The organism is Nesterenkonia sp. (genome assembly GCF_029265375.1).
Classification (GTDB): Bacteria; Actinomycetota; Actinomycetes; order Actinomycetales; family Micrococcaceae; genus Nesterenkonia.
In genome coordinates this window covers 1-42,547 of sequence record NZ_JAJUJJ010000023.1, presented here as the reverse complement: position 1 = coordinate 42,547, position 42,547 = coordinate 1, and the positions used below count along the sequence as shown (strand labels likewise).

General features: G+C 67.6%; 37 protein-coding genes, 1 pseudogene and 1 CRISPR repeat array. Of the genes and pseudogenes, 26 read left to right on the top strand and 12 right to left on the bottom strand.

Annotated features, from left to right (window positions below; all coding sequences use genetic code 11):
• From Q1K09_RS10080 to Q1K09_RS10000, 17 genes are all read left to right on the top strand, one after another.
• A partial coding sequence (locus Q1K09_RS10080; RefSeq protein WP_300345300.1) for a transposase occupies positions 1-810 on the top strand: 810 nt, incomplete at its 5' end.
• A gap of 468 nt (positions 811-1,278) precedes the next feature.
• Positions 1,279-4,063: a CRISPR direct-repeat array (repeat unit 36 nt; unit sequence CCAGTCTATCGAGGAGTGGAGGGGGAGATTCTCAAC).
• Between the two features lie 222 nt (positions 4,064-4,285).
• Positions 4,286-6,208 (top strand): ATP-dependent zinc metalloprotease FtsH, encoded by a 1,923-nt coding sequence (gene ftsH, locus Q1K09_RS10075; protein WP_300345299.1) that lies wholly within the window; start codon positions 4,286-4,288, stop codon positions 6,206-6,208.
• A 110-nt stretch (positions 6,209-6,318) separates the two neighbouring features.
• Positions 6,319-6,903, top strand: coding sequence for a GTP cyclohydrolase I FolE (gene folE, locus Q1K09_RS10070; RefSeq protein WP_300345298.1), 585 nt, complete (start codon positions 6,319-6,321; stop codon positions 6,901-6,903).
• A gap of 9 nt (positions 6,904-6,912) precedes the next feature.
• Entirely contained in the window at positions 6,913-7,752 is an 840-nt protein-coding gene (folP, locus tag Q1K09_RS10065) for a dihydropteroate synthase (protein WP_300345297.1), read from the top strand.
• A 38-nt stretch (positions 7,753-7,790) separates the two neighbouring features.
• Positions 7,791-8,897, top strand: coding sequence for a 2-amino-4-hydroxy-6-hydroxymethyldihydropteridine diphosphokinase (gene folK / locus Q1K09_RS10060; RefSeq protein WP_300345296.1), 1,107 nt, complete (start codon positions 7,791-7,793; stop codon positions 8,895-8,897).
• Positions 8,894-9,469 (top strand): DUF3180 domain-containing protein, encoded by a 576-nt coding sequence (locus tag Q1K09_RS10055; RefSeq protein ID WP_300345295.1) that lies wholly within the window; start codon positions 8,894-8,896, stop codon positions 9,467-9,469. Before folK ends, Q1K09_RS10055 begins: the two co-directional genes overlap by 4 nt.
• A gap of 23 nt (positions 9,470-9,492) precedes the next feature.
• Positions 9,493-10,002, top strand: a complete 510-nt coding sequence (locus tag Q1K09_RS10050) for a PH domain-containing protein (protein ID WP_300345301.1) — start codon at positions 9,493-9,495, stop codon at positions 10,000-10,002.
• A gap of 8 nt (positions 10,003-10,010) precedes the next feature.
• Positions 10,011-11,696: a PH domain-containing protein gene (locus Q1K09_RS10045; protein ID WP_300345294.1), complete on the top strand. Its 1,686-nt coding sequence runs from the start codon at positions 10,011-10,013 to the stop codon at positions 11,694-11,696.
• Entirely contained in the window at positions 11,693-12,619 is a 927-nt protein-coding gene (locus tag Q1K09_RS10040; protein WP_300345293.1) for a DUF2520 domain-containing protein, read from the top strand. The genes Q1K09_RS10045 and Q1K09_RS10040 overlap by 4 nt, the downstream gene beginning before the upstream one ends.
• Positions 12,620-12,640: 21 nt before the next feature.
• Positions 12,641-13,549, top strand: a complete 909-nt coding sequence (gene panC, locus Q1K09_RS10035) for a pantoate--beta-alanine ligase (protein WP_300345292.1) — start codon at positions 12,641-12,643, stop codon at positions 13,547-13,549.
• A gap of 48 nt (positions 13,550-13,597) precedes the next feature.
• Entirely contained in the window at positions 13,598-14,095 is a 498-nt protein-coding gene (locus tag Q1K09_RS10030) for a YlcI/YnfO family protein (RefSeq protein ID WP_300345291.1), read from the top strand.
• A 16-nt stretch (positions 14,096-14,111) separates the two neighbouring features.
• Positions 14,112-14,993: a DUF4097 family beta strand repeat-containing protein gene (locus tag Q1K09_RS10025; protein ID WP_300345290.1), complete on the top strand. Its 882-nt coding sequence runs from the start codon at positions 14,112-14,114 to the stop codon at positions 14,991-14,993.
• 387 nt (positions 14,994-15,380) lie between these two features.
• The gene (locus Q1K09_RS10020; RefSeq protein ID WP_300345289.1) at positions 15,381-17,402 is read left to right on the top strand and encodes a M13-type metalloendopeptidase; all 2,022 of its coding nucleotides are present in this window, start codon (positions 15,381-15,383) and stop codon (positions 17,400-17,402) included.
• Positions 17,403-17,432: 30 nt separating this feature from the next.
• Positions 17,433-18,953 (top strand): lysine--tRNA ligase, encoded by a 1,521-nt coding sequence (lysS, locus tag Q1K09_RS10015; RefSeq protein WP_300345288.1) that lies wholly within the window; start codon positions 17,433-17,435, stop codon positions 18,951-18,953.
• Between the two features lie 7 nt (positions 18,954-18,960).
• Positions 18,961-19,185 carry a hypothetical protein gene (locus Q1K09_RS10010; protein ID WP_300345287.1) on the top strand — a complete coding sequence of 75 codons (225 nt, stop codon included), beginning with the start codon at positions 18,961-18,963 and terminating at the stop codon, positions 19,183-19,185.
• 173 nt (positions 19,186-19,358) lie between these two features.
• A complete protein-coding gene (locus Q1K09_RS10005; RefSeq protein ID WP_300345286.1) occupies positions 19,359-19,661 on the top strand; it encodes an Lsr2 family protein in 303 nt (100 codons plus the stop codon).
• Positions 19,662-19,771: 110 nt separating this feature from the next.
• On the top strand, positions 19,772-22,291 hold the full coding sequence (locus Q1K09_RS10000; protein ID WP_300345285.1) for an ATP-dependent Clp protease ATP-binding subunit: 2,520 nt from the start codon (positions 19,772-19,774) through the stop codon (positions 22,289-22,291).
• A 15-nt stretch (positions 22,292-22,306) separates the two neighbouring features.
• On the opposite strand, the gene Q1K09_RS09995 is transcribed toward Q1K09_RS10000, so the two are convergent.
• Positions 22,307-22,771 (bottom strand): DUF3817 domain-containing protein, encoded by a 465-nt coding sequence (locus tag Q1K09_RS09995; RefSeq protein ID WP_300345284.1) that lies wholly within the window; start codon positions 22,769-22,771, stop codon positions 22,307-22,309.
• 37 nt (positions 22,772-22,808) lie between these two features.
• Positions 22,809-23,732, bottom strand: coding sequence for an A/G-specific adenine glycosylase (locus Q1K09_RS09990; RefSeq protein WP_300345283.1), 924 nt, complete (start codon positions 23,730-23,732; stop codon positions 22,809-22,811).
• A 46-nt stretch (positions 23,733-23,778) separates the two neighbouring features.
• Between Q1K09_RS09990 and radA the strand changes: the two genes are divergently transcribed.
• Together radA and Q1K09_RS09980 are read left to right on the top strand one after the other, a co-directional pair.
• Positions 23,779-25,149 (top strand): DNA repair protein RadA, encoded by a 1,371-nt coding sequence (radA, locus tag Q1K09_RS09985; protein WP_300345282.1) that lies wholly within the window; start codon positions 23,779-23,781, stop codon positions 25,147-25,149.
• Positions 25,150-25,210: 61 nt separating this feature from the next.
• Complete coding sequence (locus tag Q1K09_RS09980) at positions 25,211-26,464, top strand: FAD-dependent oxidoreductase (RefSeq protein WP_300345281.1); 1,254 nt, start codon at positions 25,211-25,213, stop codon at positions 26,462-26,464.
• Position 26,465: 1 nt separating this feature from the next.
• Here Q1K09_RS09980 and Q1K09_RS09975 read toward each other — a convergent pair whose 3' ends face one another.
• The 4 genes from Q1K09_RS09975 to Q1K09_RS09960 all read right to left on the bottom strand — a co-directional run bounded on the left by Q1K09_RS09975 (position 26,466) and on the right by Q1K09_RS09960 (position 30,160).
• The gene (locus tag Q1K09_RS09975) at positions 26,466-26,867 is read right to left on the bottom strand and encodes an arsenate reductase ArsC (RefSeq protein WP_300345280.1); all 402 of its coding nucleotides are present in this window, start codon (positions 26,865-26,867) and stop codon (positions 26,466-26,468) included.
• Positions 26,868-26,872: 5 nt separating this feature from the next.
• The gene (gene arsB / locus Q1K09_RS09970) at positions 26,873-27,937 is read right to left on the bottom strand and encodes an ACR3 family arsenite efflux transporter (RefSeq protein WP_300345279.1); all 1,065 of its coding nucleotides are present in this window, start codon (positions 27,935-27,937) and stop codon (positions 26,873-26,875) included.
• Positions 27,938-28,020: 83 nt separating this feature from the next.
• Positions 28,021-29,166, bottom strand: a complete 1,146-nt coding sequence (locus tag Q1K09_RS09965) for an FUSC family protein (RefSeq protein ID WP_300345278.1) — start codon at positions 29,164-29,166, stop codon at positions 28,021-28,023.
• A gap of 10 nt (positions 29,167-29,176) precedes the next feature.
• The gene (locus Q1K09_RS09960) at positions 29,177-30,160 is read right to left on the bottom strand and encodes a phosphatase PAP2 family protein (RefSeq protein ID WP_300345277.1); all 984 of its coding nucleotides are present in this window, start codon (positions 30,158-30,160) and stop codon (positions 29,177-29,179) included.
• Between the two features lie 10 nt (positions 30,161-30,170).
• Here Q1K09_RS09960 and Q1K09_RS09955 point away from each other — a divergent pair, with 10 nt between their 5' ends.
• Entirely contained in the window at positions 30,171-31,196 is a 1,026-nt protein-coding gene (locus tag Q1K09_RS09955) for an o-succinylbenzoate synthase (RefSeq protein WP_366909308.1), read from the top strand.
• A 9-nt stretch (positions 31,197-31,205) separates the two neighbouring features.
• The gene (gene menD, locus Q1K09_RS09950) at positions 31,206-33,011 is read left to right on the top strand and encodes a 2-succinyl-5-enolpyruvyl-6-hydroxy-3-cyclohexene-1-carboxylic-acid synthase (protein ID WP_300345273.1); all 1,806 of its coding nucleotides are present in this window, start codon (positions 31,206-31,208) and stop codon (positions 33,009-33,011) included.
• Here the strand turns inward: menD and Q1K09_RS09945 are convergent.
• Positions 33,008-33,586 (bottom strand): DNA-3-methyladenine glycosylase I, encoded by a 579-nt coding sequence (locus tag Q1K09_RS09945; RefSeq protein ID WP_300345272.1) that lies wholly within the window; start codon positions 33,584-33,586, stop codon positions 33,008-33,010. The two genes, menD and Q1K09_RS09945, sit on opposite strands and share 4 nt — an antisense overlap.
• A 29-nt stretch (positions 33,587-33,615) precedes the next feature.
• Here Q1K09_RS09945 and Q1K09_RS09940 point away from each other — a divergent pair, with 29 nt between their 5' ends.
• Complete coding sequence (locus Q1K09_RS09940; protein WP_300345270.1) at positions 33,616-34,488, top strand: phosphatase PAP2 family protein; 873 nt, start codon at positions 33,616-33,618, stop codon at positions 34,486-34,488.
• Here the strand turns inward: Q1K09_RS09940 and Q1K09_RS09935 are convergent.
• The gene (locus Q1K09_RS09935; RefSeq protein WP_300345268.1) at positions 34,466-35,752 is read right to left on the bottom strand and encodes an isochorismate synthase; all 1,287 of its coding nucleotides are present in this window, start codon (positions 35,750-35,752) and stop codon (positions 34,466-34,468) included. The two genes, Q1K09_RS09940 and Q1K09_RS09935, sit on opposite strands and share 23 nt — an antisense overlap.
• A 55-nt stretch (positions 35,753-35,807) precedes the next feature.
• On the opposite strand from Q1K09_RS09935, the gene Q1K09_RS09930 reads away from it, so the two are divergent.
• Complete coding sequence (locus Q1K09_RS09930) at positions 35,808-36,527, top strand: demethylmenaquinone methyltransferase (RefSeq protein WP_300345266.1); 720 nt, start codon at positions 35,808-35,810, stop codon at positions 36,525-36,527.
• Between the two features lie 11 nt (positions 36,528-36,538).
• Positions 36,539-37,552, top strand: coding sequence for a polyprenyl synthetase family protein (locus Q1K09_RS09925; RefSeq protein ID WP_300345264.1), 1,014 nt, complete (start codon positions 36,539-36,541; stop codon positions 37,550-37,552).
• Here Q1K09_RS09925 and Q1K09_RS09920 read toward each other — a convergent pair.
• Positions 37,549-38,061 (bottom strand): HIT family protein, encoded by a 513-nt coding sequence (locus tag Q1K09_RS09920; protein ID WP_300345262.1) that lies wholly within the window; start codon positions 38,059-38,061, stop codon positions 37,549-37,551. The genes Q1K09_RS09925 and Q1K09_RS09920 overlap by 4 nt on opposite strands.
• A gap of 2 nt (positions 38,062-38,063) precedes the next feature.
• Complete coding sequence (locus tag Q1K09_RS09915) at positions 38,064-38,495, bottom strand: hypothetical protein (RefSeq protein ID WP_300345260.1); 432 nt, start codon at positions 38,493-38,495, stop codon at positions 38,064-38,066.
• 186 nt (positions 38,496-38,681) lie between these two features.
• Here Q1K09_RS09915 and Q1K09_RS09910 point away from each other — a divergent pair, with 186 nt between their 5' ends.
• Positions 38,682-40,103, top strand: a complete 1,422-nt coding sequence (locus Q1K09_RS09910; RefSeq protein WP_300345258.1) for an FAD-dependent oxidoreductase — start codon at positions 38,682-38,684, stop codon at positions 40,101-40,103.
• Between the two features lie 4 nt (positions 40,104-40,107).
• Here Q1K09_RS09910 and Q1K09_RS09905 read toward each other — a convergent pair whose 3' ends face one another.
• Positions 40,108-40,977: a M48 family metalloprotease gene (locus Q1K09_RS09905; protein ID WP_300345256.1), complete on the bottom strand. Its 870-nt coding sequence runs from the start codon at positions 40,975-40,977 to the stop codon at positions 40,108-40,110.
• A gap of 188 nt (positions 40,978-41,165) precedes the next feature.
• Here Q1K09_RS09905 and Q1K09_RS09900 point away from each other — a divergent pair, with 188 nt between their 5' ends.
• Positions 41,166-42,407 (top strand): Na/Pi symporter, encoded by a 1,242-nt coding sequence (locus tag Q1K09_RS09900; RefSeq protein ID WP_300345254.1) that lies wholly within the window; start codon positions 41,166-41,168, stop codon positions 42,405-42,407.
• Here Q1K09_RS09900 and Q1K09_RS09895 read toward each other — a convergent pair.
• Positions 42,404-42,547 (bottom strand): annotated as a pseudogene (locus Q1K09_RS09895) (IS481 family transposase); the annotation flags it as partial. The gene Q1K09_RS09900 and the pseudogene Q1K09_RS09895 overlap by 4 nt on opposite strands.

The window sequence follows — 42,547 nt, the reverse complement described above, 5'->3', positions numbered from 1 at the left end:
GTGATCGGCTGGCAGTGGTGCGACCGCGAGTCCAAAGCCGCCTGGGCAGCACTGTTCCGCCAGCTCCCCGCCCCGGATGTGGTGGTCACCGACGGCGGGGCCGGGCTGCGGGCGGCTCTGGATCAGCAGTGGCGCCGCACCAGGGTCCAACGCTGCTACTTCCACATCCGCGCCGCCGTGGTGAGGCACACCACCCTGAATCCACGACTGGAGGCAGGTAAGGAGATCCTGGCTCTGACCAGGGAGCTCATGCGGGTCCAGGACCTCGATGCCGCCGCAGCATGGATGGGCGCCTACGGCTCCTGGGAAGCGAAGTGGGAAAGGTTCCTCAAGCAGCGCACCTACGCCAAGAAAGGCGTGGAACGGCCATCCTGGGCTAAGCCGAACCAGAACTGGTGGTACACCCACATCCGGCTGCGCCGAGTCCAGGGACTCTACCGGCAGCTGATCCGGGATAAGTCCCTGTTCACATTCCTCGACCAGCACTACACCAGCGAAGGCGTCAGGACGGTGGAACGGGCCACCTCCAGGCTAGAAGGCGGGCCCAACAGCGCGATCAAACACCTGCTGCGCCACCACCGAGGCATGCCCGACCATCACGCACGCAAAGCCGTGGACTGGCTGCTCAACAACCTCACCGAGCACCCACATGACCCTTGGGAACTGGTACAGCGGCACCGCCGGGCAGCTACTCAGGCAGCCCAACACATAACCGAACCGGAGGAACCTCTCGGTCCGCGCAGCTACGGGACTGCTGCTACTGCCGAGGAAGGACTCTGGGCCCGAACAGGCTGGGCAGGACGCCCCTGACACGCCCGGGCTGTACACACATTTGTTCCTATAACCCGAGACCTACGGCACCGGCATCGCCGCAGAGGACGGGCTCTGGGCCAGGAAAGGTTGGGCAGGCCGGGGATGACACGCCCGGGCTGTACACACATTCTTGCCGCTTACCCAGAATGGGCGTCCTACGGTGTCTACACCCTGCGGAGAGTGGGTAAAGTCCGGATAGACATATGAAGCCCCGGAAAATGTCCGGAGCTTCATATGTCTAGTTATATGGCCCAACCGGTGCAACCCGGTAGGGCGGAGAAGTCAGGGAACCGAAGTTCACCCTTATTAAGAATCTCCCCAGATTCTCCTCGATAGTTGATGCAACCTTAGCAGTTTTGACCTCAAGTGTCACCGTCGGCGCCTGCCAAAACCCAGTGGAGGCCGTTTCTCACTACCAAAAAGTGCTGAGAAATGGCCTCTGACTAGGCTATTTTGCCCTATACCCCAGTCTATCGAGGAGTGGAGGGGGAGATTCTCAACTTCACTTTGTAGAGAAAGAAGACGCTCACCAGTCTATCGAGGAGTGGAGGGGGAGATTCTCAACGTCAGGGCCAGGTCTCATGGCCGGAGGGCCAGTCTATCGAGGAGTGGAGGGGGAGATTCTCAACGTGTGGCCGGGCTCCTGCTCTGCTTCCTCCAGTCTATCGAGGAGTGGAGGGGGAGATTCTCAACCTGAGCTTTATGAGGCTCAGACCGCCAACCAGTCTATCGAGGAGTGGAGGGGGAGATTCTCAACTGAACAGCTGGGCGCAGCGTTCGCCATCCAGTCTATCGAGGAGTGGAGGGGGAGATTCTCAACAGTCCTGGAGGGTCTCTACTGTGGGCTTCCAGTCTATCGAGGAGTGGAGGGGGAGATTCTCAACGTGGATGATGTCTCGGAGTTCACCGAGACCAGTCTATCGAGGAGTGGAGGGGGAGATTCTCAACACGACGCGATGTCCGAGGCAGACATGCACCAGTCTATCGAGGAGTGGAGGGGGAGATTCTCAACAACGTCTCCGGTCGGTCGGCGGGCACCTCCAGTCTATCGAGGAGTGGAGGGGGAGATTCTCAACCCCACATAGATCTGTGTGGTCTGGATATCCAGTCTATCGAGGAGTGGAGGGGGAGATTCTCAACGGCATGACCGACTTCCGCGGGGACGTGACCAGTCTATCGAGGAGTGGAGGGGGAGATTCTCAACATGATGTCGTTGACCTCGTCGAGGCTGCCCAGTCTATCGAGGAGTGGAGGGGGAGATTCTCAACCTCTGCGCCTCGGGCTTCTGGGTGATCGCCAGTCTATCGAGGAGTGGAGGGGGAGATTCTCAACCCGGCCGGGGGGGCCTGTGGCACTACCCAGTCTATCGAGGAGTGGAGGGGGAGATTCTCAACAGGTGCTTGATGACAGCTCCCATTGCCTCCAGTCTATCGAGGAGTGGAGGGGGAGATTCTCAACCGCTTGACCTTCGGTCGCGGCTTGTCGCCCAGTCTATCGAGGAGTGGAGGGGGAGATTCTCAACTGCATGGGCTGTCTCCCTCCTCGTTTTTCCAGTCTATCGAGGAGTGGAGGGGGAGATTCTCAACCTCTTTGACAGGGCTAGGCCCCAGCCGGCCAGTCTATCGAGGAGTGGAGGGGGAGATTCTCAACACATGCACGAACTGCGCGACCACATCAGCCAGTCTATCGAGGAGTGGAGGGGGAGATTCTCAACAAGTTGTTGCCCAGCCCCACCAGCGCCGCCAGTCTATCGAGGAGTGGAGGGGGAGATTCTCAACGGGGCCTCCTTGCCGGATGCGCCCTGGGCCAGTCTATCGAGGAGTGGAGGGGGAGATTCTCAACCAAGTGGAGCGGTCAACCTGGTAGCCCGCCAGTCTATCGAGGAGTGGAGGGGGAGATTCTCAACATGGAGTTTGCGTCAACGCCCAGCCCTTCCAGTCTATCGAGGAGTGGAGGGGGAGATTCTCAACCCGTCCAGGGCCTTCTGGGCGGTCTCCTCCAGTCTATCGAGGAGTGGAGGGGGAGATTCTCAACAAGCTGGAGTGCAAGGTCGTCCACCATGCCAGTCTATCGAGGAGTGGAGGGGGAGATTCTCAACGCCTCGGCAAGGGTGTTCGCGGCCTTCACCAGTCTATCGAGGAGTGGAGGGGGAGATTCTCAACGCAATTTCTGCCGTGAGTCCGGCCTCATCCAGTCTATCGAGGAGTGGAGGGGGAGATTCTCAACACCACCACCGGGTAGACAAACTGGCCGGCCAGTCTATCGAGGAGTGGAGGGGGAGATTCTCAACACATCGACGAACTCGAATACCACATCTGCCAGTCTATCGAGGAGTGGAGGGGGAGATTCTCAACCCGACGGTCGCCTGCTGGCCGAAGCTGACCAGTCTATCGAGGAGTGGAGGGGGAGATTCTCAACGAAGTGCCCCGTACCAGGTCTGCTCATGCCAGTCTATCGAGGAGTGGAGGGGGAGATTCTCAACTACGTCCAGTAGCGGTAGAGCCACCCGGCCAGTCTATCGAGGAGTGGAGGGGGAGATTCTCAACATGTCTCCGATGTGGGCGCGCAGCTTCGCCAGTCTATCGAGGAGTGGAGGGGGAGATTCTCAACCTCGTTCACTATCCAGAGGTAGACCACGCCAGTCTATCGAGGAGTGGAGGGGGAGATTCTCAACACGGGCTGGCATCCAACGTGCGCGGCCTCCAGTCTATCGAGGAGTGGAGGGGGAGATTCTCAACATGCTTTTCAGCGCATCCCAGGCGGCGGCCAGTCTATCGAGGAGTGGAGGGGGAGATTCTCAACCTGGCAGCCGGCAAGCGTGAAGAATCGCCCAGTCTATCGAGGAGTGGAGGGGGAGATTCTCAACGTCTTCCGGCCGGGCTTCTCAAACGTCTCCAGTCTATCGAGGAGTGGAGGGGGAGATTCTCAACCACCGTTGCCGTGCTTGCCGGCCATGACCCAGTCTATCGAGGAGTGGAGGGGGAGATTCTCAACGGTGGAGACCTGACCGGGGAGCGCACCACCAGTCTATCGAGGAGTGGAGGGGGAGATTCTCAACGCCCGCTGGACGTGGACTACACCGGCGCCCAGTCTATCGAGGAGTGGAGGGGGAGATTCTCAACTTCTCGATATTCACCCCGGCAGCCCCGGCCAGTCTATCGAGGAGTGGAGGGGGAGATTCTCAACTCTCCGCTAGGCGACCCGTCCGGCACCCCCAGTCTATCGAGGAGTGGAGGGGGAGATTCTCAACCAGCTGGCGGCGCAACCTTTACCGCAAGTGAAAAATCGCACAGTGCTCGCTTTCCACCGGCACTTCGAGAAGTGCGGGAGCGATGATCCCTTCCTGTGTGAGGCGGAAGAGTGCTGCTCGTTGTGCTCCGCCCGGCGCGAAACCTCGGCGGCACAGTTACCATGAGCGCAGCAGCGGCAAGTACTGTATGACGCTGACTGCCCATACCTCTGACGGAGCCGCATGAACTTCAAGAAGATCATCTCCGGACCGCTGTTCTGGATCCTGCTGGTGCTGCTGGGTCTGGTCATTGTGGTTCCCCTGCTGCTGACCTCCTCCGGCACTGGCCAGCGCGTGGACACCAATATCGGCATGGAGCTGATCGAGCAGGGCGAGGTCACCGAAGCCAGGATCGACGACGGCGACTCCCGGGTGGACCTGACCCTGGAGGAGCCCTTCGAACTGGACGGCCGCACCCTCGAAGGCGCGGTGCACTTCCACTTCTCCCAAGCCCGGGCAGAGACCGTGGCCGAGACCATCGCCCAGGCCGACCTGGAGGGCTACACCGACGAGCCCGAGCAGTCCAACTGGTTCCTGAGCATGCTCGGGTTCATGATCCCGTTCCTGCTGATCGCCATCCTGTTCATCTGGCTGATCACCCGCATGTCCGGGGGCGGATCCCGGGTGATGCAGTTCGGCAAGTCCAAGGCCAAGATGTTCGACAAGGACATGCCGCAGGTCACCTTCGCCGATGTGGCCGGCGCCGATGAGGCGGTCGAGGAGCTCCAGGAGATCCGTGAATTCCTGGCTGAGCCGCAGAAGTTCCAGCGACTGGGTGCCAAGATCCCCAAGGGCGTGCTGCTCTACGGCCCGCCCGGCACCGGCAAAACCCTGCTGGCCAAGGCCGTGGCCGGGGAGGCCGGCGGCTCCTTCTACTCCATCTCCGGCTCCGACTTCGTGGAGATGTTCGTGGGCGTGGGCGCCTCCCGGGTCCGCGACCTGTTCAAGCAGGCCAAGGAGAACGCCCCGGCCATCATCTTCGTCGATGAGATCGACGCCGTGGGCCGGCAGCGCGGAGCCGGCGTCGGCGGCGGAAACGACGAGCGCGAGCAGACCCTGAACCAGCTGCTGGTGGAGATGGACGGCTTCGACCCGAACTCCAACATCATCGTCATCGCCGCCACCAACCGGCCGGACGTTCTGGACCCCGCCCTGCTGCGGCCCGGCCGGTTCGACCGCCAGATCCCGGTGGAGGCGCCCGACTTCGCCGGCCGCAAGGCGATCCTAGAGGTCCACTCCAAGGGCAAGCCGATGGTCGATGACCTCGACGTCGAACAGATCGCCCGCAAGACCCCCGGATTCACCGGCGCGGATCTGGCCAACGTCCTCAACGAGGCCGCTCTGCTGACCGCCCGCTCCAATGCGGACCTGATCGACGACCGAGCGGTGGACGAGGCCATCGACCGGGTGATGGCCGGCCCGCAGAAGCGCACCCGGCTGATGAAGGACCACGAGCGCCGGGTCACCGCATACCACGAGGGAGGCCACGCGCTGGTGGCCGCTGCGCTGAACTACTCCGCGCCGGTCACCAAGATCACCATCCTGCCGCGCGGCCGGGCCCTGGGCTACACCATGGTGGTGCCCGAGGATGACAAGTACTCCACCACCCGCAATGAGCTGCTGGACCAGATCGCCTACGCCATGGGCGGCCGGGTCGCCGAGGAGATCGTCTTCCACGACCCCTCCACCGGTGCGGCCAATGACATCCAGAAGGCCACCGACACCGCCCGCAAGATGGTCACCGAATACGGGATGAGCGCCAAGGTCGGCTCGGTCAAGCTCGGCTCCGGGGACACCAACCCCTTCCTCGGCAAGGAGATGGCCACCGGCAAGGAGTACTCCGAACAGCTGGCCGCCGTGGTGGACCAGGAGGTCCGCGCCATCATCGAAGAGGCCCACGACGAGGCCTACTGGGCGCTGACGGAGAACCGGGACATCCTCGACACCCTGGCCGAGGAGCTGCTGCGCCGCGAAACCCTCGGCGCCAAAGAGGTCGCCGAGATCTTCGCGCAGGTCCGCAAGCGGCCGCGCCGCGAAGTGTGGGAGTCCAGTCCCCGCCGCCCGATCGTCACCGAAGACCCGCTGGGAGGTGATCCCGATGCATGAGCCCACCCCGGGAATCGTGCGGTCAGTCCTGTCGCCAATCTCACCTGATTCGGCGCGAAATAGCCGCATTTCTGACCGAAGGACGGCGCGCAGCGCTGAAGGAGGCCGGGATGGCTGAGACCGGAGACGACGTCGTCGATCTGCCCCGCATCGAGGCCGCTGTGCGGGAGATCCTCCTCGCCGTCGGGGAGGATCCCGACCGCGACGGCCTGAAGGAGACCCCCACGCGGGTGGCCCGGGCCTACCAGGAGGCGTTCCGAGGCCTCCACCAGGATCCGGCCGAGCTGCTGGGCACCACCTTCGACATCGGCCACCAGGAGCTGGTGCTGGTCCGCGATGTGCCCTTCTACTCCATGTGCGAGCACCACCTGGTGCCCTTCTACGGCAACGCGCATATCGGCTACATCCCCGCCGACGAGGGAAAGGTCACCGGCCTGTCCAAGCTGGCCCGGCTGGTGGACATCTTCGCCAAGCGGCCCCAGGTTCAGGAGCAGCTGACCACCCAGATCGTCGACTCGCTGATGACCCACATGCAGCCCGAGGGCGCCGTCGTCGTCATCGAGGCCGAGCACCTGTGCATGTCCATGCGCGGAGTCTCCAAGCCGGGGGCGAAGACCATCACCTCCGCGGTCCGCGGTGCGCTGCGCAATGCGGCCACCCGGTCCGAGGCCATGAGCCTGATCCTGCACAGGTGAGGAGTGCCTATGACGCTGCTGATGGGGATCCTCAACCTCACCCCCGACTCCTTCTCCGACGGCGGTGCGCACCTGCCCGAGCCTGAGGCCGGGACCCACCCCGGCCTGGAGCATGCCCGCCGCATGGCTGAGGAAGGCGCCGCCATCATCGACGTCGGCGGCGAGTCCACCCGCCCCGGGGCCGAACCGGTGGCCCCGGCCGAAGAGCAGCGGCGCATCATGCCGGTGCTCCAGCCGCTGCTGGAGGAGGGCGTGACCGTCTCGGTGGACACCCGGCACCCGGACACCGCCCGTGCGGCCCTTCAGACGGCGGGGGACCGCGCCTCCGAGCTGATCATCAACGACGTCTCCGGCCTGCTCACCGCCCCGCAGATGCCCCAGGTCATCGCCGAGTACGGCGCTCAGATCGTGATCACCCACAATCGCGGCGACTCCCAGACCATGCAGCAGCTCACCGACTACGACGACGTCGTCGCCGAGGTGCTCTCTGAGCTGGAGACCATCCGCAGCACGTACCTTGACGCCGGGGTGAGTCCCGAACAGATCATTGTGGATCCCGGCATCGGGTTCGCGAAGACCCACCAGCAGAACTGGGAGCTGATCCGGAACCTGGACCGCTTCGTCGCCCTGGGGCACCGGGTGCTCTTCGGCGCCTCCCGCAAGGGCTTCCTGGGAGCCCTCCTGGCCGATGGGCAGGACCGGCACCGCCCCGCCGCGCAGCGGGACGCAGCCACCGCGGCACTGAGCTTCCACGCCGCCTGTGCCGGCTGCTGGGCGGTGCGCGTCCATGCCGTGGCGCCGAACGCGGATGCGCTGCGCGCCGCCGCCGCCCTGAATCCCGCGGCCTGAAGCCTGAATTCCGGGCACGCGGGCGGTAGCCTGGAGCTATGGGCCACGACATGATCCGCCTCACCGGGCTTCGGCTCTCCGGACGTCACGGGGTGTTCGACTTCGAGAAGGAGGACCCCCAGCCCTTCACCGTGGACGCGGAGCTGGAGCTGGACCTGCGCGGCCCCGGCCGCAGCGACGACCTGAACGACACCATCTCCTACGCCCACATCGCCGATCTCATCCAGGAGGTCGTCACCCGGGAGACCTACGATCTGATCGAAGCGCTCGCCGAGACGCTGGCCCGGGCCATCCTGCTGCACGACAAGCGCATCCACGCGGTGGCTGTCACTGTGCACAAGCCGCAGGCGCCGCTGACCCAGACCTTCGACGACGTCTCGGTGACCATCCGACGCAGCAGGGCCCACGTGAAGGACCTTCCCGCACTCGACGAGCCGCGCCGCCAGGTCTCCGGGGTCTACGAGGGCGAGCTGGTCGACGAAGCGGCCTCCGCCCCCTCCCCGGTGGAGGAGGAGAACGAAGCCCGGCTGACCACACCCACCGCCCAGCTGGGGCCCTATGACAGGGCATCGCTGGCGGAGCTGTCCCCGCAGGCCCCGGCAGAGCACCTGCGCGACCCCGACCTGCCTGCGGCCTTCGCCGTGCGCTGCGTGCTGGCCCTGGGGTCCAACCTGGGGGACTCGCGGGCGATTCTGGCCTCGGCGGTGCAGGCTCTGGAGGCCCATGAGTCCGTGGTGGTGGTCAACGTCTCCCCGCTGGCCAGCACCGCACCGGTGGGCGGACCGGCCAATCAGCGCAACTACCTCAACCAGGTGGTGGAGATCGAAACCCAGCTCTCACCCCACGACCTGCTGGACGTGGCCCAGCAGATCGAAACGGACCACAACCGGGTCCGCCGGGAACGCTGGGGCCCCCGCACCCTGGATGTGGACATCGTCACCTACGCCGGGGCCACCATCGACTCCCCGCGGCTGCAGGTGCCCCACCCCTCGGCGGCAGAGCGGGCCTTCGTCCTGCTGCCCTGGTCCTGGATGGACCCGGTGGCGCTGCTCAACGGCCGCCCAGTGCGGGAGCTGGCGCGTGAGGCCCCCGACTTCCACGAAGTCCGCAAGCTCGACGACGCCGCCCAGGAGCCCGAGCAGTGAGCCAGCTGCGCCCGGTCTGGCTGCTGATCATCCTGCTCTGCGCTGCCGCAGGCGGCTACGCGGCCACCGGAGTGATGGCCTCAGCCGGCTACTCCTCCCCGGGACTGCCGCTGTCCTCGGTGATCACCCTGGCCGCCGTCGGCCTGATTGTGCTCACCCTGGGGCTGGTGGTCTGGTGGGACCAGCGGCGCCTGCAGCAGGCGGCTGACCGTGCCCGCCGGGAGCAGAGCCCAGCGGTCCGTCCCGCCCGCCGGCTCCACCCGCTGCAGGCGGTGCGCGTGGTGGCCGCAGGCCAGGCCTGCGCCTACGCCGGAGCGCTGCTGGCCGGGTGGCACGGCGGACTGGTGCTCAGCATTGCGCCGGCCGCAGGAGTGACCACGCCGAATGTGATCTCAGCCCTGAGTGTGATGATTGGGGCTACGGTCTGGGTGATCATAGGGTTTGTGGTGGAGTCGCTGTGCCGGCTCCCCCCAGACCAGGGCGCCGAACCGCCGGAGGACGGCGCAGAGGGCCTCGATGAAGAGCCCGGGGCCGGCTATGCCCGCCACGCACAGTTCAGCAGCCGCAGCTGAACGCCGAGACAAGGAGATACATGCTGCATTCTGAGGCCATCGACCCGGTAGGGGTCGAATGGACGCGAGTGGATGAGAAGTACATCACCGTCAAGCTGATCTCCGGATTCATCGGCTGGGCGATTGTGCTGATCATCGTGGCGCTGCCGCTGATCGCTGACGCGGTCGGCTGGTGGTCGCTGCCGGATTGGCTGGTCTGGCCTGTGCTCGGGGTGCTGCTGGTCTGGGCGGGCCTGGACTTGGGGCTGACCCCGCGCCGCGTGCGAGCCATCGGCTACTGTGAGCGCGAGGACGACCTGCTCATCCGCCGGGGCCTGCTCTGGCAGCGGGTGGTGGCCGTGCCCTACGGCCGGCTGCAGTATGTGGACATCGAGGCCGGGCCGCTGATGCGGAAGTTCGGGATCTGCACCGTGCAGCTGAAGACCGCATCGGCCGCCACCGACGCCACCATTCCGGGTGCGGTGCGCAGCGAGGGCGCCCGGCTGCGTGATGAACTCTCCGCCCGCGGCCAAGCACGCCTGGCCGGCCTGTAGGAGGTGGCATGACGGATCCGCAGCAGCCCCTGGACCCGGAGCCGCCGGAGGCAGACGCCGCCGAGGCCTGGTTCGACGAGACCTGGACCAAGGTCCATCCGCTCTCACCGCTGGTGCGCGGCTGGCTGACCGTGGTCGCCATCCCGGTGGCGGTCTTCGGCTACAACTGGCAGATGTGGGCCGATCTCTGGAATTCCTTCCGCTCCGGGGAACTCGCCGAGAATCTGGAGCGCAACCCCGTTCCCTATCTGATCGGCGGCGGCGCGTTCCTCGCCCTTGCGGTGCTGATCTTTGTGGGGTTCACCCTCTCCTGGTGGTTCACCCGCTACAAGATCACCGATGAGCATGTGATGGTGAAGTCCGGCATCCTGTTCCGGCAGCACCGGCAGGCGCGGATCGATCGGGTGCAGGCGGTGGACCTTCGGCAGCCGCTGCCGGCCCGGATCACCGGACTGGCCGAGCTGAAGTTTGAAGTCGCTGAGGGCGACGGCACGGCGGCCACACTGGCCTTCCTCAAGCGCAGCGAGGCCGAGCAGCTGCGCGCCGACATCATGGACCGCGCCTCCGGCAGGAGCTCGGGGCAGGCCGCAGACCAGCAGACTCAGCATGCCCCGGGGGAGGAGCCCCAGCATGTGCCGGGGGAGCCCCACCATGTGCCGCAGCCCCCGGCGCCCAGCGTCCCGGAGGCAGACCGCACCGACCCCCATCGGCTGCCCGCCCAGCCGCAGCCGGAGCGGACGATCCTCCAGGTCCCCATCGGCCGGCTGATCGGCTCAGTGCTGGTCGGTGTGGGCACCATCATCCTGGTGGCCATCGGCCTGATCCTGCTGCTGATCACCGGCGGGATCGCCGTCGCCTTCGCCATTTTCACCGACGACTCGCTGAGTGAGGCGCTCTCAGAGATCGACCTGCCGCTGTTCATCCCGCTGCTGCTGGGCGCCGCGGCCACCTACTACAGCCAGTTCTCCTCCGGTTTCCGGTTCACCGCCACAATGACCGAGGCCGGCCTGCGGCTGAAGTACGGCCTGCTGGAGACCACCACCCAGACCGTCCCGCCCGGACGTGTCCAAGCCATCCAGATCCAGCAGCCCTATCTCTGGCGCGCCTTCGGCTGGTACAAGGTGGTGGTCACCGTAGCCGGCTACGGCATCACCGACCGGACCACCCTGATGCCGGTGGGCACCGTCGACGACGCCATGCGCATGACGGCTGAGATGTTCCCCGATCTGCAGGTGGACCATCCCGAGGAGCTGTTCCTGGAGGGCGTGTCCGGGACCGGAACCGCCGGCGGCTTCACTGAGGTGCCCGCCCGCGCGAAGATCTTCGACCCTCTGGTGCGCACCCGCCGCGGCTCCTACGCCACCCCCAGCGCACTGATGATCCGCGACGGCCGGCTCACCCGGCTGCTGACCATGGTTCCGCATGAGCGCATCCAGTCCGCCGCCCTCAGCCAGGGGCCGCTGGCCCGGGCCAAGCGGATCGCCACCCTGGACATCCACATCCCCGCCGGGCCCATCACCGCCCGGATCAAGAACCAGGACGTGGAGCAGATCCGTGAGCTGTTCCAGGCCGAGGCCGGCTACGCCGCCGTCGCCCGCCGGCTCGCCGAACGCAACCAGTGGATGCAGCCGGAGGAGCTGCACGAGTTCGAGAAGATGGTGCAGACCGCACCCGAGGCGGAGCAGAGCAGATGAACCATCCCATCGACCCCTATGCCGGAGAGCTTCCCCCCTCCGCCCGCGACGGCAGACTCGGCGTCGGAGTGATCTCCGCCGGCCGGGTGGGGGCAGTGCTCGGGGCGGCCCTGCGCGCAGCTGGCCACCAGGTGGTCGGGGTGCACGCGGTCTCTGCAGACTCCCAGGACCGGGCCGAGACCCTGCTGCCCGGCGCCCCGGTGCTGGACGTCCCGGAGATTCTGCGCCGGGCCGAGCTGATCCTGCTGGCCGTGCCCGACGATGTGCTGCCCGAGGTGGTGCGCGGAGCCGCTGAGGCCGGCCACTTCCAGCCGGGGCAGCTGGTGATTCACACCTCCGGCCGCTTCGGAACAGGGGTGCTGGCTCCCGCCGAGGCCGCCGGCGCCGTCACCCTGGCCATCCACCCGGCCATGACCTTCACCGGGATGAGCCTGGACCTGCAGCGGCTGAGCGCCTGCGCCTTCGCAGTCACCGCCGGCGAGGACGTGCTGCCGGTGGCACAAGCCCTGACGGTGGAGATGGGCGGAGAGCCGGTGGTGGTCGCCGAGCAGCACCGGCCGGCCTACCACGCGGCCCTGGCCCACGCCTCCAACCACCTCAACATCCTCACCGCGCAGTCAGCTCAGCTGCTGGAGGGCATCGGTGTGGAGGACCCCTCCCGGGTGCTGGGCCCGCTGATGCAGGCCTCCCTGGACAATGCGCTGGCCTCCGGCGCCGGGGCGCTCACCGGTCCGGTGGCCCGCGGCGACGCCGGCACCGTGGCCGAACATCTGCAGGTGCTGGCTGACCCGGGGCATCCCCAGGACGTGCGCGGGGCCTACCAGGCCATGGCGCTCTCGGCAGCCCAGCGGGCCGTGGAGCGCGGGCTGATCAGCGAACGCACCGCCGCCGAGCTGATGGACCTGCTCACCGAGGAGCACTGAACCGGCTCATAGACTGGGTGAGTGACCCAGCTGCTGCACACTGCCGAACAGATGCGCCGCGCCCTGGCCGCGGCAACCGCCTCCAGCCCCGCCGAACATCCCGTCGTCGGGTATGTGCCCACTATGGGTGCGCTGCACGCCGGTCACCGCTCCCTGCTGGAGGCTGCGCGGTCCAGCAGCGATCTGCTGATCTCCAGCATCTTCGTCAATCCGCTGCAGTTCGACGACGACGCCGACTACCGCCACTATCCGCGCCAGCTCTCTGAGGATCTGGCACTGCTTGAGGACACCGGGGCCGACCTGGTCTTCGCCCCCGAGTTGGAGGAGATGTACCCCGGCTACCCGGCCTCGCCCCGGATACGCGTCAGTGCCGGAGAGATGGGCCGCAAATGGGAAGGAGCCTCGCGGCCGGGTCACTTCGACGGCGTGGTCACCGTGGTGACCAAACTCTTCAGCATCCTCACCCCGCCTGCTCCCGCCCGGCTGCAGGCATGGTTCGGGCAGAAGGACGCCGAACAGGTGGCCATCATCCGCCGGCTCACCGAGGATCTGAACCTCCCGGCGGAGATCCGGGTGCTGCCCACCGTCCGGGATGAGAACGGGCTGGCGCTCTCCAGCCGCAACCAGCGGCTCAGCGCGGAGGACTATCCGGCGGCCCTGGAGCTCTCGGCGGCGCTGCGCAGCCTGGCTGAGCGGGCCCGGGCAGGCCAGCCGCTGCAGATCGATCAGCTGCGGACCCGCCTGGACCACGCCGCCGGAGTCGAGCCGGACTACCTGGTGGTGGTGGACCCGGCCACTCTGGAGGAGATCCGCCCTGAAGGGGCCCTGCTCGACGCCGACGGAGTGCTGCGCGGTCCGGCGCTGGCGCTGGTGGCCGCACGGGTCGGGCCGGTGCGGCTGATCGACAATATGGAGATCCAGCCCGACTGACATCACAAGTGACCTCACATGACATCACTATGACGCTATAGTGATGTCATGCAGTTCGACGAGTACATCACCTCCATCCAGCAGGGGCTGGCCCGGTCCACTCAGCTGGCCCCTGACAACGTGCAGCGCACCGCAGAGATGATCGGCCAGGCGCTGGAGCCGGAGGCGCGGCTGGCGCTGACCCGCTTCGCCTCGGACCTGGCCGAGCAGATCACCGCCGAACTTGACGGCGCGGTGGTGGAGATCCACATCCGCGGCGGCGAACCCGCAGTGGTGGTGGAGCAGGCGGCCGCCCAGGCCCCGGAGAGCGTGGCGGAAGCCCCGGCCCCACCGCCGCCGCCGTCGTCAGAGGACCCCAGCACCGCCCGACTGACCCTGCGGCTGCCCGAATCGCTGAAGTCAGAGATAGAGAAAGCCGCCGCAGCCGACGGCAAGTCCACCAACACCTGGATAGTGCAGGCCGCCCAGCGGGCACTGACCCCTCCGGCCCCCAGCACCGTCCCCACCCACCGCAGCGTCCGCCGGATGACCGGCTGGGCGCACTGAGATCAGGAGCCCCACTATGAGCACCACCACCGACGGCGCAGTGCGCCACACCTTTGAATCCGACACCGCAGTGCAGATCGACGCCCAGCTGCGCGCCAGCAGCCTGAACCTGACCGCCGGTCCGGTGGAGAGCATCACCGTAGAGGTCACCCCGGCCTCCGGTGCCGGCGCAGCCGATGCCGGCGATGTCGTCGTCGAGCGTTCCGGAAACCTGCTGCACATCGAAGTCCCCGAAGCCGAAGAGAGCGCGCCGAGACTCGGGCTGCTGCAGATCGGCAGCCAGACCTCCCACCGGTACAGCATCCACGTCCAGGTCCCGGACGGTTCAAGCCTGCGGGCGCGGGCAGGATCCGGCAGCGTCATCGCAGAGGGTCCGCTGGAGGTGGTGCGGACCTCCTGCGGGTCCGGGCGCATCACCGTGCAGCAGGCCGGGCAGATGCACGCAAAAGCCGGCTCCGGTGACATCACTGTCCAGCAGGCTGGCCGCTTGGAAGCCGCTGCCGGTTCCGGCGAGATCAGCGTCGCTGTGGTCGAAGAAGCCAAGCTCACCGCAGGCTCCGGAAACATCCGGCTGGGCGAAGCCGGCAAGTTGGAGCTGAAGACCGGCTCAGGAGATATCGCCATCGACCAGCTGCACGGTGAGCTGCGGGCCAAGACCGGCTCCGGCAACATCACTGTCCAACGGGCAGTGGCCGGCAGCGTGGCCGCCACAGCCGCCTCCGGGGCCATCACCCTCGGCATTCCCGCCGGCACCGCCGTGCTGCAGGACTGCTCCACCGTCGCCGGGCGGCTCAGCTCCTCCCTGGAGCAGGCCGAGGGTCCCGGCGACGCCGCCCACCGCCTGGAGCTGAAGGCCCGCACCGTCAGCGGCGACATCAGCCTCCACCGCGCCGGATAAGCGCCCGACCGAAGGATCAGCCATTACCGCTGTCTATGACTACACCCCTGTCCAACGAGCAGCTGTGATGCTGGCACGCCTACTGGCGGACTGGGCAGACCGTGCCGCAGCGCGCCGCTGCGCCGCTCGGCCCCACTCACCCGGGGGCGTGCGGTACGCACACCGCCACAGCGGGCTTCACCACGCCGAGCGGCAGCGCGAGGCAGTGCAGCGGGACTGGGCGCTGAACCCGCGCCAGCACTGATCCCGACACTGATGCCCAGCACCGCCCCACCAGCACCGGATCCCCACATAACGTGCCGGATGGGCCCAAACTCGCCGAATATGGGCCGGGGTTTGGGTCCATCCGACACGCTGAACCCGTGGGCGGCCGGTAGGGTGGCATCCATGACCACCGCGAGTGACTTTCCCTACATCGATGCCTCCGTCCGGCCGCAGGATGACCTGAACCAGCATGTCAACGGGACATGGCTGAAGACCGCTGAGATCCCCGAGGACCTGGACGGCTACGGCTCCTTCCTGGAGCTGCGGGACAAGGCGGAGGCTGATGTGCGGGCCATCCTGGAGGAGGCAGCGGAGGCCGCCGGCTCCGAGGGCGCCGCCCTGGACCCCGACTACGGGGAGATCCAGCAGCGCATCGGCACCTTCTACGCCGCGTTCATGGACGCCGACCGCGCCGAAGAGCTCAAGCTGGCTCCGGTGGAGCCCTTCCTCTCCGATATTGAGGCCGCCTCAACCCCCGGGGCGCTGCTCCGACTTTCGGCGTCCTGGCAGCGCAAGGGCGTGGACTCCCTGCTGCAGGCCGGAGTGATGCGCGACGCCGGCAACCCCGAGCGCGAGCTGTTCCACCTCTTCCAGTCGGGCCTGGGCCTGCCGGACGAGGCCTACTACCGGGAGGACACCTACGCAGAGATCCGTCAGCAGTACCGTCAGCACCTGGCCCGGCTGCTGAGCCAGGCGGGCATCCAGGAGGCGGAGAAGGCTGCCGACGGCGTCTTCGCCCTGGAGTCGGTCCTGGCCGCCGCCCACTGGGACCGGGTCACCTGCCGCGATGCCCAGAAGCGCTACAACCTCTGCACCCGCCAGGAGGCCGAGGAGCTGATGCCTCTGCTGGCCGAGGCCTTTGAAGGCTGGGGGCTCTCCGAGTCCCAGACAGCAGAGATCGTGGTCTCCCAGCCGGATGTGCTGCCGGCCTTTCAGACCGCACTGACCGAGCAGCCCCTGGAGACCTGGAAGCACTGGCTGCGCACAATGCTGCTGCGCTGGGCGGCCCCGCTGCTGCACTCCGAGCTGGTGGACGAGCACTTCCGCTTCTACTCCAAGACGCTCAACGGCACGCCGAAGCTCAAAGAGCGGTGGAAGCGCGGTGTGGCGCTGACCAACGCCCACCTCGGTGAAGACGTCGCACAGATCTATGTGGCCCGGCACTACCCGCCCCAGGCCCGGGCGGCCATGGATGAGCTGATCGCCGCGCTCATCGAGGCCTACCGCCGCTCCATCAGCACCCTGGAGTGGATGGGGGAGGAGACCCGCGCCAAAGCGCTGGAGAAGCTGGATGCCTTCACCCCCAAGATCGGCTTCCCGGCCCGCTGGATCGACTACTCCTCGGTGGAGGTCAGCGACGACGACGTCGTCGGAAACGTGGCCCGGGCAGCCGAGGCTGAATGGGACCGCGAACTGGACAAGATCGACAACGGTCCCGATGACGAGGAATGGCATATGACCCCGCAGACGGTCAATGCCTACTACCACCCGCTGGAGAACGTGATCTGCTTCCCGGCAGCGATTCTGCAGCTGCCCTTCTTCTCCGCCGAGCGCGATATGGCGCAGAACTTCGGGGCGATCGGAGCCGTCATCGGCCATGAGATCGGCCACGGGTTCGACGACCAGGGCTCCCGGTACGCGGCCGACGGCTCGCTGACCAACTGGTGGACCGAACAGGACCGCGCCGCCTTCGAGGAGCGCACCGCCAAACTGGTGGACCAGTACAACCAGCTCTCCCCCTCAGTGCTCGGCGATGAGCACACCGTCAACGGCGAGCTGACCCTGGGGGAGAACATCGGCGACCTGGGCGGTATCGGCATCGCCCACCAGGCGTACCGGCTGTGGCTGGCGGCGAAGAACCGCAATCAGCCCATCTCCGAAGTCGACGGACCGGACCGCACCGATACCGACAGCATCGACGGACTCTCCGGGGACCAGCGCTTCTTCTTCGCCTGGGCCCAGGGATGGCGCAATGTCACCCGGCCCGAGCGGGCCCTAACGCTGCTGAGCATCGACCCGCATGCCCCCGCCGAGTTCCGCGCCACCCAGCCGGTGAAGAATGTGGACGCCTTCCACGAGGCCTTCGCCACCACGGAGTCGGACGGTATGTACCTTCCGCCGGAGGACCGAGTCACCATCTGGTGACCGCGCAGGATTCTCTACGCCGCGTAGAATATGCCCGTGACTGAGCAGAAGACTTCGGCGGCAGAGATCGACACCAACGACCAGCGGGCGGTCCGCATGGATAAGCGCGCCCGCCTGTTGGAGAAGGGCGTGGCTCCCTACCCGGTCACGGTGGAGCGCACCAGCTCGCTGGCCCAGGTCCGCCAGCGCTTCGACGGGCTGGAGCCCGGGGCGTCCACCGGGGAGACGGTCTCGGTCGCCGGGCGGGTGATGTTCATCCGCAACACCGGCAAGCTGTGCTTCGCCACCCTGCAGGAAGGCGGCCCGGAAGGCCGCGGCACCCGCCTGCAGGCGATGCTCTCGCTGGCCGAAGTCGGCGAAGAGGCACTGGCTGAATGGAAGTCCATGGTGGACCTCGGCGACCACGTGCAGGTCACCGGCGAGGTCATCACCTCCCGCCGCGGCGAGCTCAGCGTGATGGCCAGCTCCTTCACCCTGGCCTCCAAGGCCATCCGGCCGCTGCCGGTGCTGCACGCCGAGCTGAACGAAGAGACCCGCGTCCGCCAGCGCTACGCCGACCTCATCGTCCGCGACGAAGCCCGGCAGATGGTCTACCAGCGCGCCGCGATCACCCGCGCCATCCGCGACACCCTGCACGCCCACGACTACGTGGAGGTGGAGACCCCGATCCTGCAGCTGGTCCACGGCGGCGCCCAGGCGCGGCCCTTCGCCACCCATCTGAATGCTTTCGACCAAGACATGACCCTGCGCATCGCCACTGAGCTGTACCTCAAGCGCGCCGTGGTCGGAGGGATCGACCGGGTCTACGAGATCGGCCGCGTCTTCCGCAATGAGGGCGTGGACTCCACCCACTCCCCGGAGTTCACCACTCTGGAGTCATACGAGGCCTGGGCCGATATGTACACCATGGCCGAGCGCATGCAGGAGATGGTGCTCGCCGCCGCCGACGCAGTGGGAGCCGGACGCCAGGTAGAGACCGAGAAGGGCACGGTGAACCTCGACGGCGACTGGGCCTGGGTCAGCGTCTACCCGGGACTCTCCGAGGCGGTGGGGCAGCAGATCACCCCGGAGACCAGCGCTGAGGAGCTGCGTGCAGTGGCCGAGCGCCATGACATCAGCGTGGATCCGGCCTGGGACGCCGAGAAGCTGGTCATTGAGCTCTTCGGCGAAATCGTGGAGCCCACCCTCATTCAGCCGACCTTCGTCTGCGACTATCCGCCGGCCGCGCAGCCGTTGGCCCGCCCCCACCGCTCCAAGCCCGGAGTCATCGAAGCATGGGACCTGATCATCGGCGGAATGGAGCGCGGCACGGCATTCTCCGAGCTGATTGATCCGGTTATTCAGCGTGAACGGCTGGTGGAGCAGTCGCGCCGGGCCGCCGCGGGGGATGACGAGGCTATGCAGTATGACGAAGACTTCCTGCGCGCCCTGGAGTACGGCGCCCCGCCGATGGGCGGAATCGGCTTGGGCATCGACCGGCTCGTGATGCTCTTCACAGGAGCTGGCATCCGTGAAACGATCCTCTTCCCTCTCCTGAAGCCCGAAAGCTGAGAAAACTATGGAGAATATCTGGCCCTATTTTGAGGTTCTCGCCCCATCTGTGGGGGTGGGGCTGATCTTCTGGCTGGCCATGCGCGCCATTTTCCGGGCTGACCGCAGTGAACGTGCCGCAGAGGCGCAGATCCGGCAGCAGCTGGAGGCTGAGGACGCCGCAGGGCGGAACGACGACGCAACGGCACCTGAGCAGGGTTCAGCCCGGTCTGCGCAGACACCGACGCACTGAGCCCGCCCTCAGATAAGCTGGGAAGTAACAGGATTTAACCTGGTTTTAGCAAGTTGACGGCTATCACTTTTTCTTGAAACACTCTTAGTGTTGCTGGCCCCATCGGGCCGCAGCGGCTTGCGCCCAAATCGCAGCAGAAACTGCTGCCCTCAATATCCCTGGAGTGCAGATCAATGGCAAAGAAAGTTCAGGAGATTCTCGTCGACGACCTGGACGGAAGCGAGGCGAAGGAGACCATCCAGTTCGGACTGGATGCCCGCTTCTACCAGATCGATCTATCGGAGAAGAATGCGAAGGAGCTGCGCGACACCCTGCGCAAATACGTCCGCAAGGCTCGCGCCGTGCCGCCGCCCTCACCGCAGAACGAGGCTCGGCAGATCCGCGAGTGGGCGATCGCCAACGGCTACACCGTCGCCAAGCGCGGTCGGCTGCACCGCGACATCGTCGAGGCCTACCGCAACGCCAAGAAGCGGTAGCTGAGCGCGCCGGCTACTTTTCCCTGTGGCGAACAGGGGGTGGACCCAGGCTCCGGTGCCCGTAGCCTTGAACTCTCGGAAGACAACGCTGTAGGGAGTGTCAGTTGGCTATGTTCGAGAGATTTACCGACCGCGCACGGCGCGTCGTGGTGCTGGCCCAGGAAGAGGCCCGCATGCTCAACCACAACTACATCGGCACTGAGCACATTCTGCTCGGCCTCATCCACGAGGGTGAGGGAGTCGCCGCCAAGGCGCTGGAGTCCCTCGACATCTCCCTCGGCGGTGTGCGCGAAAAGGTGCAGGAGAAGATCGGCCCCGGGCAGAACGCGCCCAGCGGCCATATCCCCTTCACCCCGCGGGCGAAGAAGGTGCTGGAGCTCTCCCTGCGCGAAGCGCTGCAGCTGGGCCACAACTACATCGGCACCGAGCACATTCTGCTGGGCCTCATCCGCGAGGGTGAGGGCGTGGCAGCCCAGGTGCTGGTGGAGATGAACGCCGACCTCAACAAGGTCCGCCAGCAGGTCATCCAGCTGCTGAGCGGATACTCCGGAGGCGACCAGCAGAAGGCGGGCGCCGGAGTGGGCCAGGGCGGCTCCTCCGAGGGCCAGCCCTCCGGCTCAGTGGTGCTCGACCAGTTCGGCCGCAATCTCACCGCGGCCGCGCGCGAGGCGCAGCTGGATCCTGTGGTGGGCCGCGACTACGAGCGCGAGCGCGTGATGCAGGTGCTCTCCCGGCGCACCAAGAACAATCCGGTGCTCGTCGGTGAGCCCGGTGTGGGCAAGACCGCCGTAGTGGAGGGCCTGGCTCAGGCCATCGTCAACGGCGATGTTCCCGAAATCCTGCGCGACAAGCAGCTCTACACCCTGGACCTGGGCTCCCTGGTGGCCGGCTCCCGCTACCGCGGTGACTTCGAAGAGCGCCTGAAGAAGGTGCTCAAGGAGATCCGCACCCGGGGCGACATCATCCTGTTCATCGATGAGATCCACACCCTGGTCGGCGCCGGCGCCGCCGAGGGCGCCATCGACGCCGCCAATATTCTCAAGCCCATGCTGGCCCGCGGGGAGCTGCAGACCATCGGCGCCACCACGCTGGACGAGTACCGCAAGCACATCGAGAAGGACGCCGCCCTGGAGCGCCGCTTCCAGCCGATCCAGGTGGAGGAGCCCTCGGTGGAGACCACCGTGCAGATCCTGCGCGGCCTGCGCGACCGCTACGAGGCCCACCACAAGGTCTCCATCACCGAAGACGCCCTGGAGGCCGCCGCCTCCCTGGCGCACCGCTACATCAACGACCGGTTCCTGCCGGATAAGGCCATCGACCTGATCGACGAGGCCGGAGCACGGCTGCGCATCCAGAAGATGACCCCGCCGGCGGAGCTGAAGGACTACGACGCGAAGATCGAGGACGTCCGGCGGGAGAAGGAAGCCGCCATCGACGCCCAGGACTTCGAAGGCGCTGCCTCCCTGCGGGACAAGGAGCAGAAGCTCATCGAGGAACGCAACGCCAAGGAGGAGGCCTGGAAGTCCGGTCATATGGACGAGATCGCTGAGGTCGACGCCGATCTGATCGCCGAGGTCCTGGCATTCTCCACCGGCATCCCGGTCTTCAAACTCACCGAGCAGGAGTCCGACCGGCTCAAGCGCATGGAGGAGGAGCTGCACAAGCGAGTCATCGGCCAGGACGAGGCCGTCAAGTCGCTCTCCCGCGCCATCCGGCGCACCCGTGCCGGTCTGAAGGACCCCAACCGGCCCTCCGGCTCGTTCATCTTCGCCGGCCCCACCGGAGTGGGCAAGACCGAACTGGCCAAGACCCTGGCCGAGTTCCTCTTCGGCGACGAGGACGCACTGATCACCCTGGATATGTCCGAGTACAGCGAGAAGCACACCGTCTCGCGGCTCTTCGGAGCGCCCCCAGGCTATGTCGGCTACGAAGAGGGCGGGCAGCTGACCGAGAAGGTTCGTCGTCGTCCGTTCTCCGTGGTGCTCTTCGACGAGGTGGAGAAGGCCCACGCCGATCTGTTCAACTCCCTGCTGCAGATCCTGGAGGACGGCCGGCTCACCGACTCCCAGGGCCGCGTGGTGGACTTCAAGAACACGGTGATCATCATGACCACCAACCTCGGGACCGGAGAGATCTCCAAGGGCGTGATGACCGGATTCACCTCCGCCACCGACACCACCACCAACTACGAGCGGATGAAGGGCAAGGTCACCCAGGAGCTGCGCCAGCACTTCCGCCCTGAGTTCCTCAACCGTGTGGATGACACCATTGTCTTCCCGCAGCTGGAGCAGTCGGAGATCGTCAAGATCGTCGATCTGTTCGTCGGCAAGCTGCGCGACCGGCTGGCCGAGCAGGGCATGACGCTGGAGGTGGCTCAGGAGGCCCGCGAATTCCTGGCGGAGAAGGGCTACGACCCGGCCATGGGTGCTCGGCCGCTGCGCCGGACCATCCAGCAGCTGGTGGAGGACCAGCTCTCCGAGCGGATCCTCTACGGTGAGATCCCGCACGGTGCGGAGATCAGCATCGGACTCACCGGAACAGGCGCAGACCGCGAGCTCACCTTCGACTGGAAGGTCCCGGCCGATCACCAGATTGAGGCCGCAGAGGAGCCTGCCGCCATCGAAAGCTGAGCGCGCCCGGGCCGCTCAGCCCTTGGGCACCGGCGGCCCCAGGATCAGCAGCACCACGAACAGCGCTGCCACGGCGATCACCAGTGCCGCTCCCACCGCTACCGGATGGTTCAGCAGGATGCGCAGCATCCGCTGGGGCAGCGTGTGATCGCGCGGGTCGGTGCTGGCCTCGACCCGCCACGGGCCGTCCAGCCGGCCGGTGCGGTTGAGCCAGATGTCCACCGGAACGGTGGCGTAGGGAATCACTGCGCTGATGATCGCCGCTGCCGCCGGCCCCGGCTTCAAGCGCTGGTTGGCGGCCACGATCACCGCCGCGGCCGCGTAGGCGAGGAAGACGAATCCGTGGATGCCGCCGCCGATGGTCACCGCGAGGTCCAAGCCGTGGGTGGCGCGCAGCACCATCCCGCCGATCAGCAGCGTCCAGGAGACCGCCTCGGCGGCGGCCAGCACTCGGAAGAAGATCTTGGGTGAGCGGAACACGGTACTCCTGAAGGTGAGGGAACATCCGGAGAGCATCCTACGCGCTGGCGGCAGGCTCCAAGCTGCCGGGCAGGGCGACCTGCTCTCCATCAGTCTCGGCCAGTCCGTCGGACAGCAGCGAATCCAAGCAGCGGGCCCGCTGCTCAGCAGAGGCTGAGGGAAGCCCCAGCTGCGCCAGCAGCTCGGACCGAGGCACAGGGACGCCCTGGCGCAGCACAGCCATAATCCGGCCGCGGACCTGCCGGTCGGTCCCGGCCCACGGCTGTCCACGGCCGCGCTGCTGCTCGGTCGGCTCCGGATACCCGGCCGCCCGCCACGCGCACAGCTGAGCCACCGGGCACCGGGCGCAGTCCGGGGAGGCGGCGGTGCACACCAGCGCACCCAGCTCCATCGCCGCGATGTTCCAGGTGCAGGCCAAGCCGCCGTCGTCGATCTCAGGGTCCGGAAACACATCCCGGGCCAGCCGGCGCTGCTGGGCGGTATATGTCTTGCCCGGAAGCGGGTCCCCGGCGAACACCCGGGCGTGGACCCGGCGAATATTGGTGTCCACCACCACCTCCGGGACGCCGAAGGCGAAGCAGGCCACCGCAGCGGCGGTGTACTCACCCACCCCCGGCAGCGCCCGCAGCAGGTCCGGATCCGCCGGGACCTCTCCTCCGTGGCGCTCCACCATGGCCGCAGCCGCCTGCTGCAGGCGCAGGGCGCGGCGCGGATAGCCCAGCCGGTCCCAAACCTGCAGCAGCTCAGCGGTGCCCGCGGCCGCGCAGTCAGCCGGAGTCGGCCACCGGCGCATCCACTCCTGCCAGCGCGGCAGCACCCGCTGCACCGGGGTCTGCTGCAGCATCACCTCGGAGACGAACACGCCCCAGGCCGAACAGTCCTCGCGCCGCCACGGAAGGTCCCGCTGGGCATGGCGGTACCACTGGGTGAGGCGGTGGTGCACCGGTTCGGGATCAGGCATCACGGTGCCCCAGTCTATGTCTGCACCGACCGCTACTGTGGTGCCTATGGCCAAGAGCAAGTCCACCCCTCAGTTCGAGTGCAGCGAATGCGGATGGCGGACCGTGAAATGGGTGGGACGCTGCCCCGAGTGCCAGGCCTGGGGGACCGTGGAGGAGAAGGGCCAGGTCACCGCCCGCACCCCGGCGGCACGCAGCGCTGCCGCTCCGGCGACGGCCATCGCTGAGGTGGACGCCTCGGCCGCAGAGTTCCGGCCCACCGGGCTCGGGGAGCTGGACCGCGTGCTCGGCGGAGGACTGGTGCCCGGGGCGGTGATCCTCATGGCCGGCGAACCCGGGGTGGGCAAGTCCACACTGCTGCTGCAGGCCGCCGCGGCCGTTGCCCGGGCCCACACCGACTCGCCGGTGCTCTACCTCACCGGGGAGGAGTCGGCCGCCCAGGTGAAGAAGCGGGCCGACCGCATCGACGCGCTGGCCGACAGCCTCTACCTGGCCGCCGAATCAGACCTGGGCCAGGCGCTGGCCCAGATCGAGGAGGTCGGCCCGCAGCTGACCGTGATGGACTCGGTGCAGACCCTCTCCTCGGCGGAGGTGGACGGGGCCGCCGGCGGCGTCACCCAGATCCGTGAGGTCACCGCCGCGATGATCGAGGCCGCCAAACGCCGCAATATGACCACCATCCTGGTCGGCCATGTCACCAAGGAGGGCAGCATCGCCGGTCCGCGCATGCTGGAGCACCTGGTCGACGTCGTCTGCCAGTTTGAGGGGGACCGGCACTCCCGGCTGCGCCTGCTGCGGGCGGTGAAGAACCGCTACGGACCCACCGACGACGTCGGCTGCTTCGATCTCAGCGAGACCGGGCTGGAGTCACTGGCCGATCCCAGCGGGCTGTTCGTCTCCGCCATGGCCGAACGGGTTGCCGGCACCTGCATCACCATCACTCTGGAAGGACGCCGCCCGCTGACCGCAGAGGTGCAGGCGCTGATCGCCGAATCGCAGGCCTCCCAGCCGCGGCGGGCCGTCTCCGGATTGGACTCGCCGCGGGTCTCCATGCTGCTGGCGGTGCTGCAGCGGCGCGCCAAATTGGCTGCGCTGATGAAGTCGGAGGCCTATGTGGCCACGGTGGGAGGGGTGAGGATCTCCGAGCCGGCGGCGGACCTGGCCGTGGCCCTGGCCGTAGCCTCTGCAGCCTTGGAGAAGCCGCTGCCGAACAAGTTCCTCGCCGTCGGGGAAGTGGGCCTGGCCGGAGAGGTGCGTCCGGTCTCCGGGATTCAGCGCAGACTGCAGGAGGCCGCCCGGCTGGGGTTCACCCACGCGCTGGTGCCGCCCGGCAGCGCAGAGGCCGCACCGCCGGGGATCCGGGCCAAAGAGGTCGGCTCGCTTCCGGAGGCGCTGAACCTGCTGTTCAGCACCGAGTAATCTCATTGACAGATATCGATGGGTGCGGGATGATCGATAAACATCGATATAGGGGGCAGCTGTGAATCCCGTCGTCGTCATCGGGGCCGGCCCCATCGGCCTGGCAGCCGCGGCACATCTGATAGAACGCGGCCTGGAGCCGCTCGTGCTGGAAGCCGGTGACCACGTCGGCGCCGCCGTCTCCGAGTGGGGGCATATCCGGCTGTTCTCCCCGTGGCGCTACGTGCTGGATGCGGCCTCCGTGCGGCTGCTGCAGAGCCAGGGCTGGGAGGCCCCACGGCCTGCTGCCCTGCCCACCGGAGCTGACCTGGTCGCCGAGTACCTGCAGCCCCTGGCCGCTGTGCCGCAGCTGGCCGGCCGCATCAGGACCGGACACCGGGCGGTGGCCATCACCCGAGGGCACCGCGACAAGACCCATGACCGCGCGGGAGTACCCTTCCAGGTGCGGGTCCGCACATCAGAAGGCGCAGCAGATCTCTCCGCCGCGGCCGTCATCGATGCCTCCGGCACCTGGGGATCGCCCAATCCGGTGGGCGCCGGAGGGATACCCGCCGCAGGGGAGGATGAGCCGGAGGTCGCCCAGCGCATGCTGGGATCACTGCCCGATGTTCTCGGCGCCGACCGGGACCGCACAGCGGGAAAGCACGTCATGGTCCTCGGGGCGGGTCACAGCGCAGTCAATACGATGCTCAATCTCGCCGCCCTCAAGCGAGCGGAGCCGAGCGCCACCATCACCTGGGCGCTGCGCGCCGACAGCCCCGAGCGCAGCTACGGCGGCGGAGACGCCGACGGCCTCCCCGAGCGCGGAGCCCTGGGGGAGCGGCTGCGCCGTGTGGTGGAGGCCGGGATCGTAGACCTGATCACCTCTGCGGAGGTCCACCAGCTGGCCGTCACCGCCTCCGGCCGGCTGGCGGTGCAGTTCCGGGACGGTCGCAGCACAGAGGTGGACGCACTGGCCGGAGCCACTGAATTCCGCCCCGAGCTGCAGCTGCTGCGCGAGCTGCGCACAGAGCTCGATCCTGCCGTGGAGGCCCCGTCCCGCCTGGCGCCGCTCATCGACCCCGCACTGCACTCCTGCGGCACCGTGCCCGCCCATGGAGCCGAGGTGCTGGCCCACCCCGAGGAGGGCTTCTTCATCGCAGGAATGAAGTCCTACGGCCGGGCGCCCACCTTTCTGCTGGCCACCGGGTATGAGCAGGTGCGCTCCATCGCTGCCCACCTGGCAGGAGAGGACTCGACCCCGCAGGACCTGAACCTGCCGGAGACCGGGGTCTGCAGCGCAGCGGACGCCGGGCCCGCCGTCGTCGGCCGGTGAATCAGGCGGTGAGCTCACGCACCAGGTTCTCGACCCGCTGGCGGATCGCGTCGCGGATCCGGCGGACCGTCTCCACATCCTTGCCGGCCGGGTCCTCCAGCGGCCAGTCCTCGTAGCGTTTGCCCGGGTAGTAGGGGCAGTCGTCGCCGCAGCCCATGGTCACCACCACGTCGGATTCCTGCAGGGTGGCCGCCGACATCTCATGGGTCTTCTCCTCCGAGATATCGATGCCGACCTCGGCCATGACCTCCACCGCCACAGGATTCACCTGGTCGGCCGGTTCGGTGCCGCCGGAGCGCACCCGGATGCGTCCGCCGCCGAGTTCGCGCAGCCACGCGGCGGCCATCTGGGAGCGTCCTGCATTGTGCACACAGACAAACAGGACCTGGGGTTCATCGGTCATGGGTCTTAAGCCTTTCTTGAGTGGAAGAGCCTACGGGCCCACAGGGCCGCGTACACCAGTGCCACCAGCACTGGAACCTCGATGAGCGGACCCACCACACCGGCCAGAGCCTGACCGCTGGCAGCCCCGAAAGTGGCGATCGACACGGCGATAGCCAGCTCAAAATTATTGCCCGCAGCGGTGAAGGACAGCGTGGTGGAGCGTTCGTACCCCAGGCGCAGCAGCCAGCCGATGGCCATCGAGGCTGCGAAGGTCACCACAAAGTACACCAGCAGCGGCAGCGCGATGCGCGCCACGTCCCACGGGGCGGCCAGCACCTGATCCCCCTGCAGGGCAAAGAGCAGCACAATGGTGAACAGCAGTCCGTACAGCGCCCAGGGGTCGAGCTTGGGCAGCACCGTCTCCTCATAGCGCTCCCGTCCCAGCCGGTGTTCGCCCACGGTGCGGGTGAGGAACCCGGCAGCCAGCGGCAGCCCCAGAAACACCAGGACGGACAGGGTGATCGCCCACACCGAGAACTCCGCCGATGTGGTGGGCAGGCCCAGCCAGCCGGGCAGCAGCTGCAGGTAGAACCAGCCGAGCACGCCGAACATGACCACCTGGAACACCGAATTCACCGCCACAAGGACAGCGGCCGCCTCCCTGTCTCCGCAGGCCAGGTCGTTCCAGATGAGCACCATCGCAATGCAGCGCGCCAAGCCCACAATGATCAGACCGGTGCGGTACTCGGGAAGGTCGGGCAGAAACACCCAGGCCAGCACGAACATGAACGCCGGGGCCAGCAGCCAGTTGAGCAGCAGCGAGGTGATGATCAGCCGGCGGTCTCCCATCACCGCGGCGGTCTCGCCATAGCGCACCTTGGCCAGCACCGGATACATCATCACCAGCAGGCCCACGGCGATCGGCACCGAAACGCCAGCGACCTTCACCGTCTCCAAAGCGGTGCCCACCGTCGGGACCACAGCACCCAGCAGCAGACCCAGCCCCATAGCGGCCAGGATCCACACCGGAAGGAACCTGTCCAGCAGGGAGAGCCGCTGCACGACGGCGTCTGCAGACGGAGGGGACACGGCAGGCGCCGGGGGTGCGGGTATGAGAGACCTCAGTTTTGATCGACGATTATCGATGCTGAGTATATCGCCATATGTCAATGTCAGCTGCGCAGCACCGGCAGATGCTCCTCCGCCTCCTGGTGGCTCAGGCCCGTGGTTTCCAGCAGATCCACCACCATGGTGCGGATCAGCAGCACCAGCGCCTCGCCCTCCAGATCATCCAGGCCCAGCCGAGCCGGATGCAGCTGCACGGCCACCGCGGCCAAGGAGTCGCGGGCGGTCTGCATCCGGCGGTCGAAGCCGGGCCCGGTCTCGCGCACCGCCCCGGCCAGCTGAACGGCCGCATCGGCGGTCTCCTCCATCACCGCGGCCAGAGATTCGGTGCCGGCATCGCTCATGGCGGCGTGGTCGATGGCCGAGACTGCACGTCGGCTGACCACACGCAGGCTGCGCACGGCCAGGTCCAGCTTGTCGGCGACCTTCTCCAGGCGGCGCACATGGTGGCGATGCCGCCGGTAGGCCGGAGAGAAGTATACGAGCTCCTTGGCGGAGGTGAGCTCCTGGTTGACCTCATCGATCTGCCCCTGGATGCTGCGCGCCCGGATCAGCGCGTGCCAAGCCTCGCGGGAGTCGGAGCTGCGCAGTGCGGCAGCGGTCTCACGCAGCGAGCGGGTGAGCTCATCGGTGACGCCCTGCAGCGTCCGCAGCGGCTCGCCGCGGGGATCCTTCGGCGTCAGCAGGGCGATCAGCAGTGCGGTGGAGCCCCCGACGACGGCATCCACGCTGCGGGTCAGCGGCCCCAGGTCGGGTTCGGTGGGCGCGGGCACCATCACCACCAGCAGGGCCTGGAGTGCCATCTGCATCGCCAGCACCGGCCCCGGGTCCAGGAAGCGGGCCAGCATCACCGCAAGGAAGACCACCACCACCGCGGTCAGCGCCCGGGGGCCGAAGGCGTGGACCAGCAGATCGGCGATGAGCACTCCCAGAGTGCACCCGACGGCGACTTCGATCACCTTCCGCAGCCGCGGCTCCTTGGTGAAGCCCAAGGCGATCAGCGCAGCGACGGCGGCGAACAGCGGAGACTCGTGCCCCAGCAGCTGCTCGGCGATCACATAGGCGCCCACGCCGGCGGCGGTCATCTGCAGCGCCGGCAGCACGGAGCGCCTGGCCCGCACTGCGCCGGTGCGCACACGCCGCAGAAGCACAGTCCCCGCGGAGCGGAGAAGGTGGGCGAGGTAGCGGCGCACCGTGCTCAGCTCAGACCCTCTCGTAGAGCTCGCGCAGCTCCGGGGGTATGGGATAGACGGCACGTTCCCCGCGCGGGGAGGGCACATCCGCCCCGCGCTGCCGGCGGCCGGTCTCGGCGCCGAAGAAATTGATGGCTGCCGCCGAGATCAGGAACGCCGGGCTCAGGCTCAGCAGCACTCCGGCGAACCACAGCCACAGGCTCGGCTCCTCCCGCGAGGCCTCCATAGCCGACCACCCGCCGCTGAACAGCAGGCACAGCATCGCTCCCAGGCCCAGCACAATGCCCAGGAACCAGCAGAACCCAGCCGCTGGCGCCACATCCGGCTCGGCGTCATAGACCACAGAGTTTCGGCGCGGATCGGTGCGCATAATCAGCCAGCCGCCCACCAGCGCCCACACTGCGACCACCAGGTAGGCGGCAGCCACATCCGCCGGGGTATGCCAGGTCTCGATGAACGTATAGGCCCCGACCGCGCCGGCGTAGAAGGCGGTGAGCACCGCGAAGAACGGGCGCTGCCGCGGGCTGGCGATGAGGAACAGCGCCACCGCCACCGAGGTGACCACAGTGGTGTGGCCGGAGGGAAGCGTGTTGTTCATCCAGTACTCGGGCCAGGCCGGCCCCCGCTCCAGCACCGGCTTGTCCAGCCAGCCGTGCTTGATCAGCTGGGTGGACAGATTTGCCCCCACCATGGCGCCTGCGGCGATCATCGCGGCCAGAAATTTTTGGCGCACCACTGTGATCACTGCGAACAGCACAGCCGGTACGGCGATCACCAGCAGCATATTGGCCGGCACGCTGAGGTTGAGCGTCGGCAGCGGATGCTCGAAGAACTCCGAGGCGTTCAGCAGGGAGAACTCGATCAGCTGGCCGGTGTAGGTGCGGACGAAATACTCATAGACACCGATGAACAGCGCCGAGCAGGTCAGCACGCCGGCGATCCACAGGCCGGTCCGCCGGCCGGGCGGGCGCAGCGATGAAGAGGCGGCGGACATAATGATCAGTATGCCATTGCAGCCTGTGCCCGAGGTGGACGAGATTCTCAGCACTGCCGAGGCGGTCGCCCTGCCGATGCGCACCCGGTTTCGGGGGCAGACCGTCCGCGAGGCAGTGATCTTCCAGGGACCCGCCGGCTGGGCCGAATTCGCCCCCTTCAGCGAGTACGGGCCTGATGAATCCGCCCAGTGGCTCGCCTCAGGGATTCAGGCGGCCTTTCAGGGCCTAGGTGCTCCGCTGCGGACTGCGGTGCCGGTCAACGCCACGATTCCGGCGGTGAGCCCCAGCAGGGTCGAAGCGGTGCTGGCCCGCTACGGGGAAGCCGTGCCGGCGGTGAAGATCAAAGTCGCCGAACCGGGCCAAAGCAGACAGGACGACGTCGACCGGGTGGCTGAAGTGCGCCGGCTGCTGCCGAGAGCGGCGCTGCGAGTGGACGCCAACGGCGGCTGGAGCATCCCGGAGGCAGTGGCAGCGTTGGGGGATATCACCCAGGCCGCCGGCGGCCTGGAGTACGCCGAGCAGCCGGTGGCCGGGGTGGAGCCCCTGGCACGGCTGCGCGAGCAGCTGGCCACCGCAGGGCTTGAGGTGCCCATCGCCGCCGACGAGGCCGTGCGCAAAGCAGAGGACCCGCTGCGCGTGGCGCAGCTGGGAGCTGCCAATCTCATAGTGGTCAAGGCGCCCCCGCTGGGCGGTGTGGACCGGGCCCTGGACCTGGTGCGGCAGGCGGGCCTGCCCGCCGTGGTCTCCTCCGCCCTGGACACCTCGGTGGGTCTGACGGCCGGACTGGCGCTGGCGGCCCGTCTTCCTCAGCTTCCCTTCGCCTGCGGGCTGGGCACCGTCACCCTCTTCGACGGCGAGCTGGTGGATGAGCCGCTGGTGCCCGTCTCCGGCACCCTCGACGTGCCCACACAGTCCGGGCAGATCTGCGCCCCGGCCCCGGTGCCGGAGCTGATGCAGCGGCACCGGATCACCGGTCCGCGTCGCCGCTGGTGGTTCGACCGGGTCCGCGCCGCCCACCAGGTGCTCGCCTCATAGGATGGCCCCATGAGTTCTGCCCGGAGCGGCTTCTGCGAGTTCGACGACTCCCAGGACGCTGAGTCGCTGCAGCTGGCCCGCCGCATAGTCCGCGGCTTGGTGCTCTCGGTCACCGATGTGGTGCTGGCCCCCGGCTCCCGCTCCGCCCCCCTGGCCTACGCTCTGGCCGAGGCTGAGCAGTCCGGTGCCGTACGGCTGCACACGCGGGTCGATGAGCGGTCAGCGGCCTTCACCGCTCTGGGTCTCGCTCTGGCCTCCGGCCGGCCGGCGGCCGTGGTGACCACCTCCGGCACGGCGGCAGGCAACCTGCTTCCTGCGGTGATGGAGGCCGACCTCTCCGCCGTTCCGCTGGTGGCGGTGACCGCCGACCGGCCCGAGCCGCTGCACGGCACCGGCGCCAATCAGACCACCTGGCAGCAGGGGATGTTCGCCGGCCGGGTGCGCGATGAGCTGCACCTGGAGCAGGGGCAGGTCCGGCTGAAGCCGGCGTCCCGGGACGATATGCTCGCCGCCGAGACGCAGACCGCGCTGCTGCTGCGCGCCGGGCTCGGCACAGCAGATGCCCCCGCCGGCCCAGTGCATCTGAACGTCGGATTCGCCGACCCGCTGGTCCCCGCCGAGGGCGCCGGACTCCCGGCCCCCGTACCGACCAGCCCCGCTGAGCATCTGCACGCGGCTCAGGCGTTGGGCAGTCTGGACGCCGAGGAGACGGCCTGGGAGCCCGGCCCCAGCACCGCCGAACCCACCTCCGCCCTGTTCGTCCTGGGCCACCGGGCCCCCCGCGAGGCGGTGGAGCTGGCCCGCGAACTGGGCCAGCCCATGCTCGCGGAGCCCACCTCGGGAGCCCGCTGGAGCGATCTGGGACCGGTGCAGGGCTACCGGCTGCTGCTGAAGTCCCCGCCCGGCTCAGCCGCGGCCCGGCTGCGCGAACAGACCCAGCTCGTCGTCGTCGCCGGCCGCCCCACCCTCACCCGTGAGGTGCAGCGGCTGATCAGCCGCGACGACATCGACGTGGTTCAATACGCTCCACGCGCCGAGCCCTGGCACGATGACCGGCTGCCCCGGCGGGTGGTCACCGAGCTGCCCCAGCTGCGGCAGCTGGTGGGGCCAGCCCCGCAGGAGTGGACGCAGGCCTGGGAGACCGCCGGGCTGCAGGCGCAGCAGACCATCGATGCTGTGCTGCGCGAGGAGGACCAGGAGGCCGGAAGTCTGAGCTCAGTCCGGGTGGCCCAATTCGTTGCCGAAACGGTGCGCACCCCTCTGCTGCTGGGCTCCTCCTCAGTGATCCGGGATGTGGACCTGGCCGCAGCTCTGACCCGCGACGCCCCGCGGGAGATCTACGCCATGCGCGGACTGGCCGGCATCGACGGCAATATCTCCGCCGCGGCGGGCATCAGCATCGGCGCAGGACGCCGCACCACCGCCCTGGTGGGAGACCTGACGTTCCTCCACGACGTCAATGCGCTGCTGGTGCCCCTCACCGAGCAGCCGCCGAGCCTGGATGTGGTGGTCATCAACGACGCCGGAGGCGCGATCTTCGACCAGCTCGAACACGGCCAGGTGGGACGCCGCCCGGGCTGGGCCGAGGCCGTGGAGCGGCTCTTCGGCACACCGCAGACCGTGGACTTCGAGGCGCTCGCCGACGCCTACGGCCACGACTACTGCTTCGCCGAGGACCTCGAAGAGCTTGGAGAGGCTCTGCAGCACCCGGAGGACCGGGTGGGGATTCGGATCATCGAGGTGCGCACGGACCGCACCCGGCTGCGGGACCTGCACGCCAGGATCGCTGAGGCCGCCTCCGAGCTGTCCGGCTAGGGCCGGGGGAACTCCGCCCGGGCGGCGGCCACTCTCTCGCGCAGAAAGCAGTCCTCGGCATGATCGTTGATCAGGCCCATGGACTGCATGAAGGCCAACACTGTGGTGGGGCCCAGGAACTTCCATCCGCGGCGCTTGAGCTCGGTGGCCATCGCCCGCGAGGCCGGCGAGACGGTCACACTCTGCGGCGCTGGCGGCTGCTCAGGTTCGAAGGACCACACAAACCGCGCCAGCGACCCTTCCTGCTCGGCCAGCTGCAGTGCGCAGCCGGCATTGTGCACCACCGCCTCGATCTTGGCGCGGTTGCGCACAATGCCCGGATCAGCCAGCAGGCGCTGGACATCCTCGGCGGTGAACTCGGCGATCCGCGCAGCGTCGAAGCCGCAGAACGCTGACCGGAAGTTCTCCCGCTTCTGCAGGATGGTGCGCCAGCTCAGCCCGGACTGGAAGCTCTCCAGGCACAGCTTCTCGAACAGCCGGCGGTCATCGCCCACCGGGAATCCCCACTCGGCGTCGTGGTACTCCCGCAGCACAGCGGCGGACCGGGCCCAGGTGCAGCGGATCGGCTCGTGCATAGCGAACATGCTAAGAGATACTGGAGTCTGTGTCCGCGACTCTACGCACCCCATGGTGGATGGCCGGTGCTGCGCTGTGCGCCGCGGCCTTCCTGATCGTCTACCTCGGATTCGTCCAGACCGCCTCAGGGCAGCTGATCGATGTGGCGCTGCGTGAGGTCACCGGCCGGCACTGGCACCCGCTGCCGGAGCTGGATCCGGAGAACCGCTGGATCGCGGTATGGATTATGGCGCCCCCGGCCGGCGCGCTGGCTGCGCTGACCATCCCGCAGCGCGACTGGCTCACCGCCGGAATCGCCGTCGCCACGGTGGTGGCCTCCAATATCACCACCCAGGTGGTCAAGCACGGCTGGCTGGAGCGTCCCGAACTGATCGACGGCGCAGGGAGCTCCAATGCGCTGCCCAGCGGGCACACCACTATGGCGGCGGCTTCCGCCGTCGCCGTGTTCTTGGCCGCCGGATCACGATGGCGTCCGGCAGCCGGAGTGCTCGCCGCTGTGTGGGGTGCCGGGTGGGGCGCCTACATCTACCTGGAGTCCTGGCACCGGCCCAGCGATATGATCGCCGCCTACTTGGTGGTGGCCGGTTGGGGCTTAGTGGGCGGCTGGCTGATCCTCCGGCTGCGGGTCCCAGACCGGCCGGCCCCGGCGCATCCGCGCCCGCATGCACCGGAGCTGATGTGCGCCGTCATCGGCGTTCTGCTCTGCGGCGCAGCTCTGGTGGGCCTCTATGCCGGCGGAGGCTGGTCCGGTTTGGAGCTCACGCTCGACGGCGCCTCCAGCGGATGGCACTGGGTGGCCGGAACGGCCCTCTCCGCGGGCCCGGCGTGGCTGCTGGCCGCGGCAGGGATCAGCCTGTTCCGCTACGAGGAGGCCAGGCTCAGCCCGCGCCCAGTGCGGTGAGCATCGGCCGCAGCTTCGAGCGCGTCTCTGCCAGCTCGGCCTCCGGCTGAGACCCGTGGACAATCCCGCAGCCCGCAAAGAGCCGCATCCGGTCGGGCTGCTCCAGCACCCCTCCGCGCAGCGCGATCCCGAAGTCCGCATTGCCCTGGGCATCGATCCAGCCGACCGGTCCGGCGAAGGGGCCGCGGTCCAGACCCTCCAGCACGGCCAGCAGATCATCGGCCTGCCGCGTGGGGGTGCCGCAGACCGCAGCGGTGGGGTGGGCCTGCCCGGCCACCAGCAGCGGGGAGGGCAGACTGCCGTCCTCTCCGCGGGCCAGGCGCCCGGTGATGTCGGAGGCCAGATGGTAGACATTGGGAAGCTCGAGCACCCGGGGACGCTGAGGCGCCTGCAGCGTCTCCGTGACCCGGCCCAGCTGGTCCAGCAGCGAGCGGACCGCCAGATCATGCTCGTGGTGCTGCTTGCTGTCGTCGAGCAGATGCTCGGAGGCGGAATGATCCACAGTGCCGGCCAGCACGCGGGAGCTGACCTCGGCGCCGCGGACGCTGACCAGCATCTCCGGGGTGGCGCCCAGTACGGCCTGCTCATCCCCGCCCACCAGATAGGTCCAGCAGCCCGCGTAGTCGGTGGTGAGCCGGCGCAGCAGCAGCCCCAGCGGAATCACCGAGTCCGCTGCCACCTGCACATCGCGGGCGAGCACCAGCTTCTGCACCGTGCCCTCGGCTATGGCGCTCAGCCCGGCGGAAACCGCATGCAGATAGTGGCGCTCCGACCGCAGCCCGGGTGCCTGAGCAGCCGCCGGCATCGCCGTCGAAGAACTGGCGGCCCGCAGCAGCCTGCCCCGCTGCAGCCGCAGGCCGTGGTCGCTGAGCATCTCTTCAACCGGCCGCTGCCGCTGGCTCACGGTGGTGACCCAGGTCCGCCGCCCCGCACGGCGCAGCAGCACCTCGGGCAGAATCAGCCGGGAGACGTACTGGGATGAGGCCGCATAGGCCACTGAGGCGAAGACCGCCGGTGAGGCTTCGGCGTCGGACTCCCGCTGCTGGATCCGCTGCGCGGTGGTCTCCCACCAGTCGGCCAGCTCGGAGAACCTGCGCTCGCCGGTGGCCCGTCCGGCCGCAGCGATGCCGAGCCCCACCAGGCCTTCGCCTTCGCGCAGCCACACTCCGCTGGGCTGCAGTCCGGGAAGCAGGCCCGGCAGACCGTCGTCGTCGAGGTCCACCTCCACAGTGTGGGCGTGCAGGGCGGAGGCGGAAGAAGTCATGACCAGCACATCCTACTTGCCCAGCGCTGTGTGACGGATCTGCGAGAATGCTGGAGTGAATCGCCGCACAGGGAACCGGGCCGGACTGGACAAGAGGCGCGAAGACGTCGCCTCCATGTTTGACGAGGTCGCCGAACGCTACGACCTGACCAATGATGTGCTCTCCCTGGGCCAGACTGTGCGCTGGCGCCGGAAGCTGGTCGAAGCCCTCAACGTGGCCCCGGGGGAGCGGGTGCTGGACCTGGCGGCCGGGACCGGAAGCTCCACCGTGCCGTTCCACCGCGCCGGAGCGGTGGCTGTGGCCTGCGACTTCTCCCTGGGCATGCTGCAGGTGGGCAAACGCCGCCACCCGGAGATCACCTTCGTCGCCGGGGACGGAATGAACCTGCCCTTTGCCGATAACAGCTTCGAGGCGGTCACCATCAGCTTCGGGCTGCGCAATATCGCAGACCCGCGCCGCGGCCTGGAGGAGATGCTGCGGGTCACGGCCCCGGGGGGACGGCTGGCCGTGATGGAGTTCTCCCACCCCAGCTGGGCGCCGTTCAGCACGGTCTACACCGAATACCTGATGCGGGCGCTGCCGGCGGTGGCCCGAGCGGTGTCCTCCAATCCGGAGGCCTACGTCTACCTGGCCGAATCCATTCGTGCCTGGCCGGACCAGAACGGGCTGGCGGCGATGATCACTGAGACCGGCTGGACCGGGGTGAAGTACCGCAATCTCACCGGCGGGATCGTGGCTATCCATCATGCCGTGAAGGCCCCGGGGAACGACTAGGCTGGAATCCGATGACAGAATCACTCAATGTCCTCGCCGGCGACGAGGAGCTGGCCTCCGAAGTGACAGAGGCCCTCGACGCCGTGGAGGAACAGCTGCTGGCGGCCCTGTCCTCCACCGATGAGCTGGCCAATACCGCAGCGCGGTACCTGGCCGAGGCCGGTGGGAAGCGGGTCCGGCCGCTGCTGACCATCCTCACCTCGCTGCTGGGGGAGGGGGTCAATGACCGTGTGCGCCAGGCCGCGGTGGTCATGGAGATGACGCATCTGGCCACGCTCTATCACGACGACGTCATGGACTCCGCCCCGGTGCGCCGGGGCGCGCCCTCAGCCCATGAGGTGTGGGGCAATTCCGTGGCCATTCTCACCGGAGACCTGATCCTCGCCCGCGCCTCCGAGCGGATGACCCAGCTGGGGGAGGAGGGCTCGCGCATCCAGGCCGAAACCTTCGAACGGCTGGTGATGGGGCAGCTGCACGAGACCGTGGGCCCGCGCGAGGGCGAGGACCCCTATGAGCACTATCTGGGCGTCATCGCAGATAAGACCGGCTCCCTGGTGGCCACCGCCGCGCAGCTGGGAGCGCTCTTCGGCGGGGCCGGCGCGGAGGTCACCCAGATGCTGCGCGAATACGGAGAAGCGGTGGGCATCGCCTTCCAACTGGCCGATGATGTCATCGACCTGACCGCAGATCCTGCCACCTCCGGCAAGACTCCCGGCACCGACCTCCGGGAGGGGGTGCCCACTCTGCCGCTGCTGCTGCTGCGGCGCACCGCCGAGCAGGGCACTGCTGAGCAGGCGCGCTCCGCACGGGAGGTGCTGGACGTGGTGGAGGCCGATCTCACCAGCGATGAGGCGCTTCAGCGGGCCGTGTCCACTGTGGTCGACCACCCGGTGACCGCAGAGGCGTGGGCCGTGGCCCGCCGCTGGGCGGCCAAGGCCCAGGAGGCGGTCGCACCGCTGCCGGAGTCGGTGGTCAAGTCCTCACTGCTCAGCTTCGCCGAAGCCGTCGTCGACCGCGAGGGCTAGGATGCGTGCCTGAGCACCTCCTCGAGCGCAGCGGAGAGCTCCCGGGCGCGCTGAGCACGGAATTCCACATCCAGCGGGTGGCGGATCTGCCGGTACAGCAGATCATCGGGATACCGCGGAAAGACGTGCAGATGGTAGTGCCAGACATGCTGGTTGCCCGCCGGCTCATTGTGCTGCCGCACTGAGGTTCCGGGCGGGTTCCACGCCCGCTTGATGGCCACGGCCACATGCCGGGAGAAGATGCTGATCTTGGCCAGCAGCTCATCCTCCAGATCGTAGAGCGCCTCCCGGTGGGCAGCCGGAGTGATCATCGCGTGCCCGGGGTAGGGGCCGAAGCCGTCGCAGGCGATGAACACCAGCAGATCCTCATCCTGGTACACCACATCGGAGAGCTCGCAGCGGTTCCCGGGATCATCCGCCCGGCCGGCCGCCAATTCGCAGAACGGGCAGACATAGCCTTCCGGGGCGTGAGAGGTCCACAGCGTGCCGAGGCCCGGATCGTACGCCATGCTCACTCGTCCTCCGCGAAGGAGAAGTCCAGCAGGTCGAAGAGGAACTCGCTGACGGTGGCTCCCTCCGGAGTCCAGATGTGCTTGTCATTGTTCCTGCGGTGGATCAGCGGGTCGGGGATCCGCAGGTCTGAGACCTCCACGCCCCAGACCCAGCGTTCGTCCTCATCCTCCAGGAACAGCAGGTACCCCTCCTCGGTCACCAGCTCGTCGGGATCGAAGATGAAGTGGTAAGCCTCCAGAATCTCCTCGCACCGGCCCAGAGCCAGGTAGAGCTCCTGAAGGACCAGCGGCAGCTGCGCACTGTCGGGAAGCTCCGAATCGGCCAGCAGCTCCTCCAACTCCTCGGGGCTGTATCCCTCCGCGTCGGTCCACTGATCATCCAGATACTTCGGCACCAGGGCTTTGAACCTGTCCAAGAACATCTCGGCCATGGGAGTGACTCGCTTCCGTTGTGCACTGCGCAGCCCACCGGCACGGGACCGCTCACATGCCACACTAATGGACCGGACTCGGCCCAGCAGCGGGGAACAACACCGGTGCAGCTCGGCGTTGTCCAATACGGCATACTGTCCTGAGGCAATTCGCCACCATCTCCTGTCGAAAGGATCCGCTTCTCCGTGTCTGACACGTTCACCCACCGGCCCATCCGCGTCGCCGTCGTCGGTGCAGGTCCCGCCGGGGTCTACGCCTCAGACATCCTGGTGAAGGCCCAGGCCAAGCACGATCTGCGCTTCAGCATCGACCTCTTCGACCGCTACCCGGCGCCCTTCGGGCTGATCCGCTACGGCGTCGCGCCCGACCACCCACGCATCAAGGGCATCATCAAGGCCCTGCACAAAGTCATGGACCGCGGCGATATCCGCCTGCTGGGCAATGTGGCCATCGGCACAGATCTGACCCTGGAAGACCTGCGCCGCCACTATGACGCTGTGATCTTCGCCACCGGCGCCATTAAGGATGCCGCCCTGGACATCCCCGGCGTCGAGCTCGAAGGCAGCTTCGGCGCGGCCGATTTCGTCTCCTGGTATGACGGCCACCCCGACTATCCGCGCGAGTGGCCCCTGGAGGCGGAGAAGATCGCAGTGATCGGCAATGGAAACGTTGCGCTCGACGTCGCACGGGTGCTCTCCAAGCACGCCGAGGACCTGCTGAGCACGGAGATCCCGGAGAACGTCTACCAGGGTCTTCAGGCCTCCCCGGCAACGGACGTGCACGTCTTCGGCCGGCGGGGGCCGGCCCAGGTGAAGTTCACCCCCCTGGAGCTGCGCGAGCTCAGCCACTCCCGGGACGTGGACATCGTCCTCTATGAGGAGGATTTCGAGTTCGACGACGCCTCCGATGAGGCCATCCGCTCCAACAATCAGATCAAGACCATGGTCAATACGCTCACCAACTGGCTGGTGGAGCAGGAGGAGCGGGCCGAGGAGGCCTCCAAGCGGCTGCACCTGCACTTCCTGCACCGGCCGGTGGAGATCCTGGAGGGCCGTGATGAGGACGGCGCCGGCACCGGCAAGGTGGCGGGGATTCGGTTCGAGCGAATGGAGCTGGACGGAACCGGCAATGTGCGCGGCACCGGTGAGTTCCTCGACTACGAGGTCCAGGCGGTCTACCGCGCTGTGGGCTACTTCGGCTCCGAGGTGAAGGGCATCCCCTTCGACCACCAGCGCGGAGTGATCGTCAATGAAGCCGGCCGGGTGCTCGACGACGACGGCCACCACATCCCCGGGACCTACGCCACCGGGTGGATCAAGCGCGGCCCGGTGGGGCTGATCGGTCACACCAAGGGCGACGCGATGGAGACCATCGAGTGCCTGATCGCCGATGCCGACCGGCTGCCGGAGGCCGAACAGCCGGAGGAGAATGCGGTGATCGAGCTGCTGGAGTCCAGAGGAGTCGAGTACACCACCTGGGAGGGCTGGCTGAAGCTCGACGAGCACGAGGTCCAGCTGGGCCAGCAGGCCACCACCGCGGGACCGGTGGAGCGCGAACGCGTGAAGGTGGTTCCGCGCGAAGAGATGGTGCGGATCAGCCGCGCCTAGCTGACTACGGCTGCCCGGCCATCTCCTTCAGCCGGGCGATCCGGTTCTCCATCGGCGGGTGGGTGGAGAACAGCTGCTTCGCGCGCGGGCCGAAGGGATTGGCGATCATCATATGGGCATGCGCGTCATGCTTGGGATCCTCCTTCAGCGGGATCCGGGAGATGCCGTTGTCCAGCTTGTCCAGCGCAGAGGCCAGGGCCAGCGGATCCTGGGAGAGTACTGCTCCGTCGGCGTCGGCGTCGTACTCCCGGGTGCGGCTGATGGCTGACTGAATCAGCGCGGCAGCCACCGGCATCAGAATCGCGGCGAGGATCATGCCCACCAGCATCAGCGGGTTCCCGCCTTGGCGGCCGCCCATGCGGGTGAACATCATCATCTGCGCGATGGTGGTGAGGAAGCCGGCCACCGCGGCGGCGACCGAGGAGATGAGAATGTCGCGGTTGTAGATGTGCATCAGCTCGTGGCCGGTGACGGCGCGCAGCTCACGCGGGGTCAGCAGATTCAGGATGCCTTCGGTGAAGCAGACCACGCCTTTCTCCGGATTGCGGCCGGTGGCGAAGGCGTTCGGCGTCGGCTGCGGGGAGATGAAGATGCGCGGCACCGGCTGCTGGGCCCGCCCGGCGAGCTCCTCCACCATCTGGTACAGCTGGGGCGCCTGCGCGCGGTCCACGGGATAGGCCCGCATGGCTCGCAGGGCGATCTTGTCCGAGTTCCAGTAGGAGTAAGCCACCGAGACCACGCCGATCAGTCCGAAAATGAGCAGAAAGATCGGCATGTTCGTGGCATAGGCGACGATGGCGCCGACCAGCAGCAGCAGGGCGAAAAGAAAAGCCAGTAGGCCGGCGGTGCGCAGCCGCCCGTGATGGTGGTGCATCGTGCTCCCTCGGTTCGGCGGACGGGATGTACTGCTCATTCTACGAGGCCGCGCGGCAGTGAATTTGCTCACATACTGGCGGTGTTGAGCTGATTTTCCTCGGTGTTTACCTAGAGTTCACTTTGGGCTGTCACTCTGCATGGCGTAGAGGAACTGGACCGTTCCACCGCGAGTCTGAACGGAGAGTCATGGCCGTACTGCCAGCGCCGGAGAAGCTCCATACGCCCCACGCCGGCGCCGCCGTCGATACGCCGCCCACCCCGTCCACTCCGCTGCAGCGCAGCGGACTGCTGCGCGGCCTTCCGCCGCGGGTGCAGGGCACGCTGAACTGGCTGACCGTAGCCGCCTGCGTCTATGTGCTGATCACCGCCGTGAGCGTCATCGGCTCCGGGTTCTCGGTGGCGGCGGGCGGCCATGCGGAGTCCCTGTTCACCTTCGCCGCCAACCCCGTGGTGGGTCTGATGATCGGCGTGGTGGCCACCGCCCTGACCCAGTCCTCCTCCACCACCACATCGGTCACCGTGGGCCTGGTCGCCGGCGGACTGCCCCTGGAGATCGCCATTCCGATCATCTTGGGCGCCAACCTGGGCACCACGATGACCAACACTCTGGTGAGCCTGGGGATGGTCAAGGACAAGACTCAGTTCCGCCGGGGATTCGCCGCCGCGACCGTCCATGACTTCTTCAATCTGCTGGCCGTGGCCATCTTCCTGCCCCTGGAGATGATGTTCGGGCTGCTGGAGCGGCTCTCCACCGCGGTTGCGGGCAGCCTCTCCGGCGCGGACGGCGGCATTGTGGCCGTGATCTTCGGCGGCATCGGCACCGTGGTCAAGGGGGCCACCTCACCGCTGGCTGATTTCATCACCTGGGCGCTCAGCCCGCTGCCGGGGATCTGGGCAGGCATCGCCATGATCGTGGTGGCGATCGCGCTGATCCTGGCGGTCATCAACCTCATCGGGCGGATGCTCAAGGCGCTGCTGGTCGGCAAGGCTCAGCGGGTGCTCAATGCCGCCGTCGGCCGCGGTCCGATCACCTCGATCGGCTCCGGGGCGCTGGTGACCGTGATGGTTCAGTCCTCCTCCACCACGACGGCGCTGATGGTGCCGCTGGCGGGCTCCGGGGCGCTGAGCCTGCGGCAGATCTACCCGTTCACCCTGGGTGCGAACATCGGCACCACCATCACCGCGCTGGTGTCCGCCTTCGCGTTCGACGGGCCCGTCGGCACCATTGCGCTCACCGCCGCACTGGCCCACCTGCTCTTCAACGTCTTCGGCACTGTGGTGATCTTCGGCATCCCGGGGATCCGGGAGGTGCCGCTGAAGGGCGCCGCATGGCTGGCTGACCTGGCGGTCCGGCGCCCCTCAGTCGCGTTCGCCTGGGTGGTGGGCGTCTTCCTGGCGCTGCCGCTGGCGCTGATCGTCCTGCTCTAGCTGTACTTCCCCGTGAGGTTGTGAACACGGGCTGAGGGGACTTCTCCGTCGATGGCGGTGTGGGTGCGGTGGTGATTGTAGTAGTGCAGGAAGTCCTCATAGGAGGCTTCTCGATCTGCTTCGCTGCGGTAGGCCGTGGC

Excerpts from the sequence above, each read along its gene's own strand:
- ftsH (WP_300345299.1), top strand. The coding sequence starts at position 4,286 with ATGAACTTCAAGAAGATCATCTCCGGACCGCTGTTCTGGATCCTGCTG.
- folE (WP_300345298.1), top strand. The coding sequence starts at position 6,319 with ATGGCTGAGACCGGAGACGACGTCGTCGATCTGCCCCGCATCGAGGCC.
- folP (WP_300345297.1), top strand. The coding sequence starts at position 6,913 with ATGACGCTGCTGATGGGGATCCTCAACCTCACCCCCGACTCCTTCTCC.
- folK (WP_300345296.1), top strand. The coding sequence starts at position 7,791 with ATGGGCCACGACATGATCCGCCTCACCGGGCTTCGGCTCTCCGGACGT.
- Q1K09_RS10045 (WP_300345294.1), top strand. The coding sequence starts at position 10,011 with ATGACGGATCCGCAGCAGCCCCTGGACCCGGAGCCGCCGGAGGCAGAC.
- Q1K09_RS10040 (WP_300345293.1), top strand. The coding sequence starts at position 11,693 with ATGAACCATCCCATCGACCCCTATGCCGGAGAGCTTCCCCCCTCCGCC.
- Q1K09_RS10030 (WP_300345291.1), top strand. The coding sequence starts at position 13,598 with ATGCAGTTCGACGAGTACATCACCTCCATCCAGCAGGGGCTGGCCCGG.
- Q1K09_RS10025 (WP_300345290.1), top strand. The coding sequence starts at position 14,112 with ATGAGCACCACCACCGACGGCGCAGTGCGCCACACCTTTGAATCCGAC.
- Q1K09_RS10020 (WP_300345289.1), top strand. The coding sequence starts at position 15,381 with ATGACCACCGCGAGTGACTTTCCCTACATCGATGCCTCCGTCCGGCCG.
- lysS (WP_300345288.1), top strand. The coding sequence starts at position 17,433 with ATGCCCGTGACTGAGCAGAAGACTTCGGCGGCAGAGATCGACACCAAC.
- Q1K09_RS10010 (WP_300345287.1), top strand. The coding sequence starts at position 18,961 with ATGGAGAATATCTGGCCCTATTTTGAGGTTCTCGCCCCATCTGTGGGG.
- Q1K09_RS10005 (WP_300345286.1), top strand. The coding sequence starts at position 19,359 with ATGGCAAAGAAAGTTCAGGAGATTCTCGTCGACGACCTGGACGGAAGC.
- Q1K09_RS10000 (WP_300345285.1), top strand. The coding sequence starts at position 19,772 with ATGTTCGAGAGATTTACCGACCGCGCACGGCGCGTCGTGGTGCTGGCC.
- Q1K09_RS09990 (WP_300345283.1), bottom strand. The coding sequence starts at position 23,732 with ATGCCTGATCCCGAACCGGTGCACCACCGCCTCACCCAGTGGTACCGC.
- radA (WP_300345282.1), top strand. The coding sequence starts at position 23,779 with ATGGCCAAGAGCAAGTCCACCCCTCAGTTCGAGTGCAGCGAATGCGGA.
- Q1K09_RS09975 (WP_300345280.1), bottom strand. The coding sequence starts at position 26,867 with ATGACCGATGAACCCCAGGTCCTGTTTGTCTGTGTGCACAATGCAGGA.
- Q1K09_RS09960 (WP_300345277.1), bottom strand. The coding sequence starts at position 30,160 with ATGTCCGCCGCCTCTTCATCGCTGCGCCCGCCCGGCCGGCGGACCGGC.
- Q1K09_RS09955 (WP_366909308.1), top strand. The coding sequence starts at position 30,171 with ATGCCATTGCAGCCTGTGCCCGAGGTGGACGAGATTCTCAGCACTGCC.
- menD (WP_300345273.1), top strand. The coding sequence starts at position 31,206 with ATGAGTTCTGCCCGGAGCGGCTTCTGCGAGTTCGACGACTCCCAGGAC.
- Q1K09_RS09945 (WP_300345272.1), bottom strand. The coding sequence starts at position 33,586 with ATGCACGAGCCGATCCGCTGCACCTGGGCCCGGTCCGCCGCTGTGCTG.
- Q1K09_RS09935 (WP_300345268.1), bottom strand. The coding sequence starts at position 35,752 with ATGACTTCTTCCGCCTCCGCCCTGCACGCCCACACTGTGGAGGTGGAC.
- Q1K09_RS09925 (WP_300345264.1), top strand. The coding sequence starts at position 36,539 with ATGACAGAATCACTCAATGTCCTCGCCGGCGACGAGGAGCTGGCCTCC.
- Q1K09_RS09920 (WP_300345262.1), bottom strand. The coding sequence starts at position 38,061 with ATGGCGTACGATCCGGGCCTCGGCACGCTGTGGACCTCTCACGCCCCG.
- Q1K09_RS09915 (WP_300345260.1), bottom strand. The coding sequence starts at position 38,495 with ATGGCCGAGATGTTCTTGGACAGGTTCAAAGCCCTGGTGCCGAAGTAT.
- Q1K09_RS09905 (WP_300345256.1), bottom strand. The coding sequence starts at position 40,977 with ATGCACCACCATCACGGGCGGCTGCGCACCGCCGGCCTACTGGCTTTT.
- Q1K09_RS09900 (WP_300345254.1), top strand. The coding sequence starts at position 41,166 with ATGGCCGTACTGCCAGCGCCGGAGAAGCTCCATACGCCCCACGCCGGC.